Raw genomic sequence first — 43986 nt, 5'->3', positions numbered from 1 at the left:
TCCCCATGCGAGAGTAGGTCATCGTCAGGCATTTCTTCTAAAACCCCAGCTTCGAAAGAGGCTGGGGTTTTTTTATGCTCGCTCGATGGGCTTGCACATCGCTAACGAATTGTTGCGCTTTGGTCGGGCACGCTCCCCTGTCGAACCGCATTTCGATAGAATGTCGTTTTTTCCCGACGGGGATGACCGGAATGACGATTGGTGATCTGATTCGTCTGCTGAGCGACGGTGAGTATCACTCCGGCGAGCAATTGGGCGAGCAGCTGGGCGTTTCACGCACGGCGGTCTGGAAGCAGCTCAAGAAGCTGGAGAAAATAGGGTTGCAGTTGGAAGCGGTGAAAGGCCAAGGGTATCGTTTGGCCGCACCGCTGGACCTGCTGTCCGGGCCGGCTATCATCGAGCGCTTGCCCGCGGAGCCACGTCATCATTTAACCCGCCTTTTCGTTGAAGATACGCTGCCTTCGACCAACACTTTTTTGCGCGAGCGCTTTCAGCAAGGTGCTGGGCATGCTGAGGTGTGCCTAGCGGAGAGTCAGGGAGCCGGGCGTGGACGGCGTGGCCGTCATTGGGTCTGCCCCTGGGGGGGTGGTCTGCTGTTCTCATTGGGATGGCGTTTCGATGAAGGCGCGTCGGCGTTGGAGGGCTTGAGCCTGGCCGTAGGTGTGGTGCTGGCCGAAGTGTTAGAGCGACTCTCCATGCCTGTGGCGCTTAAATGGCCCAATGACTTGTTGTTGCAACGGAATGGTGGCATGGCGAAGTTGGCCGGTATCCTTTTGGAGGTGAGCGGCGATGTCGCCGGTCCCTGCGAGGTCGTGATCGGCATTGGGCTTAATGTCGCTCTGCCCGGCGCCGCGAGAGATAGCGTGGACCAACCCGTTGCCGCCCTGAATGACGTGAGGCCCGATATCACGCGTAATGAACTGTCCGCATCGTTGGTGGAAGCCTTGCTGGGAATGTTGCCTCTTTTCGAGCAGCATGGCTTCGAGCCGTGGCGTGATGCCTGGAATTGTCGCAATGCCTACGCAGGGCTCGAGGTGGATGTCGTTCAGGGTGGGCACGCCTATACGGCTGTGGCCGAGAGTGTGGACGCCACTGGGAACCTGCAGGTCAATGTGAATGGCGAGGCCCGGCTGCTGGCCGGTGGTGAAATCAGCTTGCGCGCGCGCTCATGATTTTGGATCTCGATATCGGCAATACCTTGTCGAAGTGGCGCCTGAAGGATGTCGCAAGCAGTGAAATTCGTTCTCGCGGGGCCGTCTGGACACGGGAAGAGTGGCGGCCCGGTGCCGATATACCAGACCTCGATGTCGTAGAGGCTGTGCGTATCTCAAGCGTCGCTCGAGAATCCGTATTGCGCGATACCGTGGCATTACTGCGGCGCCAGGTTGGCGTGGTGCATGTGGCGCGCTCTATGCCCGAAGCGCTTGGTGTCAGTTGTGGCTATGATGAGCCCGGGCGTCTTGGTGTTGACCGTTGGATGGGGGTGCTTGCCGGCTATCAGCTGACGGGAGGCTGTTGCAGTGTCGATTGCGGCAGCGCGATCACTATGGATTTTGTGCTGCCCGGCGGTCGCCATCTGGGTGGATATATCATCCCTGGACTGCGCTTGATGAAAGAAAGCCTCAAGCTGGGGACGCGTAATGTGGCCATTGACCCTGACAGTGAAGCAGATGAGCTGCTGGCGCCAGGGCGCAACACGGTCGAGGCGGTCAATCATGGGATCTATATGTCGGCGGTGAGCGCTGTTAATCGTATTTATAGCGAAGTGTGTGATCGGGAGGGCGTTGCACTACCACTGCTTTTGACCGGGGGGGATGCTCGGGTGGTGTCACGCGGGCTGCGTATCCCGCATGCAGTCTGGCCGGATATGGTCTATGCCGGATTGGAAACATGCTACCCGCTAACGGCGGCGGAGCGCGCTGGGCGCTTGGCCGGGGCGCCGCTACCGCCCTCCGTTCCGCCCCTGGAAAAAATCCGGGCCGGCCTTGCATTCTCAATGCTGCTTTGACACAATGCTGCGCGTTTCGGGTCGACGGGCTCATGGAAAGAGAAAAGCATTGTAAATTAAGTGCTTGACACAAATCTCAAACTCCGTAGAATTCGTCGCCACGTTGGAGGGGTTCCCGAGTGGCCAAAGGGAGCAGACTGTAAATCTGCCGCGAAAGCTTCGAAGGTTCGAATCCTTCCCCCTCCACCAGATTTAATGCTTGACCGCTAGCTAGTAGAGCGCAAGCAACGAGTGGGCAAGCGGGCATAGTTCAATGGTAGAACCTCAGCCTTCCAAGCTGATGATGCGGGTTCGATCCCCGCTGCCCGCTCCAGGTTAGGCTCATGTAGCTCAGGGGTAGAGCACACCCTTGGTAAGGGTGAGGTCGACGGTTCAAATCCGTCCATGAGCTCCATTATTGGGCGAGGCTCGCTTCTCGTCTTGGTGCGATACAATTGGGTTGCCTTCCTGGTTGTAGTTAGCTAACATGACGCGCGCTGTGGCAAAAGCCTACCAGTAAAGCGTCAGGTTGCAGAGTATAGGCCAGTAGCTCAATTGGCAGAGCAGCGGTCTCCAAAACCGCAGGTTGGGGGTTCGATTCCCTCCTGGCCTGCCAGCCTTCCTCAGTGCTGGTTCTTCCTTTACTATTTCTTGTCACGCTTGCCGCGCCTTTAGGAGTTCCTTTTCCATGAAACAAAGCGCCGAGGTGCAAGGGTCGCGTTTCGATGCCGCCAGGTGGGTGGTCGCTATCGTTCTTGTCGCTATAGCGGTGGCAGGTAATGCTTATTTTGCTGACCAAGCGCTGCTGTATCGCGTTCTGGGCGTCGTCGTGCTTGGTGTAGCTGCGGCGGCGGTAGCCTTGACTACGACCAAGGGGCGTGCGCTGACTGAGTTGGCGCGCGGGTCGCGTAAGGAAATTCAACGCGTAGTGTGGCCGACGCGCCCCGAGACGATCCAGACTACTGCGATTGTCTTGGTGGCCGTGGTGTTGGTCGGCATTCTGTTATGGCTGATCGACACGCTTCTCGGCTGGGCCATGTCCGGCATCATAGGTTAGGAGTTTTCATGTCCAAGCGTTGGTACGTCGTCCACGCCTACTCCGGTTTCGAAAAGCATGTAATGCGTTCCCTCAACGAGCGCGTCAAGATGTATGGCATGGAAGACCAGTTTGGTGAAATTCTGGTGCCGACTGAAGAAGTCGTCGAGATGCGTGACGGTAAGCGTCGCAAGAGCGAGCGCAAGTTCTATCCTGGCTATGTGCTGGTTGAGATGGAAATGACCGACGCTACCTGGCACTTGGTGAATGAGACGCCGCGTGTCATGGGTTTCATCGGCGGTACGCCGGAAAAGCCGGCGCCAATTACGCAAAAAGAAGCCGATGGCATCTTGCGTCGTGTGCAGGACGGTACAGACAAGCCGCGTCCCAAGACACTCTTCGATCCGGGTGAAACCGTGCGTGTCGTTGATGGACCTTTTGCTGACTTCAACGGCGTGGTGGAAGAAGTCAACTACGAAAAGAGCCGCTTGCATGTAAGCGTGCTGATTTTCGGGCGCTCGACCCCTGTCGAGCTCGAGTTCGCTCAGGTCGAAAAAGACTAAATTCAAGACGCCGGCTCGGTATGAGCCGGTGCATGTCGTAGAGGCCTTAGGGCCTCGTTGAAACGGGGAGCCGCAAGGCGTTACCACCCAACTGGAGTCCAACATGGCGAAGAAAGTACAGGCCTATATCAAGCTGCAGGTCGCAGCGGGTAAGGCCAACCCGAGCCCCCCCGTGGGTCCCGCGCTTGGTCAGCACGGCGTCAATATCATGGAGTTTTGTAAGACGTTTAACGCCGAGACTCAGGATATCGAGCCGGGCCTCCCGACGCCGGTCGTGATTACGGTCTACTCGGATCGCAGCTTCACGTTCATTACCAAAACGCCGCCCGCAGCAGTGCTGTTGAAGAAAGCGGCGGGAATCAAGTCTGGCTCTGGCGTGCCGAACAAGACCAAGGTCGGTACCGTGACACGCGAGCAGCTGGAAGAGATTGCCAAGACCAAGGAGCCCGATTTGACGGCTTCCGACCTTGATGCGGCTGTCCGCACCATCGCAGGCAGTGCCCGTAGCATGGGCCTCAACGTGGAGGGTCTCTGATCATGGCCAAGCTTACCAAGCGCGCGCAGATGCTCAGTGAAAAGGTCGACAACTCCAAGGTGTATAACCTGGAAGAAGCTGTTGCCCTGTTGTCCGAAGTGTCCGCGGTCAAGTTCAAAGAGTCCGTCGAAGTATCGATCAATCTCGGCGTTGACCCGCGTAAATCCGACCAGGTCGTGCGTGGCGCTACTGTCATGCCTAACGGTACAGGCAAAACCGCACGTGTCGCTGTCTTCGCTCAAGGCGCTGCTGCCGATGCCGCGAAAGAGGCCGGCGCCGATGTCGTGGGGATGGACGAACTGGCGGCAGACGTCAAGAAAGGCAATATGGACTTCGATGTGGTGGTTGCCGCACCGGACGCCATGCGTGTCGTTGGGCAGCTGGGCCAGATCCTCGGTCCGCGTGGGCTGATGCCCAACCCCAAAGTTGGCACCGTAACGCCGGACGTCGCCACTGCCGTGAAGAACGCGAAAGCAGGCCAAGTGCGCTTCCGTACCGACAAGAACGGCATCATTCATGCCGCCATCGGTAAGGTGGATTTCGACGCCAGTGCTATCAAGGGCAACCTCGATGCATTGATCGGTGACCTCAAGCGTCTCAAGCCGAGTACGTCCAAGGGCATCTACTTCAAGAAAATTACCCTGTCCACTACCATGGGGCCAGGGTTGACCGTGGATCACACGCCGTTCGTGTGAGTCGCGGGAAAAGGCAGTAACTTTGCGGTCCCCGTACACAGCGTTTAAGCGTGGCGGCGGGGCACCGTCAAAGACCGCAGGTGCCATGCTTTCTTGAGAAGGCATGGCTTAATGGACCTGAAAAGTCGCCTGCGCAGATGGTGTGGCCGCCAGATTTCTGGTGAGCACCATCACCCCGGCCCCCTCTCGTGGTAAGCGAAGATGGGGGAGATGGTAACCACTGGAACGCCCTCAAAGGCGTCCGGTACGAAGGAGTGATCACTGTGCCATTAGCACTCGAAGGCAAGAAAGCGATCGTTGCCGAGGTCAGTGAAGCCGCACAAGATGCGCTCTCCGTCGTCGTTGCCGATTCTCGCGGTGTGGCGGTAAGCGCCATGACCGAACTGCGCAAGCAGGCCCGCGAGAATGGTGTGCAAGTTCGTGTTGTGCGCAACACCTTAGCACGCCGCGCCCTCGAAGGTACTCCTTGGGAGTGCCTCAACGAGACGTTCTCGGGTCCGACCATGTTGGCCTTCTCCTATGAGCATCCGGGCGCTGCCGCTCGTTTGTTCAAGGAATTCGCCAAGAATGAGAAAGATTTCGAGATCAAGGCGCTGGCATACGAAGGCGAGTTCATCCCGGCTTCCGGTCTTGACCGCCTGGCGACGCTGCCGACACGTGATGAAGCCATCGCCAAGCTGTTGTCCGTCATGAAGGAAGCATCGGCTGGCAAGTTGGCTCGTACACTCGCTGCGTTGCGTGACCAGAAGCAGGAAGAAGCGGCCTAAGGGCAGGCTGAACCGCACTGGCACGAATCCTGTATCAATGAGCCTTCATGACATGAGGCTCCCGCAAAGTTAGGAATTTGATAATGGCACTGACTCAAGAAGATATCATCAACGCCGTCGCCGAAATGTCCGTCATGGAAGTGGCTGAGTTGGTTTCCGCGATGGAAGAAAAGTTCGGTGTTTCTGCGGCCGCCGCTGTTGTGGCTGGCCCGGGTGGTGGCGAAGCTGAAGAAGCCGAAGAACAGACCGAGTTCGACCTGGTGCTGACCAGCGCTGGTGAGAAGAAGGTCAACGTCATCAAGGTGGTTCGTGAAATCACTGGTCTGGGCCTCAAGGAAGCCAAGGCAGCCGTCGACGGCGCCCCGGCAACCCTCAAAGAAGGCATGTCCAAGGAAGATGGCGACGAAGCCAAGACCAAGTTGGAAGAAGCTGGCGCATCCGTGGAACTCAAGTAACTCCGGTGACCATGGCTTTACGCGCTGCGTAAGCTTCATGGCTGGCGGCGGGCTTTCCCGCTGCCGGCCTTTTTCTGTTGCTGCTAGCCAGAATGTCACGTGTCTGACTAGACGAATTCCGACGGCGAGCTCTCGTAAGGGCTTGCCGTCAGCGCCTGATGGGAAATCCCTTCAGGCGGCGCCGACCACGCACCGGTCACCCAAGGTGAACAAGCTGGGGAATACAGATGGCTTACTCATACACTGAGAAAAAACGCATCCGCAAGGATTTCGGCAAACTGCCACAAGTGATGGATGTGCCTTACCTGCTGGCCATTCAGCTTGATTCCTACTACGACTTCCTCCAGCAGGACCGGGCGATCGAAGAACGCCTCGACGTCGGCTTGCATGCTGCTTTCAAGTCCGTGTTCCCTATCGAGAGCTTTTCCGGCAATGCCGCTCTCGAGTATGTCAGCTACCGCTTTGGCACGTCGGCTTTCGACGTCAAGGAATGCCAACTGCGTGGTGTGACCTATTCGGCGCCGCTGCGGGTCAAGGTGCGCTTGATCATCTACGATAAGGACTCGTCCAACAAGGCGATCAAGGACATTAAAGAGCAGGAAGTCTACATGGGGGAGATCCCCCTGATGACGGAAAACGGTACCTTCGTTGTCAATGGTACCGAACGTGTCATTGTCTCCCAGCTCCATCGCTCGCCGGGTGTGTTCTTCGACCACGACAAGGGCAAGAGTCACACGTCCGGCAAGCTGCTGTACTCCGCGCGCATCATCCCGTATCGCGGTTCATGGCTGGATTTCGAGTTCGATCCCAAGGACAACGTCTACGTCCGTATCGACCGTCGCCGCAAGCTGCCGGCCACGGTATTGCTGCGTGCGCTGGGCATGAGTGCCGAGGAGATCCTCGAGACGTTCTTCGACACCAGCACCTTCCATGTCGAGAAGAAAGGGTTCAGCGTCGAGCTGGTACCGTCACGTCTGCGTGGCGAGACGGCGACTTTCGATATCCAGGACGGCGAGGGTAATCTCATCGTCGAGGAAGGTCGTCGCATCACCCAGAAGCACATTCGCCAGATGGAGAAAGCCGGCCTCGAGCGCCTCGATGTGCCGATGGAATATCTGTTCGGCAAGACGCTAGCCAAGGATCAGGTCGATCCGAATACCGGCGAGCTGGTGTGCGAATGCAATACGGAAATCACCCCCGAGCTGCTTGAAACGCTCGGTCAAGCGGGCATCACCACGCTCGAGACGTTGTACACCAACGATCTCGATGCGGGCTCGTTCGTCTCCGATACGTTGAAGATCGACACCACGCGCTCTCAGCTAGAGGCGCTGGTCGAGATTTATCGCATGATGCGTCCCGGGGAGCCGCCGACCAAGGAAGCGGCTGAGACGTTGTTCCACAACTTGTTCTTCACCGAGGATCGCTACGACCTGTCGGGCGTCGGTCGCATGAAGTTCAACCGCCGTCTGCGTCGCGAAGGGGATACCGGCTCCGGGATTCTCGACAATCAGGACATCCTTGATGTTCTCCGCGAGCTGATCAATATCCGTAACGGCTTTGGTGACGTCGATGATATCGACCACCTAGGCAACCGTCGCATTAGGTGTGTCGGTGAGATGGCGGAGAATCAGTTCCGCGTCGGTTTGGTACGCGTCGAGCGTGCGGTCAAGGAACGTCTCTCCATGGCGGAGAGCGAAGGCTTGATGCCGCAAGACCTGATCAATGCCAAGCCGGTGGCGGCTGCAGTGAAAGAGTTCTTCGGCTCCTCGCAGCTGTCCCAGTTCATGGACCAGAACAACCCGCTCTCCGAGGTCACGCACAAGCGTCGTGTGTCCGCGCTTGGGCCAGGTGGCCTGACCCGTGAGCGTGCCGGCTTCGAAGTGCGCGACGTTCACGCCACGCACTACGGGCGCCTGTGCCCGATCGAAACGCCGGAAGGCCCCAACATCGGCCTGATCAACTCGCTGGCGACCTACAGTCACACCAACAGCTACGGCTTCCTGGAAACGCCGTATCGCAAGGTAAGTGATCGTCAGGTTACCGACGAGGTCGTGCATCTGTCGGCCATCGAGGAAGGTGACTTCATCATTGCCCAGGCGTCTGCGACGGTGGATGAGGACGGCAAGCTGGTAGACGACCTGGTTCAGGTACGCCACAGAGGCGAGACCACTTTCATGGCACCGGACAAGGTCACGTTGATGGACGTGTCACCTCGTCAGGTGGTGTCCGTGGCCGCGGCGTTGATTCCGTTCCTCGAGCACGATGACGCCAACCGTGCCTTGATGGGCTCGAACATGCAGCGTCAGGCCGTTCCGACCCTGCGCGCCGAGAAGCCACTGGTCGGTACGGGCATGGAGCGTTTCGTTGCTCGTGACTCTGGCGTCTGCGCGGTCGCACGGCGCGGCGGAGTGATCGACTCTGTGGATGCCAAGCGCATCGTGGTACGCATCAACGAAGATGAGATCATCGGCGGTGAAGCGGGCGTCGATATCTACAATCTCACCAAGTATCTGCGTTCCAACCAGAATACCTGCATGAACCAGCGCCCGATCGTGCGCCCGGGTGACACCGTGGCAAGCGGCGATATCCTGGCCGATGGACCTTCCGTCGACATGGGTGATCTGGCACTGGGCCAGAACATGCGCATGGCGTTCATGCCGTGGAACGGCTACAACTTCGAGGATTCCATCCTTATCTCGGAGCGCGTGGTCGAGGAAGACCGTTTCACCAGCATCCACATTCAGGAGCTTACCTGCGTATCTCGCGACACCAAGCTGGGTGCTGAGGAAATCTCCTCGGACATTCCCAACGTCGGTGAAGCGGCACTTGGCAAGCTCGACGAAGCAGGTATTGTCTACATCGGTGCCGAAGTCGGCCCTGGCGATATTCTGGTCGGCAAGGTAACGCCCAAGGGCGAAACCCAACTGACGCCGGAAGAGAAGCTGCTACGCGCGATCTTCGGCGAAAAGGCGTCCGACGTGAAGGACACCTCGCTGCGTGCGCCGACGGGTATGAAGGGCACGATCATCGACGTGCAGGTCTTCACTCGCGATGGTGTCGAGAAGGACTCGCGCGCTCTGTCCATCGAGCAAAGCCAGCTCGATGAGGTGCGCAAGGATCTTCAGGAAACCTATCGCATCGCCGAAGAGGCCACCTTCGAGCGCCTCAAGCGCACGTTGCTTGGCCAGCCGGTCAATGGCGGTCCCAAGCTCAAGAAGGGCGACATCCTCGATGAAGCCTACCTCGACGAGTTGCCGCGCAGCCAGTGGTTCAAGCTGCGCATGCAGGACGAGTCGCTCAACGAGCTCTTGGCCCAGGCCGATGAGCAGCTGGAAAAACGTCGCAAGGAGATGGACGAGCGTTTCGAAGACAAGAAACGTAAGTTGACTCAGGGCGATGATCTGGCGCCAGGCGTGCTCAAGATCGTCAAGGTCTACCTGGCCGTGAAGCGTCGCATCCAGTCGGGTGACAAGATGGCTGGCCGCCACGGTAACAAGGGTGTCATTTCGTCTATCATGCCCGTCGAGGACATGCCGTTCGACGACAATGGCGAACCGGTCGATGTGGTGCTCAACCCGCTGGGTGTGCCCTCGCGCATGAATGTCGGGCAGATTCTCGAGACCCACCTGGGCATGGCCGCCTGGGGGCTCGGGGTGAGGATCGACGAGATGTTGCGCGAGGCGCGTCAGCAGCAGGTGGCGGAGATTCGCGACTTCTTGGGGCAGGTGTACAACACCGCCGAGACGCGCCAGGAAGATATCGACTCGCTCAGCGATGAAGAGATCATCACCCTGGCGCAGAATCTGCGCAATGGCGTACCGGTGGCAACGCCGGTCTTCGATGGTGCCAAGGAGCACGAGATCAAGCATCTCCTGAGCTTGGCCAACCTGCCGGATTCCGGTCAGATGACGCTCTATGATGGGCGTACGGGCGAAACCTTCGATCGCTCCGTGACGGTGGGCTACATGTACATGCTCAAGCTCAACCATCTGGTCGACGACAAGATGCACGCCCGTTCCACCGGCTCGTACTCGCTGGTGACCCAGCAACCGCTGGGTGGCAAGGCGCAGTTCGGCGGGCAACGCTTCGGTGAGATGGAGGTCTGGGCACTGGAAGCCTATGGCGCTGCCTATACCTTGCAGGAAATGCTGACCGTCAAGTCCGACGACGTGGAAGGCCGCACCAAGATGTACAAGAACATCGTCGACGGCGACCACTCGATGCAGGCAGGCATGCCGGAATCCTTCAACGTATTGGTGAAGGAAATCCGCTCGCTGGGTATTGATATCGAGCTGGAAGGCTGAGCGTTTCACGCTGACGAATGACGGTCCGCGGGGCCTTTAGAGGCCCCGCTCATGACAACTCCGCTACGGAGCCGACCCCATGAAAGATTTGGTGAAAGTCCTCAAATCGCAGGCACAGTCCGAAGAATTCGATGCGATCAAGATTACGCTCGCGTCGCCGGACTTGATCCGCTCCTGGTCCTACGGCGAGGTCAAAAAGCCTGAGACCATCAACTACCGTACGTTCAAGCCCGAGCGTGATGGCCTGTTCTGCGCCAAGATCTTCGGTCCGGTGAAGGATTACGAGTGCTTGTGCGGTAAGTACAAGCGCATGAAGCATCGTGGCATCATTTGCGAAAAGTGCGGTGTCGAGGTCACTAAGGCCGCAGTGCGCCGTGAGCGTATGGGGCATATCGAGCTGGCTGCGCCGGTGGCGCATATCTGGTTCCTCAAGTCGCTGCCGTCGCGCATCGGCTTGTTCCTGGACATGACCCTGCGCGATATCGAGCGTGTGCTCTATTTCGAGAGCTTCATGGTCATCGATCCAGGCATGACCACGCTTGAGCGCGGCCAGTTGCTCAACGATGAGCAGTACTTCGAGGCGCTGGAAGAATTCGGCGACGACTTCGATGCCCGTATGGGCGCCGAAGCCGTACAGGCGTTGCTCAACGATGTTGATCTCGAAGAAGAGATCGAACGCCTGCGCGAAGAAGTTCCGCAGACCAACTCCGAAACCAAGATCAAAAAGCTCTCCAAGCGCTTGAAGCTATTGGAAGCCTTCTACAAGTCCGGCAACGACCCGGCGTGGATGATCATGGAAGTGCTGCCGGTACTTCCGCCGGATCTGCGTCCGTTGGTCCCGCTGGATGGCGGCCGTTTCGCGACCTCGGATCTCAACGATCTGTATCGTCGTGTGATCAACCGCAACAACCGCCTGAAGCGCCTGCTCGACCTCAACGCGCCGGATATCATCGTGCGCAACGAGAAGCGCATGCTGCAGGAATCGGTCGATGCGCTGCTCGACAACGGCCGTCGTGGTCGTGCCATCACCGGTTCCAACAAGCGTCCGTTGAAGTCGCTGGCCGACATGATCAAGGGCAAGCAGGGGCGTTTCCGCCAGAACCTGCTGGGCAAACGTGTCGACTATTCCGGCCGCTCGGTGATCACCGTGGGTCCGACGTTGCGTCTGCATCAATGTGGTTTGCCCAAGAAGATGGCGCTTGAGCTGTTCAAGCCGTTCATCTACTCCAAGCTACAGGCGAGCGGCCAAGCGTCTACCATCAAGGCCGCCAAGAAGATGGTCGAGCGCGAGTTGCCGGAAGTGTGGGACATCCTCGCCGATGTCATCCGCGAGCACCCTGTAATGCTCAACCGTGCACCGACACTGCACCGCTTGGGTATCCAGGCCTTCGAACCGTTGTTGATCGAAGGCAAGGCTATTCAACTACATCCGTTGGTGTGCGCGGCATATAACGCCGACTTCGACGGCGACCAAATGGCCGTACACGTCCCGCTGACGCTGGAAGCGCAGCTCGAGGCGCGGACGCTGATGATGGCTACGAACAATGTGCTGTCGCCGGCCAACGGCGAGCCCATCATCGTGCCGTCTCAGGACGTCGTGCTGGGTCTGTATTACATGACCCGCGAGAAGGTCAATGCCAAAGGCGAAGGCATGGTTTTCTCCAACCTCGACGAAGTCGAGCGTGCGTTCGGGACCGAGAGCGTGTCGATGCATGCGCGTGTCAAGGTGCGTCTCACCGAATACGATCGGGACGACGAAAGCGGTGAACTGAACGGCAAGACCTCGCTGCGCGATACGACTGTGGGGCGTGCCTTGCTGTTCCGCATCTTGCCCAAGGGGATGCCCTACGAGCTGGTCGATCAGCCGATGAAGAAGAAGGCGATTTCCGGCTTGATCAACGCCGTCTATCGTCGTGCGGGCCTCAAGGATACGGTCATCTTCGCTGACCAGTTGATGTACACCGGCTTCCGTCTGGCGACTTGGTCGGGCGCATCGATCGGCGTCAACGACTTCGTCATCCCCGACTCGAAGAAAGAAATCGTCGACGGGGCCGAGGAAGAGGTCAAGGAAATCGAGGATCAGTTCTCCTCCGGTCTAGTGACTGCGGGCGAGAAGTACAACAAGGTCATCGATATCTGGTCCAAGGCCAACGATAAGGTCGCCAAGGCGATGATGGCGGGGATCTCGAAGGAAACCGTCACCGACCGTCATGGCGAGCAGGTCGAGCAGGATTCGTTCAATAGCGTTTTCATTATGGCCGACTCTGGGGCGCGTGGTAGTGCCGCACAGATCCGCCAATTGGCGGGCATGCGCGGGCTGATGGCCAAGCCGGATGGCTCGATCATCGAGACGCCGATTACCGCTAACTTCCGTGAAGGCTTGAACGTCCTGCAGTACTTCATCTCGACGCACGGCGCCCGTAAGGGTCTGGCGGATACGGCACTCAAGACGGCCAACTCCGGTTACCTGACGCGTCGTTTGGTGGACGTGTCTCAAGACCTGGTGGTAACCGAAGAGGATTGCGGCACGTATGAGGGGCTGACGCTGCATCCGGTGATCGAGGGCGGTGACGTCATCGTATCGCTGGCACAACGCGTGCTGGGCCGCGTCGTGGCGCAGGATGTTGTCGATCCCGCCACTGATGATGTTTTGATCCCGCGCGGTACTTTGCTGGATGAAGCTTGGTGCGCCGAGCTCGATACCATGGGCGTGGACGAGATTATCGTGCGCAGCGCGATCACCTGCGAAACGCGACATGGTGTGTGCGCATCGTGCTACGGCCGTGACTTGGCGCGTGGCCATCAGGTCAACATCGGCGAGGCCGTTGGCGTTATCGCGGCGCAGTCGATCGGTGAGCCGGGTACCCAGCTTACCATGCGTACCTTCCACATCGGGGGGGCTGCATCGCGTGCCTCGGCGGTCGATAGCGTTCAGGTCAAGCACGGTGGTACGGTGCGCCTGCACAACATCAAGCATGTCGAGCGCAATGACGGCAAGCTCATCGTCGTTTCTCGCTCGAGTGCCTTGGCCGTCGCCGACGAGCATGGTCGCGAGCGCGAGTACTACAAGCTGCCGTATGGCGCCGAGCTGTCGGTCCGTGACGGTGACATGGTCGAAGGCGGGACGCCAGTCGCCAAGTGGGATCCGCACACTCATCCGGTCGTAGCCGAGGTCGAGGGCAGGGCCCAATTCAGCGACATGGAAGAAGGCATTACTATCCACCGCAGCGTGGACGAGATGACCGGTCTTTCTAACATCGAGGTGATCGAGACCGCCGCGCGCCCAACCTCTGGCCGTGAAAAGCGCCCGATGATCATGTTGCTCGATGAGAATGGTGAGCATGTCACGCTGCCGGGCTCCAATACCCCTGTGCAGTACATGCTGCCCGGCAAGGCCATTATCGCAGGCGAAAACGGCGACCAGGTCGGGGTCGGTGAGGTTATCGCGCGTATCCCGGTTGAAGCATCCGGCAACAAGGACATCACCGGGGGTCTGCCGCGTGTCGCCGACTTGTTCGAGGCGCGCAAGCCCAAGGAGCCAGCGATCCTGGCCGAGGTTACCGGGACTATCAGCTTCGGCAAGGAAACCAAGGGCAAACGCCGCCTGACGGTCACGCCTGAAGAAGGTGAGCCGGTCGAGATGCTGATTCCCAAATGGCGTCAGATCGGGGTATTCGAAGGCGAGACGGTGGAGAAAGGTGAGGTCATCTCTGATGGCCCCAGCAATCCTCACGATATCCTGCGCTTGCTCGGGATCGCGGAGTTGGCCAAGTACATCACGGTCGAGATCCAAGACGTTTATCGTCTGCAGGGTGTGGTCATCGATGACAAGCACATCGAGGTGATCGTGCGCCAGATGCTGCGCAAGGTAGAAATCACCGATGCCGGGGATTCTTCCTTCATTACCGGCGATCAGGCGGAATACGTCCGCGTCCTCGAGGAAAACGCACGCTTGGCCCAGGAAGATAAATTCCCGGCCAAAAGCGAGCGTTTGCTGCTGGGTATCACCAAGGCGAGCCTGGCAACAGAGTCGTTCATCTCGGCCGCATCGTTCCAAGAAACCACTCGCGTATTGACTGAGGCGGCGGTGTCCGGCAAGCGCGACTACCTGCGCGGTCTCAAGGAAAACGTTGTGGTGGGTCGCTTGGTGCCGGCCGGGACTGGATTGGCGCACCACGCCGAGCGGCGTCGCAAGCGTGAGGATGATGGGCACACGGTCAATCCTTCGGCCTCCGATGTCGAGCAGGAATTGGGTGCGCAGCTCACGGCGTTGGACGCCGACGACGAAGACCTCTAGGCGTATGCCGTCAAGTCCGGGGCCTACGTGGTGGCGGACTTGACGTGGCTCGTCGCCAGACATTAGAATGCGCAGCCTTTAACAGTGGGGTGGGTACGTCCTGCCCCAATGTTGAAAGGTTTGGCAACCATTGGAGTCAGCTACAGATATGGCAACGATCAATCAGCTCGTGCGCAAGCCGCGCAAGCGCCCGGCCGCCAAGAGCGACGTGCCGGCGCTGCAGTCTTGCCCGCAAAAGCGCGGGGTTTGCACCCGTGTCTACACCACTACCCCGAAAAAGCCGAACTCGGCGCTACGTAAGGTTTGCCGTGTGCGCCTGACGAATGGCTACGAAGTCGCTTCCTATATCGGCGGTGAAGGTCACAACCTGCAGGAACACTCCGTGGTCCTGATTCGCGGCGGTCGTGTAAAAGACTTGCCGGGTGTGCGTTATCACACCGTTCGCGGCGCGCTGGATACTTCTGGTGTTCAAAATCGCCGTCAGGGCCGTTCCAAGTACGGTACCAAACGTCCTAAGTCTTGATCGCAAAGCGATCTAGACTTCAACTGTTGTCGGTCAGATAAGAGTAAGGTCGAGCGCGCGATGCGTTGTCTCGAGTTTACCTGAAGGACCCTTCGAAACGAGGGCTTATCATGCCTAGAAGAAAAGTTGTCGCCAAACGCGAAATCCTCCCGGATCCGAAATTCGGAAGTGAGCGTCTGGCCAAGTTCATGAATCACCTGATGATCAACGGCAAGAAATCTGTAGCTGAGCGTATCGTCTACGGTGCGCTGGACAGGGTTGCCGAACGTAGCAAGGATGAGCCGTTGGAAATCTTCGACAAGGCGCTGGAAACGATCCAGCCGATGGTCGAGGTTAAGTCTCGCCGCGTTGGCGGTGCGACCTATCAGGTGCCCGTGGAAGTCCGTCCTTCTCGCCGTCAGGCCCTGGCCATGCGTTGGCTGGTGGATGCGGCGCGCAGTCGTGGTGAGAAGACCATGGTGCAGCGCCTCGCTGGCGAAATGCTGGACGCCGCCGAAGGCAAGGGTGCTGCTGTGAAGAAGCGTGAAGACGTGCATCGCATGGCAGATGCCAACAAGGCCTTCTCTCACTACCGCTTCTAACCAACGGGGTATTCCATCGTGGCACGCAAGACTCCGCTTAATCGCTACCGTAATATCGGTATCGTGGCTCACGTCGACGCCGGGAAGACTACCACTACCGAGCGTGTCCTGTTCTACACCGGCCTGTCTCACAAGGTTGGCGAGGTTCATGATGGTGCTGCCACCATGGACTGGATGGAGCAGGAGCAGGAGCGTGGTATCACAATCACCTCCGCTGCGACGACCTGTTTCTGGCAGGGGATGAGCAAGCAGTTCGATGAGCATCGTATCAATATCATCGATACACCGGGACACGTTGACTTCACGATCGAAGTCGAACGTTCCTTGCGTGTCCTCGACGGTGCTGTCGTTGTGCTTTGTGGCTCCTCCGGTGTGCAGCCGCAAACCGAAACAGTCTGGCGTCAGGCCAACAAGTATGAAGTTCCGCGTATGGTGTTCGTCAACAAGATGGACCGCGCCGGGGCCGATTACTTCATGGTGCTCGACCAGCTCAAGCAGAAGCTGGGAGCCAATACTGTTCCGATCCAGATCAACTGGGGCGCGGAAGATAACTTCAAAGGGGTTATCGACCTGATCCAGATGAAGGGCATTCTCTGGGACGAAGCCAATCACGGCATGAACTATGAGCTGGTCGACATTCCCGATGAGCTCAAGGAAACCGCTGAGAAGTATCGCGAGGCGATGGTCGAAGCTGCCGCCGAGGCGTCCGAAGAGTTGATGGACAAATACCTCGAAGAGGGCGCCCTCTCCGAGGCGGACATCAAGGCTGGCTTGCGTCGCCGTACTCTGGATAACGAAATCGTTCTGGTGACGTGCGGGAGCGCGTTCAAGAACAAGGGCGTCCAGGCGGTACTCGATGGCGTGATCGAATACATGCCGTCGCCCACCGAGGTCAAGGCTATCGAAGGTGAGCTTGACGACAAGGATGGCACAATCGCCACGCGTGAAGCTGACGATAAAGCACCTTTCGCTGCGCTGGCTTTCAAGATCGCCACTGACCCGTTCGTCGGGACACTGACCTTTATCCGTGTCTATTCGGGTGTGCTCAAGTCCGGTGACAGCATCTTCAATTCCGTGAAGAGCAAGAAGGAGCGCGTGGGCCGTATCGTCCAGATGCACTCCAATTCACGCGAGGAGATCAAGGAAGTCTACGCGGGCGATATCGCCGCGTGCATCGGTCTCAAGGATGTCACCACCGGTGACACCCTCTGTGATCTGCAGGACAAGATCATTCTTGAGCGTATGGAGTTTCCGGATCCGGTGATCTCGGTCGCCGTGGAGCCGAAATCCAAGCCCGACCAGGAGAAGATGGGGACCGCGCTGGGCAAGTTGGCTCAGGAAGATCCTTCGTTCCGCGTCAAGACCGACGAGGAAACCGGTCAGACGATCATTTCTGGCATGGGTGAGCTTCATCTCGACATCATCGTCGATCGTCTGCGTCGCGAATTCAAAGTCGACGCCAATATCGGTAAGCCGCAGGTAGCCTACCGCGAAACGATTCGCGCCAGTGTCGAGCAGGAAGGCAAGTTCGTTCGTCAGTCGGGCGGTCGTGGTCAGTACGGTCACGTGCTGCTGCGCATCGAGCCGCTGACGGCCGAAGACAAGGGCGAAGACGAAGACATGAACTTCAAGTTCGCCTCCGAAATCGTCGGTGGTGTGGTTCCCAAGGAATACGTGCCGGCCGTCGAGAAAGGGGCCTATGAGCAGCTGCAGAACGGGGTCATCGCGGGTTACCCGATGATTGACGTCAAGGTCACGCTGTTCGATGGTTCCTACCATGACGTGGACTCGAACGAGACTGCGTTCAAGGTTGCCTCTTCCATGGCGATCAAGGAAGGCGCGCCGAAGGCCAAGGCCGTGCTGCTGGAGCCGGTGATGAAGGTTGAGGTCGTGACTCCCGAAGAGTTCATGGGGGATGTTATGGGCGACATTAACCGCCGCCGTGGCCTCGTTCAGGGCATGGATGACTCGCCGGCAGGCAAGATTATCCGCGCCACGGTGCCGCTGGCTGAGATGTTCGGTTACGCGACCGATTTGCGTTCTCAGACCCAGGGCCGCGCAAGCTACACTATGGAGTTTGCGGATTACGAAGAGGCGCCCTCCAGCGTCGTTGAAGCCGTCATCAACCAGAATGGTTAACCGTTAGCTAACGTAAAGAGGTTATAGCAGTGGCTAAGGAAAAATTTGAACGTACCAAATCGCATATCAACGTCGGTACCATCGGTCACGTCGACCATGGCAAGACCACGCTGACTGCGGCACTGACTCGCGTTTCCGCGGAGGTTTTCGGCGGCGACTGGCGCGAATTCGACACCATCGACAACGCGCCGGAAGAGCGTGAGCGCGGTATCACCATCGCGACTGCTCACGTCGAATACCAGTCCGAAGAGCGCCACTACGCGCACGTCGACTGCCCCGGGCACGCCGACTACGTCAAGAACATGATCACTGGTGCCGCTCAGATGGACGGCGCTATCCTGGTCTGCAGCGCCGCGGATGGCCCCATGCCGCAGACGCGCGAGCACATCCTGCTGTCTCGCCAGGTCGGTGTTCCGAACATCGTCGTGTTCCTGAACAAGGCCGACATGGTCGACGACGAAGAGCTCCTCGAGCTGGTCGAAATGGAAGTTCGTGAACTCCTCAACGAGTACGACTTCCCGGGTGACGACTGCCCGATCATCACTGGCTCCGCGCTGATGGCGCTGGAAGGCAAGGATGATAACGGCATGGGTACTACTGCCGTTGCCAACCTGATCAAGGCCCTGGACGCGTATATTCCGGAGCCGGAACGTGCCATCGATCAGCCGTTCCTGATGCCGATCGAAGACGTGTTCTCGATTTCCGGTCGCGGTACCGTGGTAACTGGTCGTGTCGAGCGTGGTGTCGTCAAGAGCGGTGAAGAAGTCGAAATCGTGGGTCTCAAGGACACCGTCAAGACGACCGTTACCGGTGTCGAAATGTTCCGCAAGTTGCTCGACGAAGGTCGTGCTGGCGAGAACATTGGCGCGCTGTTGCGTGGCACCAAGCGTGACGACGTCGAGCGTGGTCAGGTGCTGGCCAAGCCGGGTACCATCAAGCCCCACACTACCTTCGAAGCCGAAGTTTACGTGCTGTCCAAGGAAGAAGGCGGTCGTCATACCCCGTTCTTCAAGGGCTATCGTCCGCAGTTTTACTTCCGGACCACTGACGTGACCGGTACTTGTGAGCTGCCGGAAGGCGTTGAAATGGTCATGCCGGGCGACAACGTCCAGATGACTGTGACGCTGATCGCGCCGATCGCCATGGAAGACGGCCTGCGCTTCGCGGTTCGCGAAGGTGGACGTACCGTGGGTGCCGGTGTTGTCGCCAAGATCGTCAAGTAAGGGTTTCGCCCTTCGATGATCGAAGGGGGCTCCTTTGAGGAGCCCCCTTTCTGTGCATGTTTGACAGTCACTGTCAGCCTGCCTATAATGCGCATCCTTTGAATGCGTGGGTAGACGGCTCGCGCCGTCGACATCCATTGGAGTTTAAGGCTAATGCAGAACCAAAAGATTCGCATTCGGTTGAAGGCCTTTGACCATCGCCTGATTGACCAGTCCGCGCAAGAAATCGTGGATACCGCGAAGCGTACGGGTGCTCAGGTCCGTGGTCCGATCCCACTACCGACTAATCGCGAGCGCTATACCGTATTGATCTCGCCGCACGTCAACAAGGACGCGCGCGATCAGTACGAGATTCGCACTCATAAGCGTGTGCTCGACATTGTCGAACCCACGGAAAAAACCGTAGACGCGCTGATGAAGCTCGACCTCGCCGCTGGCGTGGATGTGCAAATCAAGCTCGACTGATCACACTAGTCACTAGCGGCTTTTCCACAAGGTCGCCACGCCGGGACGGCGTCACACAATGTGCTAGTGGAATGCTCTGGAAAGGGCAGCCATAGCGGGTGATAGCCCCGTACACTAAAGGAGACTGAACATGACTATCGGTTTGGTCGGTAAGAAGAGCGGCATGACCCGCATCTTTACCGAAAATGGCGCTTCTGTGCCCGTAACCGTTATCGAGGTCGAGCCGAATCGCGTGACTCGCGTTAAGACTGTCGAAACCGACGGCTATAGCGCGATTCAGGTGACTTCGGGATCCCGCAAGGCCAAGCATCTGACCAAAGCTGCCGCAGGGCAGTATGCCAAGTCAGGTGTCGAGGCCGGTCGTGCATTGATGGAGTTTCGCTTGGAAGAGGGCGAAGATGCTCCTGAAGTGGGCGGCAACATCACCGTATCCCTCTTTGAAGCCGGTCAGAAAGTCGATGTGACTGGCACCTCTAAAGGCAAGGGCTTCCAGGGCGCCGTCAAGCGCTGGAATTTCCGCACCCAAGACAATGGTCACGGCAACTCGCTTGCGCACCGCGCTCCGGGCTCCATCGGTATGTGCCAGACGCCGGGTCGCGTCTTCAAGGGCAAGAAGATGGCCGGTCAGATGGGCAATGAGCGTGTGACCGTCCAGAGCCTGGAAATCGTGCGCGTCGATGCCGAGCGTAATTTGCTGCTGGTCAAAGGCGCCGTGCCGGGTGCGACCGACTGCGAAGTCATCGTACGCAGTGCCGTTAAAGCTCGCTGAGGGGTATGAGACCGATGAATTTGAATCTCGCAGGTGCCGAAGCCGGCACTGTCGAAGTGTCCGACGCTACCTTCGGTAAAGAGTTTAACGAGTCGCTGGTCCACCAGGTCGTGACTGCGTATTTCGCAGCCGGTCGCCAGGGGACTCGTGCACAGAAGACTCGCGCTGAAGTACGTGGCGGCGGCAAGAAGCCGTGGCGTCAAAAGGGAACCGGCCGTGCTCGTGCCGGCACTATTCGCTCGCCACTGTGGCGTAGTGGTGGTGTGACCTTTGCAGCACGTCCGCAAGACTACACCCAGAAAGTCAACCGCAAGATGTACCGCGCGGCCATGCGCTCGATTCTCTCCGAGCTGGTGCGTCAGGAACGTCTAGTCGTCGTTGACAGCATTGCGGTGGATGCCCCCAAGACCAAGCAGCTGATTGCCAAGCTGAAGGACCTGGATCTCGAGAAAGCGCTGATCGTCACCGAAGACATCGACGAAAAGTTGTTTCTCGCCGCGCGTAACATTCCCTACGTCGATGTAGTGGATGTCGCGGCTGCCGATCCGGTGAGCCTGGTTGCCTTTGACAAGGTGCTGGTCACCGTTTCCGCTCTGCGTAAATTCGAGGAGAAGCTGGGATGAACCAGGAACGCGTATTCAAGGTTCTGCTCGGGCCTCATATGACCGAGAAGGCCGCATTCGCCGCCGAAAACAACCAGTACGTGTTCAAGGTGGCCCAGGACGCGACCAAGCCCGAGATCAAGAAAGCCGTCGAAGCGCTCTTCGAGAAGAAGGTCGCTGGCGTGCAGGTCTTAAACGTCAAGGGTAAGACCAAGCGCACGCAGCATGGTGTTGGTCTGCGCAAGGGATATCGCAAGGCATACGTCACACTGGCGGCCGGCGAGACTCTCGAAGACTTCTCTGGCGCCGAGTAAGGCAGGAGTACGGATCATGGCAGTTGTTAAGACCAAACCCACGTCCGCCGGTCGTCGTCACGTCATCAAAGTCGTCAACGACGAGCTCTACAAGGGTCGCCCTTATGCCGGCCTATTGGAGAAGAAATCCAAGAGCGGCGGTCGTAACAATAACGGTCGTATCACTACCCGTCATGTCGGGGGTGGTCACCGTCAGCACTATCGTGTGATCGATTTCAAACGTGCCAAGGATGGCGTTGCCGCTGTCGTTGAGCGCCTCGAATACGATCCCAATCGTAGCGCTAACATTGCGCTGCTCAAGTACCTGGACGGCGAGCGTCGCTACATCATCGCTCCGCGTGGCGTGAAAGCGGGCGACCGCTTGGAGTCCGGCGTCAATGCAGCGATCAAGCGTGGTAACGCGCTGCCGCTGCGTAACATTCCGGTAGGGTCGACCGTGCACTGCATCGAGATGAAGCCCGGCAAGGGTGCTCAGATCGCACGGAGTGCCGGTGCCAGTGCCCAAGTGGTAGCACGTGAAGGCAACTACGCCACTGTGCGTCTACGTTCCGGCGAGATGCGCAAGATTTTGGCAGAATGCCGTGCAACCTTGGGTGAAGTGGGCAATTCCGAGCACAGCCTCCGTCAACTTGGCAAGGCCGGTGCGAAGCGCTGGAGAGGCGTGCGTCCGACGGTTCGCGGTGTCGCGATGAACCCGGTGGACCATCCGCATGGTGGTGGTGAAGGCCGCTCCAGCGGTGGCCGTCATCCGGTCAGCCCGTGGGGCATCCCCACCAAGGGCCATAAGACCCGCAAGAACAAGCGCACCGACAAGCTGATCGTCCGTCGCCGTAAGGCCCGGAAGTAAGATCTAACGCCAAGACATTAAGAGGTAACGGCTGTGCCACGTTCACTGAAGAAAGGTCCTTTTATTGACCTTCATCTGCTGAAGAAGGTTGAGACTGCAGTGGAGAAGAGCGACCGCAAACCGATCAAGACCTGGTCGCGTCGCTCCATGATCCTGCCGAATATGGTCGGGCTCACCATTGCAGTCCATAACGGGCGTCAACATGTCCCGGTGCATGTCTCCGAGGAAATGGTTGGCCACAAGCTGGGCGAATTCGCTGCCACCCGCACCTACCGCGGCCATGCGGCGGACAAGAAAGCCAAACGGTAAGCCAGAGAGGTTAGAGAGATGGAAGTCACAGCAAAGCTGCGTGGCGCTCGTTTATCCGCCCAGAAGGCCCGTTTGGTGGCTGACCTGGTGCGCGGTAAGCCGGTCGCCGAAGCACTGGATACATTGACGTATTCGCCGAAGAAAGCGGCGAAGATCGTCAAGAAAGTGCTTCAGTCCGCCATCGCGAATGCGGAAGAAAACAATGGCATGGACATCGACGAGCTGCGTGTCTCGACCATCTGCGTCGATGAGGGCATGACGCTTAAGCGCATCCAGCCTCGCGCCAAGGGCCGTGCGGATCGCATTTTGAAGCGCACTTGCCACATCACCGTCAAGGTAGCCGAGAAGTAGGAGTCGACCAGATGGGTCAGAAAGTAAATCCGACAGGTATTCGGCTAGGCATCGTTAAGGATCACCGCTCCGTCTGGTACGCCGAGCGTGGTGCTTATGCCGATAAGCTGAATAATGACCTCGAAGTGCGCCGTTTCCTGGAGCAGCGTTTGAAAAACGCCTCTGTGAGCGACATCACCATCGAGCGTCCAGCAAACAACGCACGCATCACCATTCACACCGCTCGTCCGGGCATCGTGATTGGCAAGAAAGGCGAGGATGTCGATCGCCTGCGTCGTGACCTCTCCGAGATGATGGGCGTGCCCGTGCACGTCAATATCGAAGAGGTACGCAAGCCCGAGCTCGACGCACAGCTCGTCGCGCAGAACGTCTGCGGCCAACTTGAGCGCCGCGTGATGTTCCGTCGTGCCATGAAGCGCGCCGTGCAGAACGCCATGCGTCTGGGCGCTGGTGGCATCAAGATCCAGTTGTCAGGGCGTCTTGGTGGTGCGGAAATCGCGCGTACCGAATGGTATCGCGAAGGTCGCGTGCCGCTGCACACGCTGCGCGCCGACATCGATTACGCCACTTACGAAGCGCACACCACTTACGGCGTTATCGGCGTCAAAGTGTGGGTCTTCAAGGGTGAGATCCTCGGCGGCATCGAGGAAGTGCGTGCCAAGCAGAAACAAGCTCAGGCACCGGGGCCCAAGAAGAAAGGTTCCAAGTAAGGGGAGAGTGGATCGATGTTACAACCCAAGCGTACGAAATTTCGCAAGGTGCAGAAAGGCCGTAATCGCGGTCTCGCGCATCGCGGAAGCAAGGTGAGCTTCGGCGAGTACGGTCTGAAAGCCACCGGTCGCGGACGTATCACCGCTCGCCAGATCGAAGCCGGCCGTCGTGCCATTACGCGTCACGTCAAGCGTGGCGGCAAGATCTGGATCCGCGTCTTCCCGGATAAGCCGATTACCGAGAAGCCGCTGGAAGTCCGTATGGGTAAGGGTAAGGGCTCCGTTGAATATTGGGTCGCCCAAATCCAGCCCGGCAAGGTGCTCTACGAGATCGAAGGCGTTTCCGAGGAGCTGGCGCGTGAGGCTTTTGACCTGGCCGCCCAGAAGTTCCCGGTCTCCACCACCTTTGTGAAACGGACGGTGATGTGATGAAAGCCCAGGAAATTCGTGAAAAATCAGTCGAAGCGCTTCAGCAGCAGCTGCTCGAGCTCCTCCGGGAGCAGTTCAACCTGCGCATGCAGAAGGCCACCGGCCAGCTGAGCCAGACCCATCTGCTCAAGCAGGTGCGTCGCGATATCGCTCGCGTTAAGACTGTGCTCAATGAGAAGGCAGGTGACTGAGATGGCTGAAGAAAATAATGCCCGCACACTGAATGGCAAGGTCGTGAGCGACAAGATGGACAAGTCCGTCGTCGTTCAGGTCGAGCGCCGTGTCCGGCATCCGATTTACGACAAGTACGTGAAGCGCTCCACCAAACTGCACGCCCATGACGAGGCGAATCAGGCGAAGGTCGGGGATACGGTCTCTATCGAAGAGTGCCGTCCGATCTCCAAGTTGAAAGCCTGGACGCTGGTCGAGGTGGTCGAGCAGGCCAAGGGCTGAGCAGGCCAGAGCCTTTCACCAGTGCAGTCAGTTTAGGTTTGGAGAAAACCGATGATTCAGACGCAGACAATGCTGGATGTCGCCGACAACAGCGGCGCGCGCCGGGTGCAATGCATCAAGGTGCTGGGCGGGTCGCACCGCCGTTACGCCCGTGTTGGTGACGTCATCAAAGTGACGGTCAAGGAAGCGATTCCGCGAGGCAAGGTCAAAAAAGGCCAGGTTCTCAAGGCCGTCGTTGTACGTACCAAGAGTGGTGTCCGTCGTACAGACGGTTCACTGATCCGCTTCGATGGAAATGCGGCCGTTCTGTTGCAAAACGCCAACGAGCAGCCGATCGGTACCCGTATCTTCGGGCCGGTTACGCGTGAGCTTCGCAACGAGAAGTTCATGAAGATCATTTCCCTAGCGCCTGAAGTGCTGTGAGGAGCGAGGCGGATATGCGAAAGATTAAACGTGACGACGAAGTAATCGTCATTGCCGGCAAGGACAAGGGCAAGCGCGGCACGATCAAACGGGTCCTGGATGGGTCCTATGTCGTGTCCGGTGTGAACATGATTAAACGTCACACCAAGCCTAACCCCATGCAAGGCAAGCAGGGGGGTATCGTCGAGCGTGAGGCCCCGATTCACGGATCCAACGTGGCCATCTTCAATCAGGAGACCGGTAAGGCGGATCGCGTCGGCTTCCAGATTCAGGAAGACGGTACCAAGGTACGTATCTACAAGTCGACGCAAAAGCAGATCGACGCCTAACGCGAGTCGGGTAGCAAAATGGCGAACTTGAAAGAACGTTATCAGAACGAGGTGGCAGCTCAGCTCCAAGAGCAGTTCAGCTACGCCAACGTGATGCAGATACCGCGGATCACCAAGGTGACCCTTAATATGGGCATCGGCGATGCGACCAGCGACAAGAAGCTGATCGACAACGCCGTCGGCGACCTGGAGAAACTCTCCGGTCAAAAGCCGGTAGTGACCAAGGCACGCAAGTCCATCGCAGGCTTCAAGGTCCGTGAGGGCTGGCCGATCGGTATCAAGGTGACTTTACGTCGCGAACGGATGTGGGATTTCCTCGATCGTCTCGTGAACGTCGCGATTCCGCGCGTTCGTGACTTTCGTGGTCTGAACCCCAAGTCCTTCGATGGTCGTGGCAACTACTCAATGGGTGTGCGTGAACAGATCATCTTCCCCGAGCTCGAATATGATAAGATTGATCGTATTCGCGGGTTGGATGTCACAGTCACCACTACTGCCAACACCGATGAAGAAGGCCGTGCGCTGCTGAGCGCGCTGAACTTCCCGTTCAAGAAATAAGGGTGGGATCATGGCAAAGAAAAGCATGATTGAGCGTGAGCTCAAGCGCGCGAAGCTGGTAGACAAGTACGCGGCCAAGCGTGCCGAGCTCAAGGCCGTCATCTATGACGTCAACGCTTCTGATGAAGAGCGCTTCGACGCCCAACTGAAACTTCAGGAGTTGCCGCGCGATTCCAGTCCGGTGCGTCAGCGTAATCGCTGCCGCGTGACCGGTCGCCCGCACGGCTTCTACAACAAGTTCGGCTTGGGCCGCAATAAACTGCGTGAAGCCGCCATGCGTGGCGACGTACCTGGGCTCAAGAAGTCCAGTTGGTAAGCTACGCGAGAATCAGGAGCGCAACGTAATGAGCATGCAAGATACTCTGGCGGATATGTTTACCCGTATCCGCAATGCGCAGATGGCCACCAAGGAGACGGTTTCCATGCCGTCTTCCAACCTCAAGGTCGAGGTGGCTCGCGTATTGAAGCAAGAGGGCTATATCCACGACTTCACTGTCACGGAAGGCGCCAAGCCCCAGCTGACCGTTACTCTCAAGTACTTCGAGGGTAAGCCGGTCATCGAGCACATCCAGCGCTTTTCCAAGCCGTCCCTGCGCTCTTACAAGGGCAAGGACACGCTGCCGAAAGTCGCGGATGGTCTGGGCATCGCGATCGTCACCACTTCTCAGGGCGTGATGACCGATCGTGCGGCGCGTCAGGCCGGTGTCGGTGGTGAAGTCATCTGCACCGTATTCTAGGAGTTTGGAATGTCCCGCGTAGCCAAATATCCGGTGAAACTGCCGAGTGGCGTCGAGGTCAAACTCGAGGCCAACAAGCTGACCGTCAAGGGCGGTCAGGGCACGCTCTCCATGACCGTGCATTCCGATGTCACTGTGGGCCAGGAAGAAGGCCAACTGACATTTAATCCGAGCGAGTCCGCCAAAAGCTGGGCGATGGTCGGAACCACCCGTGCGCTGGTACAGAACCTCGTTACCGGCGTTTCGGAAGGCTTTAGCAAGTCTCTCGAGATCAACGGTGTCGGTTACCGCGCGCAAGCAAGCGGCAACACACTCAACCTGACATTAGGCTTCTCGCACCCCGTCGAGTATACGCTGCCTGAAGGTGTGACGGCTGAAACGCCGAAGAACACCATTATCGTGCTGAAAAGCGCGGACAAGCAGAAGCTCGGCCAGGTCGCAGCGGAAATTCGTGCCTTCCGTCCGCCCGAGCCCTACAAGGGTAAGGGGATTCGGTATGGCGACGAAGAAGTCCGCCGCAAAGAAGCCAAGAAGAAGTAAGGCAGGGTTATGAACGCGAAGAAAGAATCTCGTCTCCGTCGTGCCCGCCGCGCTCGCGCCAAGATCCGCGAGCTTGGCGTGTCTCGCTTGTGCGTCAATCGCACGCCGCGCCACATCTACGCGCAGATCATTTCGCCGGATGGTGGCCAAGTACTGGCCAGCGCATCCACGCTCGATAAGAGCCTGCGTGAAGGATCCACGGGCAATGCGGACGCCGCCTCCAAGGTGGGCGCCCTGATTGCCGAACGCGCAAAGGAAGCGGGCATCACCGAGGTGGCCTTTGATCGTGCCGGGTTTAAATACCACGGTCGTATCAAGGCCCTGGCAGATGCCGCTCGTGAAGGCGGCCTGGAATTCTAAAGGGTTTTACGATGGCGAATAACGAACAGAAGGGCGGCGATCTGCAAGAGAAACTCGTGCAGGTAAACCGCGTCGCCAAGGTTGTGAAAGGTGGTCGTATTTTCGGCTTCACCGCACTGACCGTCGTTGGCGATGGCAACGGTCGCGTCGGCTTCGGCCGCGGCAAAGCACGTGAAGTGCCAGTCGCGATCCAGAAGGCGATGGACCAGGCTCGCCGCAACATGGTGAAGGTAAGTCTCAGTGGCTCTACGCTGCAGTACCCCACGAAGGCCCGTCATGGTGCCTCCAAGGTGTTCATGCAGCCGGCGTCTGAAGGTACCGGCATCATTGCTGGCGGTGCCATGCGCTCCGTACTCGAACTGGCAGGCGTCCATGACGTTCTCGCCAAGTGTTACGGTTCTACCAACCCGGTGAACGTGGTGCGCGCGACTATCAAAGGTCTCGCCGCCATGCAGTCTCCGGAGGATATTGCCGCTAAGCGTGGTATGTCCGTCGAAGAGCTCGCGGGGTAAGGCATCATGGCAGCAGCAACGATCAAGGTTACCCAGACTCGTAGTACCATCGGCATTTTGGAAAAGCACAAGGCCACTATTCGTGGCTTAGGGCTGCGCCGCATCGGTCACACGGTTGAGCTGGAAGACACCCCCGCCGTACGCGGTATGGTCAACAAGGTTAATTACCTTGTGCGTGTTGAGGGAGAGTAATCCATGAAACTCAATAGTCTGAGCCCAGCACTGGGCTCGAAGCACGCCGAGAAGCGCGTCGGTCGTGGCATCGGCTCCGGTCTGGGAAAGACCGGTGGCCGCGGCCACAAAGGCCAGAAGTCACGCTCCGGTGGGTCCGTGAAGCCCGGTTTCGAAGGCGGTCAGATGCCATTGCAGCGTCGTCTGCCGAAATACGGTTTCACGTCCATCAAGTCGCTGGCATCCGAAGAGGTGCGCGTGGCGGAGTTGGCGAAGATCGATGGTGATATCGTCGATCTGGATAGCCTTAAGAAAGCCAACGTACTCAAGGATAATACCAAGTACGCGAAGGTGATTCTCTCCGGTGAACTGAACAAAGCAGTCACGGTTCGTGGTCTCAAGGTCACCAAGGGTGCCCGTGGCGCGATCGAAGCTGCCGGTGGCAAGGTAGAGGACTAATGGCTAAGTCAGGAAACATGCCGGCCAGTGGAAGTGGTCTGAGTGAACTTTGGGCGCGTTTGCGTTTCGTGTTCATCGCCATCGTGGTGTACCGTATCGGTGCCCATATTCCGGTGCCTGGCATCAATCCTGACCAGCTTGCTGCCTTGTTCAGGGAAAATCAGGGCACCATCCTGGGCATGTTCAACATGTTTTCGGGTGGTGCGTTGTCGCGCATGAGTATTTTTGCGCTGGGGATCATGCCGTATATCTCCGCGTCGATCATCATGCAGCTCCTGACGGCGGTCTCGCCTCAGCTGGAACAGCTGAAGAAGGAAGGTGAGGCTGGCCGGCGCAAGATCAACCAGTACACGCGCTACGGTACGGTGCTGCTGGCATTGATCCAAGCGACCGGCATGGCAGTCGGTCTGGTCGGACAGGGCGTCGCCTATAGCGGCGATCTCAGCTTCTACTTCACAGCGATCGTGACGTTTGTCGCGGGTGCCGTGTTCCTGATGTGGCTGGGAGAGCAGATCACCGAAAAAGGTATTGGTAACGGCATTTCCCTTATCATCTTCGCGGGTATCGTGGCGGGTCTTCCGAGCGCTATCGGCCAGTCTTTCGAGCTGGCGCGAAACGATGGGGCCTGGAATATCTTGCCGTTGCTGTCGTTGGCAGTCCTGGGGATCGCGACCGTTGCATTCGTGGTCTTCATCGAGCGTGGCCAGCGACGGATCAAGGTGAATTATCCGCGTCGTCAGGTAGGCAACAAGATGTATGCCGGGCAGAGCAGCTATCTGCCGCTGAAGGTCAACATGGCCGGTGTCATTCCGCCGATCTTTGCCTCCAGTATCTTGCTGTTCCCGGCCTCGATTGGTCAGTGGATCGGTGATGGGCAGAACATGGCCTGGCTGCAGACGGTTTCGCAGGCACTTGGGCCGGGGCAGCCGCTGTACATCTTGCTTTTCGCGGCGGCGGTGCTATTCTTCTGCTTCTTTTACACGGCGTTGGTCTTCAATCCCAAGGATGTCGCCGACAACCTGAAGAAGTCGGGAGCGTTTCTACCGGGGATTCGTCCGGGCGAGCAAACGTCCCGCTATGTCGATAAGGTCATGACGCGTCTGACGCTTTTCGGCGCCTTGTACATCACCGCAGTTTCCCTGATGCCTCAGTTCCTCGTGGTGGCATGGCAAGTGCCTTTCTACTTTGGCGGTACTTCCTTGCTCATCGTGGTGGTGGTAGTCATGGACTTCATGGCCCAGGTGCAGTCGCATCTGATGTCGAATCAATATGAATCGGTGATGAAGAAGTCCAACCTGAAAGGCTATGGCAGCGGCGGTATCCTGCGTTAAACGAGCCCCGCTAGGTTTTTTGGAGAGAACGATGAAAGTTCGAGCTTCCGTCAAGAAAATGTGCCGTAACTGCAAGATCATTCGGCGCAATGGCGCGATTCGTGTCATCTGTAGCGAACCGCGGCATAAGCAGCGCCAGGGTTGATCCTGCGCTGACTTAAAAGCGGGTGTAGGCATACCCCTTGCCTCCTAGGAGGCAAAGGGGTATGCTATTGCGCCCTTATAGACGACTAAACGAGCAAGCCGCTCAACATTCGGAGTAAGCTGATGGCCCGTATTGCAGGCGTCAATATCCCGGACAATAAGCATGCGGCGATCTCGCTGACCTACATCTTCGGGATTGGCCGTACACGTGCGCAGGAAATCTGCGTCGCTACCGGCATCGCACCGACGACGAAAGTTCAGGAACTGTCCGCCGAAGAGGTGGATGTCCTGCGCAACGAAGTCGGCAAGTATACCGTTGAAGGCGATCTTCGCCGTGATACGACGCTTAACATCAAGCGTCTCATGGACTTGGGTTGCTATCGTGGTCTGCGTCATCGTCGTGGTCTTCCGCTGCGTGGTCAGCGTACCAAGACCAATGCGCGTACCCGTAAGGGACCGCGTAAGCCGATTCGCAAATAAAACGCACGTTCTGGCGTTAAGACAGGAATAGACATCAACATGGCTAACCCGCGTAGTAACCGTAAAAAGGTGAAAAAGCAGGTAGTGGATGCGGTTGCCCACATCCATGCCTCTTTTAACAACACGATCGTGACGATCACAGACCGCCAGGGCAATGCCCTTTCTTGGGCGACTGCCGGTGGTTCGGGTTTTCGTGGTTCTCGTAAGAGCACCCCGTTCGCTGCTCAAGTGGCAAGCGAACGTGCAGCGACCGCTGCAGCCGAGTATGGTGTGAAAAACGTCGACGTGCTGGTCAAGGGACCCGGTCCCGGCCGTGAATCCGCCGTGCGTGCGCTCAATGCTGCGGGTTTCCGCGTGCAGAGCATTACCGACGCGACGCCCGTTCCCCATAACGGCTGCCGTCCGCCGAAGAAACGCCGCGTTTAAGGAGACAGATTCATGGCACGTTATATTGGACCGAAGTGCAAACTGTCTCGTCGTGAAGGCACCGACCTCTTTCTAAAGAGCGGTGTTACTCCCTTCGAGAAAAAGTGCAAATCCGAGCAGATCCCGGGTGTCCACGGCCAGCGCCGTCAGCGTCTTTCCGACTACGGCTTGCAGCTTCGTGAGAAGCAGAAAGTACGCCGCATGTATGGCGTACTCGAGAAGCAGTTCCGCAACTACTACAAGGAAGCGGCCCGCCTCAAGGGCGCGACCGGTGAGTTGTTGTTGCAGCTTCTCGAATCCCGACTGGACAATGTCGTCTACCGTATGGGCTTCGGCTCCACGCGCTCAGAAGCGCGTCAGTTGGTCAGCCACAAGGCAATCGCCGTGAATGGCCGTAGCGTCAACGTGGCTTCCTATCAGGTCAAGCCGGGTGACGTGGTGTCCGTCCGTGAAAAGTCCAAGAACCAGGCGCGTATTCAAAACGCCCTGGGCATCGCCGCCAACCGTGGCGATGTGACTTGGATCGACGTCGACTCCAAGAAGATGGAAGGCACTTTCAAGGCTGTCCCGGAACGCGGCGACCTGTCTGCCGACATCAACGAAAACCTGATCGTCGAGCTGTACTCGAAGTAATCATGCAGCCACTGCGTGATGCCGCCAGGCCCCATGCCAGGGCCTGGTTTCGAGTACCGAGTATCCGTTTGGCAGCCTGAAAGGTGTTCTTATGCAGCGTTCAGTGACAGAGTTTCTCCGTCCTCGCGACATCAAGGTCGAAGAGATCAACGCGAATCATGCGAAGATCGTGCTCGAGCCGTTCGAGCGTGGTTTCGGCCATACCCTGGGGAATGCTCTGCGTCGCATCCTGCTGTCTTCCATGCCCGGTTGCGCCATTGTGGAAGCGGAGATTGAAGGCGTTCTACACGAGTACAGCGCCATCGAGGGCGTCCAAGAAGACGTCATCGAAATTCTCCTGAACCTCAAGGACGTCGCCATCAAGATGCATGGCCGTGACGAAGTGGTTCTGACGCTGAGCAAGCAGGGCCCGAGTGTGGTGACCGCGGGCGATATCGCCGTCGATCATGATGTCGACGTCATCAACCCGGATCACGTTATCGCGCACCTCAACGACAGCGGCGAGCTGAAAATGGAGCTCAAGGTGGTTCGCGGTCGTGGCTATGAGCCAGCGGATACCCGTGCTTCCGAGGAAGACGAATCGCGTGCGATCGGTCGCCTCCAGCTGGATGCGACTTTCAGCCCGGTGCGTCGTGTGTCTTACTCCGTTGAAGCCGCGCGTGTCGAGCAGCGTACCGATCTCGATAAGCTGATTATCGACTTGGAAACCGACGGCACCTTGGATCCGGAAGAGGCGATTCGCCGCAGCGCGACCATCCTGCAAGAGCAGCTGGGCGCGTTCGTCGACCTCGAAGCCGACAAGGAACAGGAAGTCGAAGAAGAAGAGGATCAGATCGATCCGATTCTACTGCGCCCCGTAGACGATCTCGAGTTGACCGTTCGCAGCGCCAACTGCTTGAAAGCCGAGAATATCTATTATATCGGTGATCTGATTCAGCGTACCGAAGTGGAGCTGTTGAAGACCCCGAACCTCGGCAAGAAGTCCTTGAACGAGATCAAGGATGTTCTGGCAGCGCGCGGTCTTTCCCTCGGCATGCGGCTGGAAAACTGGCCGCCGGCGAGCCTGAAGGACGACAAGGCCTCTGCGTGAGCGCCGACTCGAGTCCCAGTTTGGTAAGGAATTTCAACCATGCGTCATCGTAAGAGTGGTCGTCACCTCAATCGTACGAGCTCGCATCGCCATGCCATGTTCAAGAACATGTGTGTGTCGCTAGTCGAGCACGAAGTCATCAAGACTACCCTGCCCAAGGCCAAGGAGTTGCGGCGTCACGTCGAGCCGCTGATCACCCTGGCCAAGCAGGATAGCGTCGCCAACCGCCGTCTGGCCTTCAACCGTACCCGTTCCAAAGAAACGGTCGGTAAGCTCTTCAATGAGCTGGGCCCACGTTACGTCGAGCGCCCGGGCGGATATGTGCGTATTCTCAAGTGCGGTTTCCGCACCGGTGACAATGCGCCGATGGCTTATGTCGAGCTGGTCGACCGTCCGGTCGTAGAGGAAGCCGCCGAAGAGTAATCTTCGTTAGGCTTCGCCATCTCGGCACAATAAAGCCGGCCCCCTCGGGGCCGGCTTTTTTATGCGTCGTTGAGGGTCGGTATCCGGCTCAGGTCGCGGCAGTACTCGTGTCACGCGTTGCTTTGGCGGAGGTGCGCTTGGCCAGGATCGGCTCGAGGAAGCGCCCGGTGTGCGAGACATCCATCTTGGCGACTTGCTCCGGCGTGCCCTCGGCGATGATGCGTCCCCCGCCGGAGCCGCCCTCGGGGCCAAGATCGATGAGCCAGTCGGCGGTCTTGATTACGTCGAGATTGTGCTCGATGACCACGATGGTGTTGCCGTGATCGCGCAAGCGATGCAGCACCCCCAATAATTGCCGGATATCCTCGAAATGCAGGCCGGTAGTGGGTTCATCGAGAATGTAGAGCGTCTTGCCAGTATCGCGTTTGGCCAACTCGCGGGCGAGCTTGACGCGCTGTGCTTCCCCGCCGGAAAGGGTGGTCGCGCTTTGCCCCAAGCGCACGTATGACAGGCCAACGTCCATCAATGTCTGCAAGCGCCGTGCAAGAGCGGGGACCGGTGAGAAGAACTCCAACGCCTCCTCGATGGTCATTTCCAGGACCTCATGGATGTTCTTTCCCTTGTACTGGATCTCCAGGGTTTCGCGGTTATAGCGTTTGCCCTTGCAGACGTCGCAGGGGACGTAGATGTCGGGCAGGAAGTGCATCTCGACCTTGATCAGCCCCTCGCCCTGGCAGGCTTCGCAGCGCCCGCCCTTGACGTTGAAACTGAATCGCCCGGGTTTGTAGCCACGCGAGCGTGCCTCTTGAGTGCCCGCAAAGAGCTCTCGAATCGGTGTGAAAATGCCGGTATAGGTAGCTGGATTGGAGCGCGGCGTCCGCCCGATCGGGCTCTGATCGATGTCGATGACCTTGTCGAGCAACTCCAGCCCTTCGATGTGCTGATAAGGTGCGGGCGTGAGGCTCGTGGCGCGATTGAGTTCGCGCGTGGCGACGGGCATCAGTGTCGAATTGATCAGCGTCGACTTACCCGAGCCGGACACCCCCGTCACGCAGACGAAAAGGCCCAGGGGCAGCTCGAGCGTGACGTCCTGTAGGTTGTTACCGTTAGCGCCGGTGAGGCGCAGCATCTTCTCTGGATTGCCGGGGATACGGTACGGGGGCATCTCAATGCGCCGTCGATCCGACAGGTACTGGCCGGTCAGCGAAGCTTCGCATTGGGTTATCTGCTCGGGGGTACCCTGGGCGACGATACGACCGCCGTGCACACCTGCGCCGGGGCCGATGTCGAGCACGTGATCCGCCGCGCGGATCGCCTCCTCGTCGTGCTCGACGACGATGACCGTATTGCCAAGATCGCGAAGATGCTCGAGCGTCTGAAGCAACCGGTCGTTGTCGCGCTGATGCAGACCGATGGACGGTTCATCGAGGATGTACATGACCCCGACCAGCCCCGCGCCGATCTGGCTGGCCAGGCGAATGCGCTGTGCCTCGCCGCCGGAGAGGGTGTCGGCGCTGCGTTCCAATGTCAGGTAGTCGAGCCCCACATTGACCAGGAATTCTAGGCGCGAGTGGATCTCGTGGAGGATCTTCGCGGCGATTTCACCCTTGCGTCCGGGCAGTTCCAGCGCCACGAAGTAATGCCAAGCCTCGCCGATGGGCAGTTGCGAGACCTCGGGGAGTGGACGCCCGTCAATATACACATGGCGGGCCTCCTTGCGTAGCCGGGTCCCTTGGCAGGACGGGCAGGACCGCACCGCCAGATGCTTGGCGAGGTCTTCGCGCACCATGCTCGACTCGGTTTCACGGTAACGCCGCTCCATGTTGGGAAGGACGCCCTCGAAGGCATGTTCGCGTTTGACCTTGCGGCCTCGATCGTTGACATAGCTGAAAGCGATCTGATCCTGCCCGCTACCGTGCAACACCACGTCGCGCTCGTGTCGGGCAAGGTCCTGCCAGGGTGTTTCCAGCGCGAAACGATAGTGCTCGGCGACCGCCTGCAACTGGTTGAAGTAATACACGCTACGCCGATCCCAGCCCTTGATAGCGCCCTCGGCCAGCGACAACTCGGGATGGCTGATCAGCTTATCGGGATCGAAATACTGCCGCACACCGAGGCCGTCGCAGGTCGGGCAAGCACCAGCGGGGTTGTTGAACGAGAACAGCCGCGGCTCAAGCTCGGCGATAGAGTAGCCGCACACCGGGCAAGCGAAGCGTGCCGAAAAGACGATGTCGTCGCGCGCGCCATCCATATCGTGAAGGATGGCGATGCCGTCGGACAGGCCGAGCGCAGTTTCAAACGACTCGGCCAGGCGCAGAGCTAGCCCATCGCGTACCTTGATACGATCCACCACCACGCTGATGTCGTGTTTCTTGTTCTTGTCGAGCGGACCAAGCTCGTCGAGTTCCACGGCCTGACCGTCGACCATGGCGCGAACGTAGCCTTGGGAGCGCAGCTCGGCCAGTAGTTGCTGGTGCTCGCCCTTGCGGCCACTAATGACCGGCGCCAGCAGCATCAGCTTGCTGCCTTCGGGCAATGCCAAAGCCTGGTCGACCATTTGCGAGACGGTTTGTGCTTCGAGATCGATGTCGTGGTCGGGGCAGCGTGGCGTCCCCGCGCGGGCATAGAGTAGGCGCAGGTAATCGTGAATCTCGGTGATCGTACCGACCGTCGAGCGTGGGTTGTGGGACGTCGATTTCTGCTCGATGGAAATCGCTGGCGAGAGCCCTTCGATGTGGTCGACATCGGGCTTTTCCATCATCGACAGGAATTGGCGGGCGTAGGTGGAGAGAGACTCCACATAGCGGCGCTGCCCCTCGGCGTAGAGGGTGTCGAAGGCCAGCGATGACTTGCCGGAACCGGACAAGCCGGTAACGACGATCAGCTTGTTGCGCGGTAGTTCGACGTCAATGTTCTGCAAATTGTGGGTGCGTGCACCCCTGACCAGAATTCTGTCCATGCCCACCTCGTGCCGGTTGCGCCGTGGCGGTGGCGCGGTCAAAGGATCGATTATAGAGGGTGCAGTGGAGTCCGAGCAAAGCGCGTCCTTTCCTTGACAGGCAGGCAGTCGGTAAAATGCGCTGGGTCGGTGGCTGCGCGCGTGCGAGACGCCGAGGGTGTTGGTTCGTCACGGCCCCCGCGGCAAGGCCTCGCGGGCCGGTTTCGGTATCGAACGTTTCTTCTCTTCAACGACGCGACTCAATCATGTCTTCATCATTGCTTCACACCGAGCGGCGTGCCATTTTCGGCCTCGCCAGCTTATATGCGACGCGCATGCTCGGGCTTTTCATGGTATTGCCGGTTCTGGCGCTGTATGCCGAGGACCTGGATGGCGCGACTCCCTTGCTGGTGGGAATGGCGCTGGGCGGTTACGGCCTGACACAGGCGATTCTACAAATCCCCTTCGGGCTGCTGTCGGATCGGTTCGGCCGCAAGCTCATCATCAGCATCGGACTCTTGTTGTTTCTGCTAGGGAGTGTTGTCGCCGCCCAGGCGACTTCGATCGGCTGGGTGATTGTCGGGCGCTGCCTGCAAGGCAGCGGCGCGGTCGCCGGTGCGATTATGGCGCTGCTGGCCGATCAGACCCGTGAAGAGGTGCGTACGGCGGCGATGGCGACCATCGGGCTGTCGATCGGCATCGCGTTTGGCGTGGCGATGGTCGTGGGCCCCTTGGTCGCCGACCCTTTCGGTCTGGCCGGTGTATTTTGGTTCACGGCTGTACTCGCGGCGGTAGGACTGCTGGTGCTGTGGCGCTTGGTGCCGCGTGCACCACGCTTGGTGTCGCATCGCGATGTAGGGCTCGACCGCTCCCAGCTCCGCGCGATGTTGGTGCGGCGTGATCTGTTGCGCCTGGATTTCTCGATCTTCGCCCTGCACGCTATTCTGACCGCCTGCTTCGTGGCTGTGCCTTTTCGCCTGGAAGCCTTGGGCATTGCGCCGGCGCATCACGGCTGGGTATATCTGCCGATCATGGCGCTAGCCTTCGTGGCCATGGTGCCGCTGGTGATCGTGGCCGAAAAGTACCGCAAAATGAAACCGGTCTTCATCGGCGCCGTGGCGTGGCTAACGCTGTGCCTGGCGGGGCTGGTGGAGTTTTCCGATGGACGCTGGGCGTTGTTCTCACTGCTCTGGGGCTTCTTCGTGGCCTTCAACTTGTTGGAGGCCACGCTGCCGTCGATGATCAGTAAGTTGGCCCCGGCGGGCGCCAAGGGTACGGCGATGGGCGTGTACTCCACCAGTCAGTTTCTGGGGGCCTTTCTGGGCGGAACGGCCGGGGGCTTTCTCTCCCAACATTTCGGCCTGGATGCGGTCTTTCTGGGCGCGACGTTACTGGGTGCGGTATGGTTGGCGATTGTCTGGAAGATGCCGGCCCCTCGCCATCTCTCGAGCGAGATCGTCGCCCTGGACGAGCGCTCGATGGGCACGATGGATACACTGATGGATCGCTTTGCCGCCGTGGCCGGTGTCGAGGATGTCATGGTGGTGCCCGACGAGCGTGTCGCCTACCTCAAGGTCGACCGCCAGCGGCTGGATTCCGAGGCGCTGGAACGCGTCCTCGGCTCCCAGCGAGATCACAAGAGCGCCTGATAACGGGCGCGAGACTATTTCAAGGAGACTCACATGGCGCGCGGCGTGAACAAGGTCATCCTGATCGGCAATCTCGGTCAGGATCCAGAAGTCCGCTTTCTGCCTTCCGGCAATCCGGTGTGCAATCTACGCATCGCCACTACCGATACCTGGACCGACCGCCAGAGCGGTCAGCGCCAGGAGCGTACGGAATGGCACACGGTGGTGATGTTCAACAAGCTGGCGGAAATCGCCCAGCAGTACGTGAAGAAAGGCTCGCGTATCTATGTCGAGGGCCGCCTGCAGACGCGCAAGTGGCAGGGCCAGGACGGCCAGGATCGGTACTCTACCGAGATCGTCGCCAACGACATGCAGATGCTCGACTCGCGTAGCGGCCAGGGTGGCGGCGACTATGCTCAGCCCTCGCAAAATGCGCCTCAGCAAGGTGGTGCGGCGCAGCAGGGCAGCTACGGCCAGCCACAGGGTGGCCCGCCTCCGCAGCAGCAGGCACCTCAGCAACAGCCGCCCCAGCAGGGTGGGCAGCAAGGTAATTACGGCGCTCCCAACCCCGGCAACTTCGATGACTTCGACGACGAAATCCCGTTCTGACGTTTGCCGAAGATGGAAGCGTGATGTGTAACCTATAAAGCCCCGACATTCGGGGCTTTATAGGTAAAGGGGTCAGCCCAGTCGGTAATGCTTAAGGTTTAAGCCCCAGGCGTTTACCCAGACGGTGCAGATTGCCGCTATCCGTTCCCAAGGTTCGCGCGGTAGCGGCCCAGTTGCCATCGTGTACCTCCAGTGCGTGGGCGATATGCCGGCGCTGGAAGTCCTCGACGGCTTCGCGTAGCGGCACGGGGGGCGCGGGGTGCGTTTCGGGTACTGTGGGTTCGGAAGAAGTGGTGTCGTCGGCGGGCGTTGTCGGCAGTTCCAAGTGATGCGCGGCGATGCGGACTACGGCATTGCGACGCGCGTCCTGCCCTGCAGGAGACTGGTCTCCGAAGGCACGTAGCGCGGCACGTCCCAGGGTATGCTCCAGTTCGCGGATGTTCCCTGGCCACGGCCAGGACAGTAGGGCGTGTTCGGCCGCGAGGTCGAGGCGCAGATTGGCGAGCCCCAGGCGAATGCGGTTGTCCTCCAGGAAGCCACCGGCCAGCAGCGGCACATCCTCGCGACGCTCCCGCAGGGGCGGGGCCTGCAAGGGGAAGACGCTCAGACGGTGGTAGAGGTCTTCGCGGAAGCGCCCGGCGGCGACCTCCTGGCTCAGGTCGCGATTGGTGACCGCGACCAGGCGCACGTTGACGCGCTGCGGGGTTTCGCTTCCCAGCGGCTGAATCTCGCCTTCCTGCAGCACGCGCAGTAGCTTGGGCTGCATGGCCAACGGTAGTTCACCGATTTCGTCGAGCATCAGCGTGCCGTCGTGGGCCATGGCGAAATGGCCGCGATGATCGCGGACGGCCCCGGAAAACGCGCCGCGCCGATGGCCGAAGAGTTCACTTTCAATCAGCGACTCGGGCAGGGCCGCGCAATTGACGCGTACTAGTGGCCCCTCGCGACGTGCGGAAAGCGCATGCACGCGGCGGGCGATACGCTCCTTGCCGACCCCGGTCTCGCCATGCAACAGCACGCTCATGTCGGTGGGCGCCACCAGGGCGAGGCTTTCCTCCAACCGCCGCATGGCAGGACTCTGCCAATCGGGCGTGCTGTGACGCGGTGCGTCCTGATCGGTGAAGTGCTGGTCGAGTGCCTGATTGAGGCGCGAACGGGTATCGCTGAGCTGCTGTGCGAGACGCAGGCAGGTCGCCAACAGGCCCGCCGCGGCCAACAGTTCGTCATCATCGACGGTGGCCAGGCAACCCGGCGTCAGGGCATCCAGCGTCAGCATGCCGAGCAGTCGGTCGCCATCGCGCAGGGCCACGCCCATGCAGTCATGCACATGGCTCAAGGTGTCGTCGAGCAGACCATCGAAGGGATCGGGCAACGGCGAATCTAGCGGGAAGCGGCACACGCCGGGATGCGCGGCGATTGCGGCTAGACGCGGGTGCGCGGTCAGGCTAAAGCGGCGTCCGCGGACTTCGTCGTCTAGGCCTAGCACGGCCACGGGCTGCAGGCCGTCGTCGTGAGCGACCATCAACGTGCTGGCATCGGCGGGATAATCGCCGACCAGCGCGGCGAGCAGCTTTGCCCAGCGCTCGGGCAGAGCGTCGCTGCCACGCCCGACGCTGAGATCGGCGAGTAGGTCGCGCAGGGTGTGCAAGAAGACTGTCATTTGGACATTCTCTTTCGAGCAAATTGTCATAGTGACATGCGATGTGGGTGTTATTTTGACAGTCATTACGCCGAGGGCAAGTGCTCGTCGTCTACTGGGCTGCGCCCTGAAGTTTCTGCAACGCGGCAACCACGCGGTCTCGACAGGCACTGGCGTGGCACAATGTCGCGGACACGGCTAAATGAGCCGAGTTGGCACTCCGATTGCGATAGCAGGGGCACACACTTGAACGCCTATCGCGAGGAGACATCATGCTGACATCCGCCCAGGAGTCCGTAATCGCCGCCACTACACCGGTGGTTGCCGAACACATCGAAGCCATCGCCAAGCGCTTTTACCCGTTGATGTTTGCGCGTTATCCCGAGGTGAAGACGTTGTTCAACGCCGCGCACCAGCAAAGCGGTGGACAGCCTCGCGCGCTGGCGGGCGCCGTCGTTGCCTATGTACAACTGCGGCACGAGCCTGAACGTCTCGACGATGTGCTGGGTATCATCGTCGACAAGCACGTCTCGCTGGGCATTCGTCCCGAGCACTATCCCATCGTCGGCGAATGTCTGATGGTGGCGATCGGCGAGGAACTGGGCGAGGCAGTAACGGAGGAGGTCGCCGATGCCTGGAGCGCGCTTTATGAGGAACTGGCGGGGCTGCTGATCGAGAAGGAGGCACGTCGCTATCACGACTTCGCCACCCAGCCTGGTGGTTGGGACGGCACCCGTGAGTTCCGCATTGTCGCCAAGCATCCCGAGAGCGCCGTCATCACTTCCTTCGAGCTGGCGCCGGTAGATGGCGGTGCGGTCGCTGAGCATCGCCCGGGACAGTATATTGGCCTCAAACTGGCCATCGACGGCGACACCGTGCATCGCCACTACAGCCTCTCGGCGGCGCCCAATGGTCGGACCTATCGGATCTCCATCAAGCGCGAGGAGGGTGGCCAGGTCAGTCGCCATTTTCATGACCGCCTGGCGGTGGGCGACACCCTGGAGCTGCTACCGCCGGCGGGGCATTTGACCCTGGCCGCAGGCGACACGCCGGTGATGCTGATCAGTGGTGGCGTGGGGCAGACACCGATGCTGCCGCTGGCACGGCAGGCGCTCGAGGAAGGACGCCGGGTCGTCTACCTGCATGCGGCACGCGACGGTGCGGTGCGTGCGTTTGCCGACGAGCTGGAGGAGTTACGCAAGGCGTTTCCGGCGTTGCTGCAAGTGGCCACCGTCTATTCGCAACCGCGCCCGGAGGACTCCCCTGATCACGTTGGCCGTGTGGATGCCGCGCTGCTGGCGGACTACGCCCCGCGTGACGCGCAGTACTATACGGTGGGGCCGGCGGACTTCATGCGCTGCGTCGATGTGGCGCTGGAAACGCTCGGCGTCGCGGCCAGCCGGCGCCATCATGAATTCTTCGGGCCTGCCGAGTCGTTGGCACGCGTCGCCTGAGACGCCGTGTCGATGACCGAAACGCCACGCCATTCGGCGTGGCGTTTTGCGTTGTGCGCCAGGCATGACATGCAGCGCCTGACTGGCGCTTTTATCTAGGGAAGAGGCGCCGGAGACGAACTCCGGCGCCGACCCGTTTGGGATTTGCGGTGAATCTTAGCGGGTCTCGTTGAGCACCGCCTCGGGAAAGTGCCGACGCAGGATTTGGTTCTGAAACGGATCCACGAAGCGGCTGTTGATGATGATGATGAAGCGCTCGAAGGGCGCGCCGGCATCTTCCTGGTGGATACCGTCCACGCTATGAAAGAGACGGTCATCACGCAGGTGGAGGATATCGCCCGGGGCGAGGGTCGTGTCGGCCACGGGGAAAGTGCCCGCCTTGTCGGCATACAGGTGGTTATCGCCCCCGCCGACATTGTGGCGACTTAACACCAGGATGCTCAGCGCCTTGCATCCGTCGGCATGAATCCCCTGTCCCTGCAGGGGATCGATCATGCCTTCTCCACGAACGCCGGTTATCTGCATCAGGATAGGTTCGTTGGGTTTCAGGTCCCAGAGCCGCGCCCAGGCACGCACGAAGGCCTTCACGTCCGGTCGGGCCATGAACGCCGGCGTCAGCGGCTCATAGTAGCGCAGGCGGTCTGCCATGCTCTCCGCATCATTAAAGGTGCCGCCCTGAGCCATGGGGCAATGGCCCATATCGACGACGTCGTCACGTTCATCCAGCGTCAGCCAGGACATACGTTTCCAGCGACGATTGACATAGGGGTCCCGGGGCAAGTCGGCGGTGAATGCCTGCCAAGCCTTGAGGTCTACTCGGGAACGCACCTCGGTTTTGCTCCAGTCCTGCTGGTTCAGGGCTTGGTGAATCGTCGGCGACCAGTAGTCGGCGAGCGGATCGGAGGGTATGGTGCTGGAATTGAAGCCACGCTTGAGGGTGTCGAGTTTCATTGAGATCTTCTCCATTGATATATGGGGCGAGATTGCCCGATATCGTCCGGGCAACCTTCGGAAAGGAGAATATCTGCAGCGAAATATCAAAAAAGGTATAAAGATTGTTGTATTACGTTGATTTTGATCACGGTTCGTGACGCCAGATGACAACGCCAGGCTGAGTCGGGCTGACATTTAGATGAATTCCTGCGTATGCCTTGAGTATGAAGTGAGCGAGATAGTGCGAGGGCGTCATCTGGTTTCATGATGCAGGCAACAGCATCTTTCGATGATGGAAAAGTGGATGGGCGGTTACGATGTCGTTTTTCGACGCTGGCTAATCTTGCGGTGTCATAAACTAGCGCGTCGGTGGCAACAGCTCAGGGCGAGATGGTCAGAGGCTCAAAGCGATAGTGTTCAGGACGATATTGAGCTCTTGCGCCGTCAGTATCTGGAGAGCGAACAGCGCTTCCGAGCTCTACTGGAGAGCCTGCCCAGAGTGGCGGTCCAGGGCTATGATCGCGAGCGCCGTGTGATCTACTGGAACGAGGCCAGCACCCGGCTATACGGTTATGGCGCCGCGGAGGCGCAGGGCCAATCGCTGGAAGAGTTGATTATCCCGGAGTCCATGCGTGAATCTGTGATTCAGGCGCATCGGGCTTGGGTGAGAGAAGGGGTCAACATCCCGGCGGAAGAGCTCGAGCTTCAGCACAAGAGTGGGGAGCCGGTTTCGGTCTTCTCTCATCACGTGATGCTTGGCGAACACACCGAGAATCCCCTGATGTTCTGTGTCGACGTGGATCTCTCGGCTCAGAAGCGGGCGTATCGCGAGCTGGATTTTGCCACGCGTTTCGATGCCCTGACGCGTCTGCCCAATCGCCAGACGTTCGAGGTGCAGCTGGACGAGGTCATCGTCGATTGTCGCCGACAGAGTGCCGGGATGATGCTGGTCTATCTGGATATCGACGACTTCGTGGCGATCAATGACGCCCTAAGCTATGAACAGGGTGATCGGCTGTTGGTCGAGTTGGCCCGGCGGCTGCATCGAGTGACGGAAGCGTCAGACATCATGTCGCGGCTCTCCGGCGATGAATTCGTCATCGCCTTCCCGATGTGTCAGCGCAAGGAAATGCTCTTGCAGCTGGTTCACAAGGTTCAAGAGGTTCTTCACTCTCCTTTTCTGTTGGATGGTTCTCGGCATCAGGTGACGGCCTGTCTGGGGATCAGCCTCTATCCGGACAACGGCAAAACGGCCAGCGAGCTGATCCGTAACGCTGACGTGGCCAAGAACCGGGCCAAGCTGGATGGTCGCGGTAGCGTATGGTTCTTCGACCAGCAGCTCCATGACCAACTGCTCTACCAGCACCGCCTTGTCGATCGGCTTACGAAGGCTTTGGATAACAGAGAGCTCTCTCTGCATTACCAGCCGCAGGTTTCTGCTGCGAGCGGGCGTATCGAGAATCTCGAGGCGCTACTGCGCTGGCAGCCGGCTGAGGGTTCACCGGTCTCACCGGCCGAGTTCATTCCCCTCGCCGAACGCTCTGACCTGATCCATCGTCTCGGTGATTGGGTCATGGAAACCGCCTGTCGACAGTGCGTGCTGTGGCGGGAGGCCGGATTGGTCGTCGGACGCATCGATATCAACTTCTCCGGTCGGCAGATAAGTCGGCCCGATGTTTTTCAGCACTTCGAGGATTGCCTGGCACGCCATGGCCTGGGCCCTCAAGATATAGGGTTGGAACTCACCGAGAATGTGCTCATCGAGGCCGATGACCGTATCCTGGAAGGCTTACGGAGGCTGCATGGCCTGGGCTT

General features: G+C 59.1%; 50 protein-coding genes and 4 tRNA genes (1 of these 54 cut by a window edge). 51 read left to right on the top strand and 3 right to left on the bottom strand.

The features are described 5' to 3' along the window. From LUN51_RS14445 to rplQ, 47 genes are all read left to right on the top strand, one after another. Positions 1-205: hypothetical protein (locus LUN51_RS14445; RefSeq protein ID WP_277811775.1), on the top strand; the 205-nt coding region annotated here is incomplete at its 5' end. After that, complete coding sequence (locus LUN51_RS14440) at positions 192-1172, top strand: biotin--[acetyl-CoA-carboxylase] ligase (protein WP_277811774.1); 981 nt, start codon at positions 192-194, stop codon at positions 1170-1172. The genes LUN51_RS14445 and LUN51_RS14440, both read left to right, overlap by 14 nt. Continuing rightward, positions 1169-2008 carry a type III pantothenate kinase gene (locus LUN51_RS14435; protein ID WP_277811773.1) on the top strand — a complete coding sequence of 280 codons (840 nt, stop codon included), beginning with the start codon at positions 1169-1171 and terminating at the stop codon, positions 2006-2008. The genes LUN51_RS14440 and LUN51_RS14435 overlap by 4 nt, the downstream gene beginning before the upstream one ends. Before the next feature lie 105 nt (positions 2009-2113). Continuing rightward, a tRNA-Tyr gene (locus LUN51_RS14430) sits at positions 2114-2197 on the top strand. 50 nt (positions 2198-2247) lie between these two features. Next, positions 2248-2321, top strand: a tRNA-Gly gene (locus LUN51_RS14425). A 6-nt stretch (positions 2322-2327) separates the two neighbouring features. Next, positions 2328-2402 (top strand) — tRNA-Thr (locus LUN51_RS14420). Positions 2403-2527: 125 nt separating this feature from the next. Further along, a tRNA-Trp gene (locus LUN51_RS14415) sits at positions 2528-2603 on the top strand. A 72-nt stretch (positions 2604-2675) separates the two neighbouring features. Next, positions 2676-3044: a preprotein translocase subunit SecE gene (gene secE, locus LUN51_RS14410; protein WP_277811772.1), complete on the top strand. Its 369-nt coding sequence runs from the start codon at positions 2676-2678 to the stop codon at positions 3042-3044. 8 nt (positions 3045-3052) lie between these two features. After that, positions 3053-3586 carry a transcription termination/antitermination protein NusG gene (gene nusG / locus LUN51_RS14405; protein WP_246900990.1) on the top strand — a complete coding sequence of 178 codons (534 nt, stop codon included), beginning with the start codon at positions 3053-3055 and terminating at the stop codon, positions 3584-3586. Between the two features lie 103 nt (positions 3587-3689). Then, positions 3690-4121, top strand: a complete 432-nt coding sequence (gene rplK, locus LUN51_RS14400) for a 50S ribosomal protein L11 (protein ID WP_040239445.1) — start codon at positions 3690-3692, stop codon at positions 4119-4121. 2 nt (positions 4122-4123) lie between these two features. Continuing rightward, complete coding sequence (gene rplA, locus LUN51_RS14395; RefSeq protein ID WP_277811771.1) at positions 4124-4816, top strand: 50S ribosomal protein L1; 693 nt, start codon at positions 4124-4126, stop codon at positions 4814-4816. A gap of 263 nt (positions 4817-5079) precedes the next feature. After that, positions 5080-5583 carry a 50S ribosomal protein L10 gene (gene rplJ, locus LUN51_RS14390; RefSeq protein WP_040239440.1) on the top strand — a complete coding sequence of 168 codons (504 nt, stop codon included), beginning with the start codon at positions 5080-5082 and terminating at the stop codon, positions 5581-5583. Between the two features lie 83 nt (positions 5584-5666). Continuing rightward, positions 5667-6038, top strand: coding sequence for a 50S ribosomal protein L7/L12 (gene rplL / locus LUN51_RS14385; RefSeq protein WP_040239438.1), 372 nt, complete (start codon positions 5667-5669; stop codon positions 6036-6038). Between the two features lie 227 nt (positions 6039-6265). Further along, positions 6266-10342 (top strand): DNA-directed RNA polymerase subunit beta, encoded by a 4077-nt coding sequence (gene rpoB / locus LUN51_RS14380; RefSeq protein WP_277811770.1) that lies wholly within the window; start codon positions 6266-6268, stop codon positions 10340-10342. A 79-nt stretch (positions 10343-10421) separates the two neighbouring features. Next, entirely contained in the window at positions 10422-14639 is a 4218-nt protein-coding gene (gene rpoC, locus LUN51_RS14375; protein ID WP_246894733.1) for a DNA-directed RNA polymerase subunit beta', read from the top strand. Between the two features lie 148 nt (positions 14640-14787). Further along, a complete protein-coding gene (rpsL, locus tag LUN51_RS14370) occupies positions 14788-15162 on the top strand; it encodes a 30S ribosomal protein S12 (RefSeq protein ID WP_040239433.1) in 375 nt (124 codons plus the stop codon). Between the two features lie 110 nt (positions 15163-15272). Next, positions 15273-15743, top strand: a complete 471-nt coding sequence (gene rpsG / locus LUN51_RS14365) for a 30S ribosomal protein S7 (protein ID WP_246894734.1) — start codon at positions 15273-15275, stop codon at positions 15741-15743. An 18-nt stretch (positions 15744-15761) separates the two neighbouring features. Then, positions 15762-17882, top strand: a complete 2121-nt coding sequence (gene fusA / locus LUN51_RS14360) for an elongation factor G (RefSeq protein WP_246894735.1) — start codon at positions 15762-15764, stop codon at positions 17880-17882. Positions 17883-17911: 29 nt separating this feature from the next. Further along, positions 17912-19105: an elongation factor Tu gene (gene tuf, locus LUN51_RS14355; protein WP_246894736.1), complete on the top strand. Its 1194-nt coding sequence runs from the start codon at positions 17912-17914 to the stop codon at positions 19103-19105. 153 nt (positions 19106-19258) lie between these two features. Further along, a complete protein-coding gene (rpsJ, locus tag LUN51_RS14350; protein WP_011505728.1) occupies positions 19259-19570 on the top strand; it encodes a 30S ribosomal protein S10 in 312 nt (103 codons plus the stop codon). 130 nt (positions 19571-19700) lie between these two features. Beyond that, positions 19701-20339, top strand: coding sequence for a 50S ribosomal protein L3 (gene rplC, locus LUN51_RS14345; protein WP_246894737.1), 639 nt, complete (start codon positions 19701-19703; stop codon positions 20337-20339). A gap of 14 nt (positions 20340-20353) precedes the next feature. Continuing rightward, positions 20354-20962, top strand: coding sequence for a 50S ribosomal protein L4 (rplD, locus tag LUN51_RS14340; protein ID WP_040239419.1), 609 nt, complete (start codon positions 20354-20356; stop codon positions 20960-20962). Then, the gene (gene rplW, locus LUN51_RS14335; RefSeq protein ID WP_040239417.1) at positions 20959-21255 is read left to right on the top strand and encodes a 50S ribosomal protein L23; all 297 of its coding nucleotides are present in this window, start codon (positions 20959-20961) and stop codon (positions 21253-21255) included. The genes rplD and rplW overlap by 4 nt, the downstream gene beginning before the upstream one ends. A 16-nt stretch (positions 21256-21271) precedes the next feature. Continuing rightward, positions 21272-22102: a 50S ribosomal protein L2 gene (rplB, locus tag LUN51_RS14330; RefSeq protein ID WP_040239415.1), complete on the top strand. Its 831-nt coding sequence runs from the start codon at positions 21272-21274 to the stop codon at positions 22100-22102. Positions 22103-22135: 33 nt separating this feature from the next. Next, complete coding sequence (gene rpsS, locus LUN51_RS14325) at positions 22136-22411, top strand: 30S ribosomal protein S19 (protein WP_011505733.1); 276 nt, start codon at positions 22136-22138, stop codon at positions 22409-22411. A gap of 18 nt (positions 22412-22429) precedes the next feature. Continuing rightward, the gene (rplV, locus tag LUN51_RS14320) at positions 22430-22762 is read left to right on the top strand and encodes a 50S ribosomal protein L22 (protein ID WP_040239413.1); all 333 of its coding nucleotides are present in this window, start codon (positions 22430-22432) and stop codon (positions 22760-22762) included. Between the two features lie 11 nt (positions 22763-22773). Beyond that, positions 22774-23472, top strand: a complete 699-nt coding sequence (gene rpsC, locus LUN51_RS14315) for a 30S ribosomal protein S3 (RefSeq protein ID WP_040239410.1) — start codon at positions 22774-22776, stop codon at positions 23470-23472. A 15-nt stretch (positions 23473-23487) separates the two neighbouring features. After that, positions 23488-23901: a 50S ribosomal protein L16 gene (rplP, locus tag LUN51_RS14310; protein WP_011505736.1), complete on the top strand. Its 414-nt coding sequence runs from the start codon at positions 23488-23490 to the stop codon at positions 23899-23901. Further along, positions 23901-24092 carry a 50S ribosomal protein L29 gene (gene rpmC, locus LUN51_RS14305; protein WP_011505737.1) on the top strand — a complete coding sequence of 64 codons (192 nt, stop codon included), beginning with the start codon at positions 23901-23903 and terminating at the stop codon, positions 24090-24092. The genes rplP and rpmC overlap by 1 nt, the downstream gene beginning before the upstream one ends. A gap of 1 nt (position 24093) precedes the next feature. Further along, the gene (gene rpsQ / locus LUN51_RS14300) at positions 24094-24354 is read left to right on the top strand and encodes a 30S ribosomal protein S17 (protein ID WP_040239407.1); all 261 of its coding nucleotides are present in this window, start codon (positions 24094-24096) and stop codon (positions 24352-24354) included. Between the two features lie 51 nt (positions 24355-24405). Then, on the top strand, positions 24406-24777 hold the full coding sequence (rplN, locus tag LUN51_RS14295; protein WP_040239405.1) for a 50S ribosomal protein L14: 372 nt from the start codon (positions 24406-24408) through the stop codon (positions 24775-24777). 14 nt (positions 24778-24791) lie between these two features. After that, the gene (rplX, locus tag LUN51_RS14290; RefSeq protein ID WP_040239402.1) at positions 24792-25106 is read left to right on the top strand and encodes a 50S ribosomal protein L24; all 315 of its coding nucleotides are present in this window, start codon (positions 24792-24794) and stop codon (positions 25104-25106) included. A gap of 18 nt (positions 25107-25124) precedes the next feature. Beyond that, a complete protein-coding gene (rplE, locus tag LUN51_RS14285) occupies positions 25125-25664 on the top strand; it encodes a 50S ribosomal protein L5 (RefSeq protein WP_246894739.1) in 540 nt (179 codons plus the stop codon). Positions 25665-25674: 10 nt separating this feature from the next. Further along, on the top strand, positions 25675-25980 hold the full coding sequence (gene rpsN, locus LUN51_RS14280; RefSeq protein WP_040239397.1) for a 30S ribosomal protein S14: 306 nt from the start codon (positions 25675-25677) through the stop codon (positions 25978-25980). Positions 25981-26008: 28 nt separating this feature from the next. Further along, positions 26009-26401 (top strand): 30S ribosomal protein S8, encoded by a 393-nt coding sequence (gene rpsH, locus LUN51_RS14275; RefSeq protein WP_040239394.1) that lies wholly within the window; start codon positions 26009-26011, stop codon positions 26399-26401. A gap of 9 nt (positions 26402-26410) precedes the next feature. Further along, the gene (gene rplF / locus LUN51_RS14270) at positions 26411-26941 is read left to right on the top strand and encodes a 50S ribosomal protein L6 (protein ID WP_075369412.1); all 531 of its coding nucleotides are present in this window, start codon (positions 26411-26413) and stop codon (positions 26939-26941) included. A gap of 9 nt (positions 26942-26950) precedes the next feature. Further along, positions 26951-27301, top strand: a complete 351-nt coding sequence (gene rplR, locus LUN51_RS14265; protein ID WP_040239390.1) for a 50S ribosomal protein L18 — start codon at positions 26951-26953, stop codon at positions 27299-27301. Positions 27302-27312: 11 nt separating this feature from the next. Then, positions 27313-27813 carry a 30S ribosomal protein S5 gene (rpsE, locus tag LUN51_RS14260; protein ID WP_040239388.1) on the top strand — a complete coding sequence of 167 codons (501 nt, stop codon included), beginning with the start codon at positions 27313-27315 and terminating at the stop codon, positions 27811-27813. A 6-nt stretch (positions 27814-27819) separates the two neighbouring features. Next, complete coding sequence (gene rpmD / locus LUN51_RS14255) at positions 27820-28005, top strand: 50S ribosomal protein L30 (RefSeq protein ID WP_040239387.1); 186 nt, start codon at positions 27820-27822, stop codon at positions 28003-28005. 3 nt (positions 28006-28008) lie between these two features. Further along, positions 28009-28443, top strand: a complete 435-nt coding sequence (gene rplO, locus LUN51_RS14250; RefSeq protein WP_075369411.1) for a 50S ribosomal protein L15 — start codon at positions 28009-28011, stop codon at positions 28441-28443. Then, positions 28443-29774, top strand: a complete 1332-nt coding sequence (gene secY / locus LUN51_RS14245) for a preprotein translocase subunit SecY (RefSeq protein ID WP_040239383.1) — start codon at positions 28443-28445, stop codon at positions 29772-29774. Before rplO ends, secY begins: the two co-directional genes overlap by 1 nt. A gap of 31 nt (positions 29775-29805) precedes the next feature. After that, positions 29806-29919, top strand: coding sequence for a 50S ribosomal protein L36 (gene rpmJ / locus LUN51_RS14240; RefSeq protein ID WP_075369409.1), 114 nt, complete (start codon positions 29806-29808; stop codon positions 29917-29919). A 122-nt stretch (positions 29920-30041) separates the two neighbouring features. Further along, entirely contained in the window at positions 30042-30398 is a 357-nt protein-coding gene (gene rpsM, locus LUN51_RS14235; protein ID WP_075369408.1) for a 30S ribosomal protein S13, read from the top strand. Positions 30399-30437: 39 nt separating this feature from the next. Further along, complete coding sequence (gene rpsK, locus LUN51_RS14230) at positions 30438-30824, top strand: 30S ribosomal protein S11 (protein WP_011505752.1); 387 nt, start codon at positions 30438-30440, stop codon at positions 30822-30824. Between the two features lie 12 nt (positions 30825-30836). Beyond that, complete coding sequence (gene rpsD / locus LUN51_RS14225) at positions 30837-31457, top strand: 30S ribosomal protein S4 (RefSeq protein WP_040239375.1); 621 nt, start codon at positions 30837-30839, stop codon at positions 31455-31457. 91 nt (positions 31458-31548) lie between these two features. Continuing rightward, on the top strand, positions 31549-32547 hold the full coding sequence (locus tag LUN51_RS14220) for a DNA-directed RNA polymerase subunit alpha (RefSeq protein ID WP_040239374.1): 999 nt from the start codon (positions 31549-31551) through the stop codon (positions 32545-32547). Between the two features lie 39 nt (positions 32548-32586). Further along, on the top strand, positions 32587-32970 hold the full coding sequence (gene rplQ / locus LUN51_RS14215) for a 50S ribosomal protein L17 (RefSeq protein WP_040239371.1): 384 nt from the start codon (positions 32587-32589) through the stop codon (positions 32968-32970). Positions 32971-33058: 88 nt separating this feature from the next. Here rplQ and uvrA read toward each other — a convergent pair whose 3' ends face one another. Further along, a complete protein-coding gene (gene uvrA, locus LUN51_RS14210) occupies positions 33059-35929 on the bottom strand; it encodes an excinuclease ABC subunit UvrA (RefSeq protein ID WP_277811769.1) in 2871 nt (956 codons plus the stop codon). A gap of 245 nt (positions 35930-36174) precedes the next feature. Here uvrA and LUN51_RS14205 point away from each other — a divergent pair, with 245 nt between their 5' ends. Together LUN51_RS14205 and ssb are read left to right on the top strand one after the other, a co-directional pair. After that, positions 36175-37557 carry an MFS transporter gene (locus LUN51_RS14205; protein WP_277811768.1) on the top strand — a complete coding sequence of 461 codons (1383 nt, stop codon included), beginning with the start codon at positions 36175-36177 and terminating at the stop codon, positions 37555-37557. 33 nt (positions 37558-37590) lie between these two features. After that, complete coding sequence (ssb, locus tag LUN51_RS14200) at positions 37591-38145, top strand: single-stranded DNA-binding protein (RefSeq protein ID WP_075369404.1); 555 nt, start codon at positions 37591-37593, stop codon at positions 38143-38145. Positions 38146-38236: 91 nt separating this feature from the next. On the opposite strand, the gene norR is transcribed toward ssb, so the two are convergent. Beyond that, positions 38237-39805, bottom strand: a complete 1569-nt coding sequence (gene norR / locus LUN51_RS14195) for a nitric oxide reductase transcriptional regulator NorR (protein WP_277811767.1) — start codon at positions 39803-39805, stop codon at positions 38237-38239. A gap of 251 nt (positions 39806-40056) precedes the next feature. Between norR and hmpA the strand changes: the two genes are divergently transcribed. After that, on the top strand, positions 40057-41238 hold the full coding sequence (gene hmpA, locus LUN51_RS14190; RefSeq protein WP_277811766.1) for an NO-inducible flavohemoprotein: 1182 nt from the start codon (positions 40057-40059) through the stop codon (positions 41236-41238). 156 nt (positions 41239-41394) lie between these two features. Here the strand turns inward: hmpA and LUN51_RS14185 are convergent, their stop codons facing one another. Further along, positions 41395-42189, bottom strand: coding sequence for a 2OG-Fe dioxygenase family protein (locus tag LUN51_RS14185; protein ID WP_040239360.1), 795 nt, complete (start codon positions 42187-42189; stop codon positions 41395-41397). 286 nt (positions 42190-42475) lie between these two features. Between LUN51_RS14185 and LUN51_RS14180 the strand changes: the two genes are divergently transcribed. After that, positions 42476-43986 carry the 5' portion of a putative bifunctional diguanylate cyclase/phosphodiesterase gene (locus LUN51_RS14180; protein WP_431355580.1) on the top strand. Its footprint extends 337 nt past the window's final position, so the window shows 1511 of its 1848 coding nt (coding positions 1-1511); its start codon is at positions 42476-42478; its stop codon lies beyond the right edge, outside the window.

This window comes from Chromohalobacter canadensis (assembly GCF_029544075.1).
GTDB lineage: Bacteria > Pseudomonadota > Gammaproteobacteria > Pseudomonadales > Halomonadaceae > Chromohalobacter > Chromohalobacter canadensis_A.
Note: the sequence above shows the minus strand (reverse complement) of the source record. Positions and strands in the feature narration are given on the sequence as shown.

Bases quoted from the DNA above. Each gene is read 5' to 3' on its own strand.
- norR (WP_277811767.1), bottom strand. From the start codon at position 39,805: ATGACAGTCTTCTTGCACACCCTGCGCGACCTACTCGCCGATCTCAGC.
- rpsL (WP_040239433.1), top strand. From the start codon at position 14,788: ATGGCAACGATCAATCAGCTCGTGCGCAAGCCGCGCAAGCGCCCGGCC.
- ssb (WP_075369404.1), top strand. From the start codon at position 37,591: ATGGCGCGCGGCGTGAACAAGGTCATCCTGATCGGCAATCTCGGTCAG.
- rplD (WP_040239419.1), top strand. From the start codon at position 20,354: ATGAATTTGAATCTCGCAGGTGCCGAAGCCGGCACTGTCGAAGTGTCC.
- rplE (WP_246894739.1), top strand. From the start codon at position 25,125: ATGGCGAACTTGAAAGAACGTTATCAGAACGAGGTGGCAGCTCAGCTC.
- rplQ (WP_040239371.1), top strand. From the start codon at position 32,587: ATGCGTCATCGTAAGAGTGGTCGTCACCTCAATCGTACGAGCTCGCAT.
- rpmD (WP_040239387.1), top strand. From the start codon at position 27,820: ATGGCAGCAGCAACGATCAAGGTTACCCAGACTCGTAGTACCATCGGC.
- rpsN (WP_040239397.1), top strand. From the start codon at position 25,675: ATGGCAAAGAAAAGCATGATTGAGCGTGAGCTCAAGCGCGCGAAGCTG.
- rplA (WP_277811771.1), top strand. From the start codon at position 4,124: ATGGCCAAGCTTACCAAGCGCGCGCAGATGCTCAGTGAAAAGGTCGAC.
- rpsD (WP_040239375.1), top strand. From the start codon at position 30,837: ATGGCACGTTATATTGGACCGAAGTGCAAACTGTCTCGTCGTGAAGGC.
- rpsC (WP_040239410.1), top strand. From the start codon at position 22,774: ATGGGTCAGAAAGTAAATCCGACAGGTATTCGGCTAGGCATCGTTAAG.
- rplO (WP_075369411.1), top strand. From the start codon at position 28,009: ATGAAACTCAATAGTCTGAGCCCAGCACTGGGCTCGAAGCACGCCGAG.
- rplW (WP_040239417.1), top strand. From the start codon at position 20,959: ATGAACCAGGAACGCGTATTCAAGGTTCTGCTCGGGCCTCATATGACC.
- rpsH (WP_040239394.1), top strand. From the start codon at position 26,009: ATGAGCATGCAAGATACTCTGGCGGATATGTTTACCCGTATCCGCAAT.
- uvrA (WP_277811769.1), bottom strand. From the start codon at position 35,929: ATGGACAGAATTCTGGTCAGGGGTGCACGCACCCACAATTTGCAGAAC.
- rpmJ (WP_075369409.1), top strand. From the start codon at position 29,806: ATGAAAGTTCGAGCTTCCGTCAAGAAAATGTGCCGTAACTGCAAGATC.
- rpsG (WP_246894734.1), top strand. From the start codon at position 15,273: ATGCCTAGAAGAAAAGTTGTCGCCAAACGCGAAATCCTCCCGGATCCG.
- LUN51_RS14205 (WP_277811768.1), top strand. From the start codon at position 36,175: ATGTCTTCATCATTGCTTCACACCGAGCGGCGTGCCATTTTCGGCCTC.
- rplX (WP_040239402.1), top strand. From the start codon at position 24,792: ATGCGAAAGATTAAACGTGACGACGAAGTAATCGTCATTGCCGGCAAG.
- nusG (WP_246900990.1), top strand. From the start codon at position 3,053: ATGTCCAAGCGTTGGTACGTCGTCCACGCCTACTCCGGTTTCGAAAAG.
- rpsM (WP_075369408.1), top strand. From the start codon at position 30,042: ATGGCCCGTATTGCAGGCGTCAATATCCCGGACAATAAGCATGCGGCG.
- rplL (WP_040239438.1), top strand. From the start codon at position 5,667: ATGGCACTGACTCAAGAAGATATCATCAACGCCGTCGCCGAAATGTCC.
- LUN51_RS14220 (WP_040239374.1), top strand. From the start codon at position 31,549: ATGCAGCGTTCAGTGACAGAGTTTCTCCGTCCTCGCGACATCAAGGTC.
- rpoC (WP_246894733.1), top strand. From the start codon at position 10,422: ATGAAAGATTTGGTGAAAGTCCTCAAATCGCAGGCACAGTCCGAAGAA.
- secY (WP_040239383.1), top strand. From the start codon at position 28,443: ATGGCTAAGTCAGGAAACATGCCGGCCAGTGGAAGTGGTCTGAGTGAA.
- rplK (WP_040239445.1), top strand. From the start codon at position 3,690: ATGGCGAAGAAAGTACAGGCCTATATCAAGCTGCAGGTCGCAGCGGGT.
- rpsE (WP_040239388.1), top strand. From the start codon at position 27,313: ATGGCGAATAACGAACAGAAGGGCGGCGATCTGCAAGAGAAACTCGTG.
- rplF (WP_075369412.1), top strand. From the start codon at position 26,411: ATGTCCCGCGTAGCCAAATATCCGGTGAAACTGCCGAGTGGCGTCGAG.
- rpsK (WP_011505752.1), top strand. From the start codon at position 30,438: ATGGCTAACCCGCGTAGTAACCGTAAAAAGGTGAAAAAGCAGGTAGTG.
- LUN51_RS14440 (WP_277811774.1), top strand. From the start codon at position 192: ATGACGATTGGTGATCTGATTCGTCTGCTGAGCGACGGTGAGTATCAC.
- rplP (WP_011505736.1), top strand. From the start codon at position 23,488: ATGTTACAACCCAAGCGTACGAAATTTCGCAAGGTGCAGAAAGGCCGT.
- rplV (WP_040239413.1), top strand. From the start codon at position 22,430: ATGGAAGTCACAGCAAAGCTGCGTGGCGCTCGTTTATCCGCCCAGAAG.
- secE (WP_277811772.1), top strand. From the start codon at position 2,676: ATGAAACAAAGCGCCGAGGTGCAAGGGTCGCGTTTCGATGCCGCCAGG.
- rpsJ (WP_011505728.1), top strand. From the start codon at position 19,259: ATGCAGAACCAAAAGATTCGCATTCGGTTGAAGGCCTTTGACCATCGC.
- rplR (WP_040239390.1), top strand. From the start codon at position 26,951: ATGAACGCGAAGAAAGAATCTCGTCTCCGTCGTGCCCGCCGCGCTCGC.
- rplB (WP_040239415.1), top strand. From the start codon at position 21,272: ATGGCAGTTGTTAAGACCAAACCCACGTCCGCCGGTCGTCGTCACGTC.
- hmpA (WP_277811766.1), top strand. From the start codon at position 40,057: ATGCTGACATCCGCCCAGGAGTCCGTAATCGCCGCCACTACACCGGTG.
- rplN (WP_040239405.1), top strand. From the start codon at position 24,406: ATGATTCAGACGCAGACAATGCTGGATGTCGCCGACAACAGCGGCGCG.
- LUN51_RS14185 (WP_040239360.1), bottom strand. From the start codon at position 42,189: ATGAAACTCGACACCCTCAAGCGTGGCTTCAATTCCAGCACCATACCC.
- rpmC (WP_011505737.1), top strand. From the start codon at position 23,901: ATGAAAGCCCAGGAAATTCGTGAAAAATCAGTCGAAGCGCTTCAGCAG.
- rpoB (WP_277811770.1), top strand. From the start codon at position 6,266: ATGGCTTACTCATACACTGAGAAAAAACGCATCCGCAAGGATTTCGGC.
- LUN51_RS14435 (WP_277811773.1), top strand. From the start codon at position 1,169: ATGATTTTGGATCTCGATATCGGCAATACCTTGTCGAAGTGGCGCCTG.
- rpsQ (WP_040239407.1), top strand. From the start codon at position 24,094: ATGGCTGAAGAAAATAATGCCCGCACACTGAATGGCAAGGTCGTGAGC.
- rplC (WP_246894737.1), top strand. From the start codon at position 19,701: ATGACTATCGGTTTGGTCGGTAAGAAGAGCGGCATGACCCGCATCTTT.